52 protein-coding genes, 1 tRNA gene and 2 pseudogenes are annotated in these 55738 nt (G+C 70.5%); 18 read left to right on the top strand and 37 right to left on the bottom strand.

Annotation, left to right across the window (positions count from 1 at the left end):
* Positions 1 to 284: 284 nt before the first annotated feature.
* On the bottom strand, positions 285 to 893 hold the full coding sequence (locus ACZ7G3_RS17375; protein ID WP_470926436.1) for a hypothetical protein: 609 nt from the start codon (positions 891 to 893) through the stop codon (positions 285 to 287).
* A gap of 392 nt (positions 894 to 1285) precedes the next feature.
* Between ACZ7G3_RS17375 and ACZ7G3_RS17370 the strand changes: the two are divergent.
* Positions 1286 to 1505, top strand: a pseudogene (locus tag ACZ7G3_RS17370) (tyrosine-type recombinase/integrase); the annotation flags it as partial.
* 289 nt (positions 1506 to 1794) lie between these two features.
* Here ACZ7G3_RS17370 and ACZ7G3_RS17365 read toward each other — a convergent pair.
* From ACZ7G3_RS17365 to ACZ7G3_RS17340, 6 genes are read right to left on the bottom strand one after another with little or no spacing between them, the layout of a single operon-like run.
* Positions 1795 to 2058 carry a LapA family protein gene (locus ACZ7G3_RS17365; RefSeq protein ID WP_046248989.1) on the bottom strand — a complete coding sequence of 88 codons (264 nt, stop codon included), beginning with the start codon at positions 2056 to 2058 and terminating at the stop codon, positions 1795 to 1797.
* Positions 2055 to 3422, bottom strand: a complete 1368-nt coding sequence (locus ACZ7G3_RS17360) for a diacylglycerol/lipid kinase family protein (protein WP_470926434.1) — start codon at positions 3420 to 3422, stop codon at positions 2055 to 2057. The genes ACZ7G3_RS17365 and ACZ7G3_RS17360 overlap by 4 nt, the downstream gene beginning before the upstream one ends.
* Positions 3423 to 3449: 27 nt before the next feature.
* Positions 3450 to 3896 (bottom strand): DUF7144 family membrane protein, encoded by a 447-nt coding sequence (locus ACZ7G3_RS17355; RefSeq protein WP_046248988.1) that lies wholly within the window; start codon positions 3894 to 3896, stop codon positions 3450 to 3452.
* A gap of 30 nt (positions 3897 to 3926) precedes the next feature.
* Positions 3927 to 4400: an SHOCT domain-containing protein gene (locus ACZ7G3_RS17350; RefSeq protein ID WP_046248987.1), complete on the bottom strand. Its 474-nt coding sequence runs from the start codon at positions 4398 to 4400 to the stop codon at positions 3927 to 3929.
* A gap of 51 nt (positions 4401 to 4451) precedes the next feature.
* Positions 4452 to 5816 (bottom strand): hypothetical protein, encoded by a 1365-nt coding sequence (locus ACZ7G3_RS17345; protein WP_470926432.1) that lies wholly within the window; start codon positions 5814 to 5816, stop codon positions 4452 to 4454.
* Positions 5817 to 5841: 25 nt separating this feature from the next.
* Positions 5842 to 6498, bottom strand: a complete 657-nt coding sequence (locus ACZ7G3_RS17340; protein WP_470926430.1) for an HdeD family acid-resistance protein — start codon at positions 6496 to 6498, stop codon at positions 5842 to 5844.
* Positions 6499 to 6712: 214 nt separating this feature from the next.
* On the opposite strand from ACZ7G3_RS17340, the gene ACZ7G3_RS17335 reads away from it, so the two are divergent.
* Together ACZ7G3_RS17335 and ACZ7G3_RS17330 are read left to right on the top strand one after the other, a co-directional pair.
* Positions 6713 to 7345, top strand: coding sequence for a potassium channel family protein (locus ACZ7G3_RS17335; RefSeq protein ID WP_470926428.1), 633 nt, complete (start codon positions 6713 to 6715; stop codon positions 7343 to 7345).
* The gene (locus ACZ7G3_RS17330; RefSeq protein WP_470926426.1) at positions 7342 to 8751 is read left to right on the top strand and encodes a DUF2252 domain-containing protein; all 1410 of its coding nucleotides are present in this window, start codon (positions 7342 to 7344) and stop codon (positions 8749 to 8751) included. Before ACZ7G3_RS17335 ends, ACZ7G3_RS17330 begins: the two co-directional genes overlap by 4 nt.
* A gap of 48 nt (positions 8752 to 8799) precedes the next feature.
* Here ACZ7G3_RS17330 and ACZ7G3_RS17325 read toward each other — a convergent pair whose 3' ends face one another.
* The 13 genes from ACZ7G3_RS17325 to ACZ7G3_RS17265 form a co-directional block, all read right to left on the bottom strand.
* On the bottom strand, positions 8800 to 8997 hold the full coding sequence (locus ACZ7G3_RS17325) for a hypothetical protein (protein WP_003972591.1): 198 nt from the start codon (positions 8995 to 8997) through the stop codon (positions 8800 to 8802).
* A gap of 141 nt (positions 8998 to 9138) precedes the next feature.
* Positions 9139 to 9672 (bottom strand): hypothetical protein, encoded by a 534-nt coding sequence (locus ACZ7G3_RS17320; RefSeq protein WP_046248984.1) that lies wholly within the window; start codon positions 9670 to 9672, stop codon positions 9139 to 9141.
* Between the two features lie 17 nt (positions 9673 to 9689).
* On the bottom strand, positions 9690 to 11327 hold the full coding sequence (locus tag ACZ7G3_RS17315) for an MFS transporter (RefSeq protein ID WP_470926423.1): 1638 nt from the start codon (positions 11325 to 11327) through the stop codon (positions 9690 to 9692).
* A 97-nt stretch (positions 11328 to 11424) separates the two neighbouring features.
* Positions 11425 to 14103 (bottom strand): winged helix-turn-helix domain-containing protein, encoded by a 2679-nt coding sequence (locus tag ACZ7G3_RS17310; protein ID WP_467251928.1) that lies wholly within the window; start codon positions 14101 to 14103, stop codon positions 11425 to 11427.
* A gap of 5 nt (positions 14104 to 14108) precedes the next feature.
* Positions 14109 to 14969, bottom strand: a complete 861-nt coding sequence (locus ACZ7G3_RS17305; protein WP_142194785.1) for a class II glutamine amidotransferase — start codon at positions 14967 to 14969, stop codon at positions 14109 to 14111.
* Between the two features lie 460 nt (positions 14970 to 15429).
* The gene (locus ACZ7G3_RS17300) at positions 15430 to 16335 is read right to left on the bottom strand and encodes an RNA polymerase sigma factor (RefSeq protein ID WP_470926421.1); all 906 of its coding nucleotides are present in this window, start codon (positions 16333 to 16335) and stop codon (positions 15430 to 15432) included.
* 535 nt (positions 16336 to 16870) lie between these two features.
* On the bottom strand, positions 16871 to 17290 hold the full coding sequence (locus tag ACZ7G3_RS17295; RefSeq protein ID WP_470926419.1) for a PIN-like domain-containing protein: 420 nt from the start codon (positions 17288 to 17290) through the stop codon (positions 16871 to 16873).
* The gene (locus tag ACZ7G3_RS17290) at positions 17287 to 17901 is read right to left on the bottom strand and encodes a DUF433 domain-containing protein (protein ID WP_470926417.1); all 615 of its coding nucleotides are present in this window, start codon (positions 17899 to 17901) and stop codon (positions 17287 to 17289) included. Before ACZ7G3_RS17290 ends, ACZ7G3_RS17295 begins: the two co-directional genes overlap by 4 nt.
* Positions 17902 to 18165: 264 nt before the next feature.
* On the bottom strand, positions 18166 to 18975 hold the full coding sequence (locus ACZ7G3_RS17285) for a protein kinase family protein (RefSeq protein WP_470926467.1): 810 nt from the start codon (positions 18973 to 18975) through the stop codon (positions 18166 to 18168).
* Positions 18976 to 19060: 85 nt separating this feature from the next.
* Complete coding sequence (locus tag ACZ7G3_RS17280; protein WP_470926415.1) at positions 19061 to 19273, bottom strand: hypothetical protein; 213 nt, start codon at positions 19271 to 19273, stop codon at positions 19061 to 19063.
* Positions 19270 to 20388 carry a radical SAM protein gene (locus ACZ7G3_RS17275; protein WP_470926413.1) on the bottom strand — a complete coding sequence of 373 codons (1119 nt, stop codon included), beginning with the start codon at positions 20386 to 20388 and terminating at the stop codon, positions 19270 to 19272. Before ACZ7G3_RS17275 ends, ACZ7G3_RS17280 begins: the two co-directional genes overlap by 4 nt.
* A 144-nt stretch (positions 20389 to 20532) precedes the next feature.
* Positions 20533 to 21237 carry a hypothetical protein gene (locus ACZ7G3_RS17270; protein ID WP_470926411.1) on the bottom strand — a complete coding sequence of 235 codons (705 nt, stop codon included), beginning with the start codon at positions 21235 to 21237 and terminating at the stop codon, positions 20533 to 20535.
* Positions 21234 to 21662, bottom strand: coding sequence for a DUF6415 family natural product biosynthesis protein (locus ACZ7G3_RS17265; protein ID WP_470926409.1), 429 nt, complete (start codon positions 21660 to 21662; stop codon positions 21234 to 21236). The genes ACZ7G3_RS17270 and ACZ7G3_RS17265 overlap by 4 nt, the downstream gene beginning before the upstream one ends.
* Before the next feature lie 286 nt (positions 21663 to 21948).
* On the opposite strand from ACZ7G3_RS17265, the gene ACZ7G3_RS17260 reads away from it, so the two are divergent.
* Positions 21949 to 22392 (top strand): ATP-binding protein, encoded by a 444-nt coding sequence (locus ACZ7G3_RS17260; protein ID WP_470926407.1) that lies wholly within the window; start codon positions 21949 to 21951, stop codon positions 22390 to 22392.
* Here the strand turns inward: ACZ7G3_RS17260 and ACZ7G3_RS17255 are convergent.
* A complete protein-coding gene (locus tag ACZ7G3_RS17255) occupies positions 22370 to 23086 on the bottom strand; it encodes a 2'-5' RNA ligase family protein (protein ID WP_470926405.1) in 717 nt (238 codons plus the stop codon). The genes ACZ7G3_RS17260 and ACZ7G3_RS17255 overlap by 23 nt on opposite strands.
* A 28-nt stretch (positions 23087 to 23114) precedes the next feature.
* Positions 23115 to 24428 (bottom strand): hypothetical protein, encoded by a 1314-nt coding sequence (locus tag ACZ7G3_RS17250; protein ID WP_470926403.1) that lies wholly within the window; start codon positions 24426 to 24428, stop codon positions 23115 to 23117.
* A 183-nt stretch (positions 24429 to 24611) separates the two neighbouring features.
* Between ACZ7G3_RS17250 and ACZ7G3_RS17245 the strand changes: the two genes are divergently transcribed.
* Genes ACZ7G3_RS17245 through ACZ7G3_RS17235 form a run of 3 tightly spaced genes read left to right on the top strand, consistent with a single transcriptional unit; the run spans position 24612 to position 26320 of the window.
* On the top strand, positions 24612 to 25493 hold the full coding sequence (locus ACZ7G3_RS17245) for a helix-turn-helix domain-containing protein (RefSeq protein WP_470926401.1): 882 nt from the start codon (positions 24612 to 24614) through the stop codon (positions 25491 to 25493).
* The gene (locus tag ACZ7G3_RS17240) at positions 25490 to 25720 is read left to right on the top strand and encodes a DUF397 domain-containing protein (RefSeq protein ID WP_470926399.1); all 231 of its coding nucleotides are present in this window, start codon (positions 25490 to 25492) and stop codon (positions 25718 to 25720) included. Before ACZ7G3_RS17245 ends, ACZ7G3_RS17240 begins: the two co-directional genes overlap by 4 nt.
* Positions 25721 to 25774: 54 nt before the next feature.
* Complete coding sequence (locus tag ACZ7G3_RS17235) at positions 25775 to 26320, top strand: flavoprotein (protein WP_470926397.1); 546 nt, start codon at positions 25775 to 25777, stop codon at positions 26318 to 26320.
* Here the strand turns inward: ACZ7G3_RS17235 and ACZ7G3_RS17230 are convergent, their stop codons facing one another.
* From ACZ7G3_RS17230 to ACZ7G3_RS17210, 5 genes are all read right to left on the bottom strand, one after another.
* The gene (locus ACZ7G3_RS17230; RefSeq protein ID WP_470926395.1) at positions 26321 to 28036 is read right to left on the bottom strand and encodes a relaxase/mobilization nuclease domain-containing protein; all 1716 of its coding nucleotides are present in this window, start codon (positions 28034 to 28036) and stop codon (positions 26321 to 26323) included.
* Positions 28033 to 28551 (bottom strand): plasmid mobilization relaxosome protein MobC, encoded by a 519-nt coding sequence (gene mobC, locus ACZ7G3_RS17225; RefSeq protein ID WP_470926393.1) that lies wholly within the window; start codon positions 28549 to 28551, stop codon positions 28033 to 28035. The genes ACZ7G3_RS17230 and mobC overlap by 4 nt, the downstream gene beginning before the upstream one ends.
* A 236-nt stretch (positions 28552 to 28787) precedes the next feature.
* Positions 28788 to 29594, bottom strand: coding sequence for a DUF2637 domain-containing protein (locus tag ACZ7G3_RS17220; protein WP_470926465.1), 807 nt, complete (start codon positions 29592 to 29594; stop codon positions 28788 to 28790).
* Positions 29595 to 29801: 207 nt separating this feature from the next.
* On the bottom strand, positions 29802 to 31058 hold the full coding sequence (locus ACZ7G3_RS17215; RefSeq protein WP_470806288.1) for a DUF3631 domain-containing protein: 1257 nt from the start codon (positions 31056 to 31058) through the stop codon (positions 29802 to 29804).
* Positions 31059 to 31207: 149 nt separating this feature from the next.
* Positions 31208 to 31444, bottom strand: a complete 237-nt coding sequence (locus ACZ7G3_RS17210; protein ID WP_365788893.1) for a helix-turn-helix transcriptional regulator — start codon at positions 31442 to 31444, stop codon at positions 31208 to 31210.
* A 385-nt stretch (positions 31445 to 31829) separates the two neighbouring features.
* On the opposite strand from ACZ7G3_RS17210, the gene ACZ7G3_RS17205 reads away from it, so the two are divergent.
* Both ACZ7G3_RS17205 and ACZ7G3_RS17200 read left to right on the top strand, forming a co-directional pair.
* Entirely contained in the window at positions 31830 to 32111 is a 282-nt protein-coding gene (locus ACZ7G3_RS17205; RefSeq protein ID WP_470926390.1) for a helix-turn-helix domain-containing protein, read from the top strand.
* A complete protein-coding gene (locus ACZ7G3_RS17200) occupies positions 32112 to 33350 on the top strand; it encodes a tyrosine-type recombinase/integrase (RefSeq protein WP_470926388.1) in 1239 nt (412 codons plus the stop codon).
* An 89-nt stretch (positions 33351 to 33439) separates the two neighbouring features.
* On the opposite strand, the gene ACZ7G3_RS17195 is transcribed toward ACZ7G3_RS17200, so the two are convergent.
* From ACZ7G3_RS17195 to ACZ7G3_RS17180, 4 genes are all read right to left on the bottom strand, one after another.
* Positions 33440 to 33787 (bottom strand): hypothetical protein, encoded by a 348-nt coding sequence (locus ACZ7G3_RS17195; RefSeq protein WP_398125225.1) that lies wholly within the window; start codon positions 33785 to 33787, stop codon positions 33440 to 33442.
* A 113-nt stretch (positions 33788 to 33900) separates the two neighbouring features.
* Positions 33901 to 33973: transfer RNA gene (locus ACZ7G3_RS17190), tRNA-Arg, on the bottom strand.
* 63 nt (positions 33974 to 34036) lie between these two features.
* Positions 34037 to 35740, bottom strand: a complete 1704-nt coding sequence (locus ACZ7G3_RS17185) for an IclR family transcriptional regulator domain-containing protein (protein ID WP_470926386.1) — start codon at positions 35738 to 35740, stop codon at positions 34037 to 34039.
* Positions 35741 to 35857: 117 nt separating this feature from the next.
* Positions 35858 to 37156: a M6 family metalloprotease domain-containing protein gene (locus tag ACZ7G3_RS17180; protein WP_426596667.1), complete on the bottom strand. Its 1299-nt coding sequence runs from the start codon at positions 37154 to 37156 to the stop codon at positions 35858 to 35860.
* A 293-nt stretch (positions 37157 to 37449) separates the two neighbouring features.
* Between ACZ7G3_RS17180 and ACZ7G3_RS17175 the strand changes: the two genes are divergently transcribed.
* Both ACZ7G3_RS17175 and ACZ7G3_RS17170 read left to right on the top strand, forming a co-directional pair.
* Positions 37450 to 38103, top strand: a complete 654-nt coding sequence (locus ACZ7G3_RS17175; protein WP_470926384.1) for a TetR/AcrR family transcriptional regulator — start codon at positions 37450 to 37452, stop codon at positions 38101 to 38103.
* Positions 38104 to 38404: 301 nt separating this feature from the next.
* Positions 38405 to 39964 carry an MFS transporter gene (locus ACZ7G3_RS17170; protein ID WP_470926382.1) on the top strand — a complete coding sequence of 520 codons (1560 nt, stop codon included), beginning with the start codon at positions 38405 to 38407 and terminating at the stop codon, positions 39962 to 39964.
* Positions 39965 to 40097: 133 nt separating this feature from the next.
* On the opposite strand, the gene ACZ7G3_RS17165 is transcribed toward ACZ7G3_RS17170, so the two are convergent.
* Entirely contained in the window at positions 40098 to 40613 is a 516-nt protein-coding gene (locus ACZ7G3_RS17165; RefSeq protein ID WP_470926380.1) for a MarR family winged helix-turn-helix transcriptional regulator, read from the bottom strand.
* Between the two features lie 98 nt (positions 40614 to 40711).
* Between ACZ7G3_RS17165 and ACZ7G3_RS17160 the strand changes: the two genes are divergently transcribed.
* A complete protein-coding gene (locus ACZ7G3_RS17160; RefSeq protein WP_470926378.1) occupies positions 40712 to 41497 on the top strand; it encodes a dioxygenase family protein in 786 nt (261 codons plus the stop codon).
* A gap of 192 nt (positions 41498 to 41689) precedes the next feature.
* Here the strand turns inward: ACZ7G3_RS17160 and ACZ7G3_RS17155 are convergent.
* Positions 41690 to 42219 (bottom strand): annotated as a pseudogene (locus ACZ7G3_RS17155) (GNAT family N-acetyltransferase); the annotation flags it as partial.
* 235 nt (positions 42220 to 42454) lie between these two features.
* On the opposite strand from ACZ7G3_RS17155, the gene ACZ7G3_RS17150 reads away from it, so the two are divergent.
* Positions 42455 to 43453, top strand: a complete 999-nt coding sequence (locus tag ACZ7G3_RS17150; protein WP_426525766.1) for a sigma-70 family RNA polymerase sigma factor — start codon at positions 42455 to 42457, stop codon at positions 43451 to 43453.
* Between the two features lie 496 nt (positions 43454 to 43949).
* A complete protein-coding gene (locus tag ACZ7G3_RS17145) occupies positions 43950 to 44630 on the top strand; it encodes a TetR/AcrR family transcriptional regulator (RefSeq protein ID WP_470926376.1) in 681 nt (226 codons plus the stop codon).
* A gap of 328 nt (positions 44631 to 44958) precedes the next feature.
* Here ACZ7G3_RS17145 and ACZ7G3_RS17140 read toward each other — a convergent pair whose 3' ends face one another.
* Positions 44959 to 45939, bottom strand: a complete 981-nt coding sequence (locus ACZ7G3_RS17140) for a helix-turn-helix transcriptional regulator (RefSeq protein WP_470926374.1) — start codon at positions 45937 to 45939, stop codon at positions 44959 to 44961.
* A gap of 62 nt (positions 45940 to 46001) precedes the next feature.
* On the opposite strand from ACZ7G3_RS17140, the gene ACZ7G3_RS17135 reads away from it, so the two are divergent.
* The 4 genes from ACZ7G3_RS17135 (at position 46002) to ACZ7G3_RS17120 (ending at position 52015) form a co-directional block, all read left to right on the top strand.
* Positions 46002 to 47519 (top strand): MFS transporter, encoded by a 1518-nt coding sequence (locus ACZ7G3_RS17135; protein ID WP_470926372.1) that lies wholly within the window; start codon positions 46002 to 46004, stop codon positions 47517 to 47519.
* Positions 47520 to 47875: 356 nt separating this feature from the next.
* Positions 47876 to 48637, top strand: a complete 762-nt coding sequence (locus ACZ7G3_RS17130; protein WP_470926370.1) for a DeoR/GlpR family DNA-binding transcription regulator — start codon at positions 47876 to 47878, stop codon at positions 48635 to 48637.
* Entirely contained in the window at positions 48634 to 49581 is a 948-nt protein-coding gene (gene pfkB, locus ACZ7G3_RS17125) for a 1-phosphofructokinase (protein WP_470926368.1), read from the top strand. The genes ACZ7G3_RS17130 and pfkB overlap by 4 nt, the downstream gene beginning before the upstream one ends.
* A 271-nt stretch (positions 49582 to 49852) precedes the next feature.
* On the top strand, positions 49853 to 52015 hold the full coding sequence (locus ACZ7G3_RS17120) for a PTS fructose transporter subunit IIABC (protein ID WP_470926366.1): 2163 nt from the start codon (positions 49853 to 49855) through the stop codon (positions 52013 to 52015).
* A gap of 128 nt (positions 52016 to 52143) precedes the next feature.
* Here the strand turns inward: ACZ7G3_RS17120 and ACZ7G3_RS17115 are convergent, their stop codons facing one another.
* From ACZ7G3_RS17115 to ACZ7G3_RS17105, 3 genes are all read right to left on the bottom strand, one after another.
* Positions 52144 to 52890 carry a DUF6227 family protein gene (locus ACZ7G3_RS17115; RefSeq protein ID WP_426596656.1) on the bottom strand — a complete coding sequence of 249 codons (747 nt, stop codon included), beginning with the start codon at positions 52888 to 52890 and terminating at the stop codon, positions 52144 to 52146.
* A gap of 177 nt (positions 52891 to 53067) precedes the next feature.
* A complete protein-coding gene (locus tag ACZ7G3_RS17110) occupies positions 53068 to 54294 on the bottom strand; it encodes a L,D-transpeptidase (RefSeq protein WP_470926364.1) in 1227 nt (408 codons plus the stop codon).
* A gap of 271 nt (positions 54295 to 54565) precedes the next feature.
* Entirely contained in the window at positions 54566 to 55609 is a 1044-nt protein-coding gene (locus ACZ7G3_RS17105) for a P1 family peptidase (protein WP_470926362.1), read from the bottom strand.
* Positions 55610 to 55738: the final 129 nt, after the last annotated feature.

Here is a 55738-nt window from a genome sequence, read left to right as displayed (position 1 = left end):
CGGCGCGGCCGAGGTGCTCGCGGTCCTGGTGCTCACCGCCCGCAGCGCCGACCCGCTGCTGTCCCTCGCCGAAATGATGTGGTGGCATCCGCGCCGCCCGCGCCGAACTCACCCGCCTCGACGACGTCCTCCACACCGAGCCGCTGCCGGAGCCTCACGCGCCGCGCGAACCGGCCGGTGACGACATCGTGTTCGACGCGGTCACGCTCGATCTGGCACGAATCTGGCACGGTGGCGGACTGTCGTTGAGCGTCAGTGTGCCCTGAGATGATGCGCCGCCGGTACTAGGCTGCGTCCCAGCCGAAGCGCCCCTCCAGACCATCAGGGCTGAGGTAGGCAAACCCGGCGCCGTGTCCGAAGTTGAGGAAGTACGGCCCGGTGTCGCCGGTGCAGACCAAGGCGAAGAAGAACCGCCACGGTGCCTCGACGCCGGCCCACATCCGGTAGTCCGCTCTTCCTCCGATGTAGTTGTCCACATCGAAGCACCCATCCTTCTCCAGGTACCGCTCCTGCTCCTCCGGGACCGGCCGCATTTCGATCCGGAACTCCACCGGTACCTGCTCGTCCTCGGCGTCGAACGCGAAGAGTGATCGCCCCCTGGTCCCGGCTGGTCCGACGGCGGCGAACCCGGGTATCCGCCCGCCGGGCTGGATGAGCAGCACGGACTCTCCGTCCTCAGGGTCCATGCCGCCGGTCTCGTAGTCCTCGTACGACAGGAACAGGTACGCCATGCGGAGCTCGTCGTCGGGCTCGACGGGGACCGGGATCTGCCCGATGAAGTCGAGCGGCTCACCTGTGCGGGGGTTCAGGGGCCAGCAGGGCTCCTCCAGCCATACGGGGTCGCCACCCAGCTTGGCGACGGGCTCGGTGACGGCCTCGTCGACCGGGTGCATGCACATCTCCACGCGAGGGAGGTACCCCGCGTCGTAAGGGCCGGCGGCCCCCTCAACTGGCTGCGGAAACATGTTCGGACTGTAGACGCCAGCGCTGACAGCTTCGGTAGCCGCAGTTAGCGCTCGTTGCTTTCCGAAGACGTTTCCGGATCTTGCGCTCCGCCCTATCCCGCCAGCTACCCAATCCCGGAGCCTGAGCGCCCCCGCCGGAGGCATCGCCTTGAGCCGCACCCGCGTCCGTCCTCGGCCGCATCGTGGGTTCGTCACCCATCACCCCGAGCTGTCAGGCGTGCGGCCGACGGCCGGGCTGGAGCGGGGCGGAGACAGAAGCGCAGGCCCGGGCGACGGGCCGCGCGCGCCGCGCCGTGCGCGGCGGGTGCCTTGATGGCTGAATCACGGCAGACGTGCATTTTCACGATCTTCGGCACACGGGCAACACGCTCGCCGCGTCCGGCGCGAGTCTTCGTGAGCTCATGACCAGGATGGGTCACAGCACACCCCGCGCCGCCCTGATCTATCAGCACATGGTCAATGGTCAATGGCCGTGACCGTGAGATCGCCGGCCGGCTCGGCTCGATGATCCGCGAGACACGGGGTGATGTGGACTCTTAGCGGACTTTCTGGCATGTGGGTGGCACGGCCGTGATCAAGGCTAAGGGCCAGTTCGAGGGGATCAAGCCTCTGAACTGGCCCTTAGTGCTGTGCCCCCGGCAGGATTCGAACCTGCGACACCCGCTTTAGGAGTTTTCCCTGGGTGCGTCTTTGACCTGCGGAAATGCTGGCTCCTGGCGTTCTGGCCAGGGAAGCATGCCTCCGTAGTTCTCACGCCTTCGCGTGGCTTCCCGTGCTGATGTGTGCTGAATCTGGGCTGCAGCCCGTGGTGCCAGAGTGGGCCGTAGCGTCATCCCTGTCGTCGTGCGTGCCGGTTCGACCGGCGGTGCACGGTGAAGGCGCAGGCGAGGATGCCGAGGGCCCAGGCGATCAGCAGGGCGCCCCACAGAGGCATGGTCACCATGGGGATGAGGAGGCGAATCTCGACACTCGAACGGTTCTCGAAGATGAAGATGAGAGCGATTGCGGTGATCAGGGTGAAGGGTATGAGGCGGCGGACAGTGGGGCGAGAAAGGAACGACTTGTGCGCTTTGTCTTTAGTTGCCTGAGTCATGGGTGTATCTCCATCTCATTGCCCCCGACCGGTCGGCGCAGTGCCAGGCGGGCGACGCGCGGCCAGTCGGCCGTCGGTGCAGGGGACCTCGATCTACCGGGCCGGTGGCGCGGCACGCGGACGCGTAGGGCTCCGGGTGCACTGCGGCACACCACGGGACAGGGCAGGTCGACGTACTCCCCGTCGATGCCGGCCGGCACGGTGGCGGTACCGGCCTCGACGAGGACTTCGTCGGCGGTGAGCTGGACGAGGCCCCCGGAGCGCGGTCGGCTCGCCAGGCGTACCGCTTCGGCGGTGCTGGCGACCCGGACGCACGCCACACCCAGGAGTCCCGTGTCCAGCCGTCCCCGGCGCCCCGGGTGCGACACGTCGACGGCCCGGCCGTAGGGGTTGTTGCTGACGAGCAGGGCCTGCAGGCCGGCTATGTGCCGTCCGTTGGCCGTCATGCGCAAGGCGGGGGCGCTGTCGCCGGTGAGCAGTCCGGGGAGGGTCTGCAGGACCGTGCGGGCTTTCGCGTCGCGGTAGGCGGGGTCGCTGACGACGGTCGCGTACGTGCCGAACGAGGCGTTGTTGACGAAGACGCGGTGCGCGGCGTACGCCAGGTCGACGCGGAGTTCCACACCATTCGTCAGGGCTTCCAGCGCCGCCACCGGATCGTCGCGGTCGAGGCCGAGGTCGAGGGCGAAGTGGTTGCGGGTTCCGGCCGGGATCACGGCGAACGGCACGTCATAGTGGGCGGCGACATCGGCGACCAGCGCCTGGGTGCCGTCGCCACCCGCCACCCCCAGCAGGTCCGCTCCGTCGGCGACGGCCTGCCGGGCCAGCGCCGTGACATCCTGGCCTGGGTCGAGCACGTGCACACGGCAACCCGCGGCCCGTGCCTCGTCCACCAGGTGGAACCGGTCCACCTTACCGCCGCCGGATCGGCGGTTCAGTAGCACCCAGGGGTGGCGGGGCGCTCCGGCGACCTCTTCATGGGGGTGGTGAGCAGGGGCCAGGGCCCAGCGTGCCGCTACGACGGCCAGTACCAAAAGGCCCGACGACAGCAGGGCGGGACCCAGCAGGCCGGCCGCGGCGTAGAGCGCGAGGACGGTGAGCGGCGTGGCCACCGACAGTGCTGTTCCGATGATGCGGGCGACACCGGTACGGGCCAGGGCCCACCACACGCCGACGGCCGCGAGCGCGAGCCCTGCGATGCCGATCGAAGCCCACAGCACGCTGCGGAGTCCGGCGGCGACAAGCGGCACCAGGATGCAGGCCGACAGAGCCAGCAGGGCGGCGCGGGCGAGAGCGGTGCCGCCCTCGCCCCCGGGCGGTACGCCCCTTACGCACCGCCTGCTCGTGTCCGCGCCTCGTGCACCCACGTGTTGCTCTTTCGCTTCGTCACACGTCTAGTCAGGGCTGCGTTCCCCGGACAGGTCGTAGAGGTTGCCGCCGGGCTTGATCACGCTGAGGGCCCAGATGATGAAGCCCGACATGGTGATCATCACGACGGACCACAGCGGGTAGTACGGCATGGAGAGGAAGTTGGCGAGGATCACGAGTGCGGCGATGACCACGCCGGACACGCGCGCCCACGTCGCGATCTTGAGCAGCCCGGCGCTGATGATCACGGCGAGTATGCCCAGGACGAGGTGGATCCAGCCCCAGCTGGTGAGGTCGAACTGGAAGATGTAGTCGGGTGTGGTGACGAAGACGTCGTCCTCGGCGATGGCCATGATGCCCCGGAGGATGTCGAGAAGGCCGACGAGCAGGAGCATGACGGCGGCGAAGACGGTCAGGCCGGTCGCCCACGCCTGCCTCGACGAGTGCGTCGGCCGGGTGTGTGTGGCGGTCATCGTGCGCCTCGATTCGTGGCGTGCGGATGGTCAGCGGGTGGAAGAGCTGGATGCGGTGGGGGCCTGGCCCGCGTGGTCGGCCGGGCTGTGGCCGCTCAGGACCAGTTCCTTCGCCCTGCGGAACTCCTCGTCCGTGATGGCACCCTGATCGCGGATCTCGGAGAGCCGGGCCAGTTCGTCGACGCTGGAGCGCTGTCCATCGCTCGCGGTCTTCCTGATGTAGGCGTTGAACTCCTCTTGGCGCGCGCGGGCGTGTTCCGTCTCCCGGCGGCCCATGTTCTTCCCGCGTGCGATGACGTAGACGAATACGCCGAGGAAGGGCAGGAGGAGGCAGAACACCAGCCAGCCGGCCTTGGCCCAGCCACTCAGCCGGTCGTCGCGGAAGATGTCGCCGATGATCCGGAAGAGCAGGACGAACCACATGATCCACAGGAAGACCAGAAGCATCGTCCAGAACATGTTGAGCAAGGGGTAGTCGTACGCCAGGTAGGTCTGCGCGTTCATGTCCGTCCTCCGTCCCGGGCGGGCCGTCGTTGCGTACCGACCTCAGGGTGGTCATGGAGCTCGGCGCCCGGCATCACCCGGTACGGGTGAGCTGGCCGCAGGTCCCGCGGCTGCCGCCAGGACCGCCATGACGATCAGGGCGGCTGAGGTGATCCCGAGGACGAGCGCCACCGTGGTGACCGTGGGGTGGTTCCAGAACAACAACGTCAACGCTCCCGCCGCGATGACGGCGCCGGTGGCCCACGTCCGGTGCTTCGCCAGCAGGCGTCCCGTGGACCCGGTGTCCACACCACTTCGGTGCAGGGCCCGGCCGGCGGCGGCCGTGGCACGTACGGCCGTCCCTCGGGCGGCACCGGCAGCGCGCCCGGGCCCGTACAGGTATGCGGCCAGCGCGGTGACCACCGCGACGACCAGCAGCGTGCGGGCGCTGTCGTGCAGGAACCGGACGAACGTGTCGTAGACGGCCGCCGCCGCGTCGGGCGGCAGCGCTGCGGGCGGTACCGAGTTCAGGTAGGCCCCGCGCACTACCGCCAGGGCCACGAGCAGCAGCGCCATCATCGTCCCGACACCGGTCGCGGTGGCCATCAGCATCACACGGTGAGCGGGTGCGGTCCACACGGCGAGCGCGGCCAGGACAGTGGTCAGTACGGGCAGCCAGACGCCGACGACGTTCAGCAGCCGCATCAAGTCCTGCGCCTTGCCCAGCTGCTCCGACTCGAACAGCGTGACCGTCCGGTCGCTGTCCGGGATCGCGGCGGCGGCCTTGTCGAAGCCCGCGTCGGCCAGCCGCGCCTGTACTTGATCGACGACCTCACCCACGTCCAGCAGGACGGCGCCCTCCCCGGTGCTCAGAGCACCCCGCCCTTCTCCGGTGAGCATGTTCACCACCGCGGCGTGCGACCGCTGGTTGGCACCCTCCCACGCCCGCTGGAAGACATCGCCGGTGACCACGCCGCTGACGGTGTGCTCGGCGGCGGACAGTACGGCGTCGCCCAGTGGGGCTTCCAGGGACTCGGCGCCGTCCACGATGCGGAGCGGTGCCCCGGCCTCCCGGAGCGTGGCAGCGAGCGAGTCGGTCACCGCCTTCACGTCCACCTGTGCCACCACCCGGTCGGTGAGCCGGTCGGTCAAGGCGTCCTGCACGGCCGGTGCGGACGCCAGCGGCGCCACGGTCGCCACGTACCGGTCGGTGTCGGAGACGGTGTCCTGCACCCAGGCCGCGACCACGGCCAAGGGGGCGAGCAACAGAGTCAGCAGGAGAAGGACCGAGGAGCCGGCGACGCGGGCTCGCCGGTGACGTACCGACGCCTGCTGGCGCAGAAGCTCGTACTCCGCCCGCTCACCGGCCGACAGGGCGGGGGAGCGGTCGCCAGGCGGGCCGGAGTCGGGCGATCCGGCCGGGGTGGACGGGGCCATCGATGTTCCTTCCACCGGCCCGTGGTCAGGTCATGGCAGCGGGCGTTCCTGCCTTCGGCGGGCGTGCCCCGCGCAGCGCGGACCGCCACCCCAGGGCGGCCACCGCCTCGGCCAGCCCCAGCAGGACCAGCCACAGGCCGAGAAGCCGGGTCAGGGCACGGGCCGACTCCGCGGGCAGCGCGAGGACGACGATCCCGGCGACGACCGCCAGTACCGCCATCCCCATGACCAGGCCGCGGTGCGGCAGGTTCTGGGTGACCAGGGCGGTGTAGAGGGTGAGGATGCCGGACACCAGCCAGACCATGCCGACGATCAGTGACAGCGCGGCGATGGTCTGCAGCGGGTTGCGCAGACACAGCACCCCGGCCAGCAGGTACAGCACGGTCAGCAGAAGCCCGGGCAGCCGCTCGTGTCCCTCCCGCGCGAAGACGGCTACGAACCGGAACACACCGGTCAGCAGCAGGTACAGGCCGACGAGGACGGCCAGGACGTGCAGGGTCGCCTCCGGCCAGACCAGGACCAGGACGCCGGGGACCAGCGTGGCGACGGCCGATCCCATGAGCCAGGTCCAGGACCGGCCGAGCCGGGTGAGGACGTGCGCAGGGTCGTCCATGGCTCCGGGGACCGCCCCGCCGGACCCGCCACCCCGGCCCGGGGGTCCCTCATCTCGGGGCACGGTCATGGCGCCTCCTCGTGGACCGGCCGGTCGCCGCCGGGCCGCCCGGTGGGGACAGCCCGTGAGCACTGCAGGACTGATAGGTGTCCGTTTCAGGGTCGGGGCCGGCACCGAGGGCCGGGATCACCCGTCAGGGGTGATCCCCGCCTGACGGCGGGGCAGTGAGGTGGGATTCGGGAACACCTGTCCACCGGGCCCGGACGAGACGAAGAGACGTGAAATGAGCGATACCACCTCAGGCGGCGGCAAGGGCCGCACCTCGTCAGGACCGCCCCCACGGGGCGGGCACCGTTCTCGCCGAGCCGCCGGGGCGATCACGGTTGTGCGCGCTGTGTCCGTCACCGTCGGGCTCGTCACCGCCTACTACCTGCTGCCCCTGGACGAGCGGCTCACGGCCGGTACAGCGGTGCTGCTGGTGTGCGGCCTGCTCGCGGTCCTCCTGGTGTTCTGCTGGGAAGTGCGGGCCATCGCACGTTCCTCTCATCCACGTCTGCGAGCCATCGAGGGCCTGGCCGCGACCCTGGTGCTCTTCCTGGTCCTCTTCGCCGGCTCCTACTACCTGCTGGAGCGCTCCGCGCCCGGCTCGTTCAGCGAGCCGCTGAACAGGACGGACGCGCTGTACTTCACCCTGACCACCTTCGCCACCGTCGGCTTCGGCGACATCACGGCACGCTCCCAGACCGGGCGAGTGCTCACGATGGCCCAGATGACGGGAGGGCTGCTGCTGGTCGGTGTCGCCGCCCGGATCCTGGCAAGCGCGGTGCAGGCAGGACTGAACCGCCAGCGCCGAGGGACAACGACTCCGCCGCGTTCCGCAGCCGGGTCCGTGGAAGAACCGGAGGCCGGACCATGACGATACCCAGCGCCTTCACCGCCTCCCTGCCACCCGCCGAGCGAGCCGCGTACGGCAGGAAGGCCCGTAAGCGGGCCTCGCGTTCGTGTCACGGCTGGTACGAGACAGGACAAAGACGAGGCGATCCGGTCGACCTGCTGGAGCGCCAGTCCGGCGAGCGCGTCCCGGCGCTGGTGCCCATCCGCTACGGCCGTATGCTGGAGTCGCCGTTCCGCTTCTACCGCGGCGCGGCAGCGATCATGGCGGCGGACCTGGCGCCCCTGCCCAGCAGCGGACTCCAGGTGCAACTGTGCGGGGACGCACACCCGTTGAACTTCCGGCTTCTGGCTTCACCGGAGCGCCGCCTGGTCTTCGACATCAACGACTTCGACGAGACGCTGCCAGGCCCCTTCGAATGGGATGTCAAACGTCTTGCGGCCGGGCTCGTGATCGCGGCCCGGTCGAACGGCTTCTCGCCCAAGGAACAGGACCGCACCGTACGAGCCTGCGTGCGGGCCTACCGGCAGCGCATGCGGGAATTCGCCGGCATGCCGACCCTGGACATCTGGTATGCCCAGGACGACGCCGACCACGTACGGCAGCTGCTTGCGACGGAGGGCGCGGGGGAAGCGGAGCATCGGCTCAGGAAAGCGGCTGTGAAGGCCCGCACACGCACCCACATGAGAGCGTTCGCGGCACTCACCCGCGTCACGGCCGAAGGCCGGCGCATCACCCCCGACCCGCCGCTGATCACCCCGCTCGCCGATCTGCTCACCGACCCGGCCGAGGCCGGACGGGAGGAGGAACTGCGGTCCGTCGTGAAGGGCTACGCACGGTCACTGCCGCCCGAGCGCCGGCACCTGCTGCGCCACTACCGGCTCGTGGACATGGCCCGCAAAGTGGTCGGCGTCGGCAGCGTCGGCACCCGCTGCTGGGTACTGCTCCTGCTCGGCAGGGACGACGACGACCCCCTGCTGCTCCAGGCCAAGGAAGCCTCGGAATCGGTGCTGGCTGCCCACACGGGCGGCGAACGCCACGCGAACCAGGGCCGCCGGGTCGTGACCGGCCAACGTCTGATCCAGACCACCAGCGACATCTTCCTCGGCTGGACGCACGTCACCGGCCTAGACGGGAAGGGCCGGGACTTCTACGTACGCCAACTGTGGGACTGGAAGGGCATCGCGCGACCGGAGACCATGGGACCCGAACTGCTCTCCCGCTTCGCCCGGCTGTGTGGAGCCTGCCTGGCCAGAGCCCATGCCCGCTCCGGCGACCCCATCGCGCTCGCGGCGTACCTGGGTGGCAGCGACCGCTTCGACCGCGCGCTCACCGAGTTCGCCCACGCCTACGCCGACCAGAACGAACGCGACCATGAAGCCCTGACGGCGGCCTGCCGCTCCGGCCGGATCACGGCCGCCCGGGTGTGAGGCCGGCCGTGGAACTGCGAGCGGGCCCACGCACGCCGTCCGTGGGCGTCATTCCGGGAGTTGCCGCATCTCCATGACGCGCAGTCCAAGTGACTGGCAGCGGGTGAGCAGCCCGTACAGGTGGGCCTCGTCGATCACCGTGCCGAACAGGACGGTCTGGCCGGACATGACGACGTGCTCCAGCTCCGGGAACGCGTTGGCCAGCGTCTCCGACAGGTGTCCCTCGATGCGGATCTCGTAGCGCACGAGCGGTCCCTCCACCGGACGGGGCTCGGGACACCGTCCGGGGCTCCGGGGCGGACGGTGTTCTGTGCGACGATCCTGCGCCTTCTCGCCCTCCGGCGCCCTCACCCGGTACAGGTGACTCCGGCGCAGGACCCGTGCCTTTCAGTGCGTCACTGCGATCTTGACGGCGACGATCGCCAGACCGAGCAGTACGTTGACCGTCGCGGTGATGGCCATCAGCCGCCACGGGGCGCCCGCGCGGTGTGCCGCGGCGACGGACCAGCCCACCTGCCCGGTGACGGCGACGGACAGCGCCAGCCACAGGGTGCCCTGGACGTCCAGCCCCAGCACGGGGCTGACGGCGATCGCCGCGGCCGGAGGCACTGCGGCCTTCACGATGGGCCACTCCTCGCGGCACACCCGCAGGATCACCCGCCGGTCCGGAGTGCGCCGCGCCAGACGCGCACCGAACAGTTCGGCGTGGACGTGGGCGACCCAGAACACCAGGCTGGTGAGCAACAGCAGCAGAACCAGTTCGGCGCGGGGGAACGAGCCCAGGGTGCCGGCGCCGATCACGACGGAGGCCGCGAGCATGGAGCCGTAGACACCGCCGGTGTAGTCAGCGTGGGCCCGGTGCGCGGCCCGCCGCTCCCGCCGGTCCGTGGACCGCCCTGTCCCTGTCTCGCCCGCGGTCACCTGTGTCTCCTTCGAGCTCAGCCTGTCGGCCCGGACGGCCCGGTTGTCCGGCTCCCGGCACCCGGTTCGTGTTCGGACGGGCGGCCTGCCCGGGCGGTCGGAAGACGTGAGGTGACCAGGAAGCTCGCGAGCGCGACGCCGCCCGTGGCCAGGATCGCCGCCTTCAACCCGTCCAGCTGGGCGGAGGCGTAGGAGTCCGTCACGGCGTCGACCTCGGACGGCGGCAGCCCGGCTTCCTCGGCCGCGGAACGCACCTGCTCGGTCGGGACGAAGGTGATGCCGGCTTCCAGACGGACCCCGACCTCGTCCCGGGCGGCCGGGGACAGCCGGGGGTCGTCCGCGACCTGGGTGGTGAAGGCGCCTGCCAGCGCGCCGACCAGTATCGAGCCGATGAGCGCGGTGCCCAGCGACGAGCCCAGATTCTGGGCCGTGAACTGCAGCCCTCCAGCCTCGCTGCGCTCGTCCTCACCGACACCGGACTGCACGACGTTGCCGAGCTGCGAGGCGAGCAGACCGACGCCCACCCCGAGCACGGCCATCGCCCCAGCGAACTGGGCGTCGTCGATGACCGGGTCGATCGTGGCGAGCAGCCACACGACGGCCGCCGCCAGAATCGCCAGGGCCAGCCGCACCACCCGGCGCGGTCCCATCCTGTGCCCCAGCGCGGACCCGCACAGGGAGGTCACCAGCATGGTGGCCGACACCGGCAGCAGGCGCAGCCCAGTCTGGAAGGCGTTGAAGCCCTGCACCACCTGGAGGTAGAGCGGGATGGCGAAGAACAGGCCGAGGAGGATGAGGTTCTGGCTGAGCAGGGTCGTCAGGCCGGCCCGCAGTACGGGCCTGCCCAGCAGGGACAGGTGTACCAGAGGGTCGGTGCCCCGGGCCTCTCGCCGCCGTTCCCAGAATCGGAACAGGGCCAGCACGGCGATTCCGGCACCGATGACGAACAGGGTGGGGGAGAAGCCCAGGACGGTGAAAGGTGGGTTGCGGGGGTCGACCCAGCCCCAGGTGCTGCTTTGCAGCACCCCGAGTACGCCCAGTCCCAGCCCGACGGCGGAGAGCGCCGCGCCGACCCCGTCCAGCCGGGGGCGCTTCGCGGCCGGTATGGGCGTCGCGATCACCCGCCGGCACAGCAGCACGGCCACCACGACGAGTACCTCACCGGCGAAGACCAGCCGCCAGGTGAGGTAGGTCGTCATCCAGCCGCCCAGCAGTGGGCCGACTGCGATCCCGGCGCCGGCGAGCCCTCCGACGACCGCGTAGGCGATGGCGCGGTCCCGTCCGCGGTACGAGTCCGCGACCAGGGCGGCCATGGCCGGCAGCACCATAGCCGCCCCGAGCCCCTCGATGACGGACCAGCCCAGCGTGAGCACCCACAGGCTGGGTGCCGCGGCGGTCACGGCCGACCCGACCCCGTAGACGGCCAGTCCCGTCAGGAACATGCGCCGCCGTCCCAGGATGTCCCCGAAGCGGCCGCCGATGAGCATGAAAGCGGCCATGACCAGCGCGTACAGGGTGATGACGGCCTGGATGGCGGTGACCTCCGTGTCGAAGTCCTCGACCAACTGGCTGATCGACACGTTCATCACGGACGTGTCCAGAACCATCAGGAACTGGGCCGTACCGAGGACTGCCAGGGCCCGCCAGTGCTTCACGTCGTCTCACCTCGCCGGGTCGACCGGTGCGCTGCGGCACGTTCCTCCCATCCCACCTCTGCGGCGGCGCCGCGTGCCTCACCCCTCGCGGGGGAGGTCACAGGAGGCCGAGGTCGCGCGCCCGGCGTACGGCGTCGCCGCGCCGGTTCACCGCCAGCTTCCGGTAGGCGCTCTTGAGATGGGTCTTCACCGTGTTGACCGACACGTAGAGGTCGGCGGCGATCTCCTCCGCGGACATCATGCGGGCCAGCCGTTGCAGCACGTCACGTTCGCGTCCGCTCAGTTCCACCGGCACCAGGAGCGCGGGGTCGGCTACGGGCTGCACCGGCTCGCCGTGCGTTTGTCGTCGGCCGGACGGGAGCCAGCCCTCGGCGAGCTCGTGCAGCGGGGCTGCGGCCAACAGCGGCTCGATCCAGCCTCCTGCCTGGAGGAAAGGACGCCGCAGTCGCTCGCGCCGTGCGTCGAGAAGTGCACGTGCGACGAGCCGGCGGGCGGTGACCGTGTCTCCCGACTCCTGCGCTACCCGGGCCCGCACCAGCGCCGCCCCCACGCTCACCGCGGGGCCGGTGCGTCCCTCGGAGCGAACGGCGTCGAGCAGTTCTGCCGCCGCGCGGGGACGCCCCGCGGCGACCTGGATCCCCGCCGCTTCGACGGCGCACACCGGTTGGTCACCACCGACGCCTTGGAGAAGGCGCACGGCTTCGTCCGGCCGCCCGTCGGTGAGGCAGGCGGCAGAGCGGACGACTGCCGCCTGACTCTCCGCCCAGGGGGACGCCACCGCCGTGGACACGGTCGGCTCCGCAGCCTCGGCGGCGGCGTCCGTTTCACCGTCGTCGAGCAGAAGGCGTGAGACGGTCATGGCCCGACCCGCCGTCGGTACCGGGTCGTGCTCCCGCGCCGGAAGCCGTGCCGTCTCGTCGAGCAGGACCCGGGCCAGGCCCAGTTCCTGTCGGTCCACGGCCACCGCGGCCAGGACCAGCCGGCCCAGGCCCGCACCGGGGGGCCGGGGCAGCCCCGCCCGCTCCGCCTCGGCCACCGCGGCCAGAGCCCTGCGTTCCGCCCGGCCGAGCCAACCGTTCAGATAGTCGAGCAGGGCCAGGTGCCCCATCGACTCCACTCGGGGCAGGACGGTGGCGGATCCGCCCGGGGCACCGGCCGCACGGCGCAGCACGGCGCGTGCGTCGTCGAAGCGTCCTTCCCACACGCGGGCCGAACCCACGTGTGTCATCAGCAGGGCGGTCAGTTCCGGATGCTCGTCCAGCAGGTGGTCAGGCAGGTCCCGGCGCAGTTCCTCGGCCGTCGCGGCGGCCTGCTCGGCCCGCGGAGGGCAGCCGGTGAGCCGGGCTGCGAGTGCCTCGAGCAGGGTGCAGCTCAGCCGGGCTGCCACCGGGCCGGGAGAGTCATCGGTCTCGGAGAGCTGTTCCCGGGCCCGCCGCAGCCGGTCCAGACCGTGGTCGAGGTCGCGTCGGGCAAGTGCGCCGGCCGCCCGCACGAGGTCGCTCGCCGGGCTCCCCGCTTCGGGCCCCATGCCGGCGAAGAGCTGGGCCAGAGCGTCCGAGCGCAGGCCGGTGAAGAGCTGCCCGATCGCGAGGTCGTCGACGAGCGCGCCGGCGGCCAGGTCGAAGTCGCCGCCCGCGGCCCCGTGGGCGAGCGTCTCCGGGAGGAAGCCGGAACGGCGCAGCCATCGCGCGGCTCGCAGGTGCAGCTCCGCTTCCGCACCGGGCAGGCGTTCACGCAGGTGAGCCCGGAGGATCTCTCGGAACAGCGGGTGCAGTCGGTACCAGGAGTGCCCCAGCCGCTCGATGAACGCGTTCTCCCGGTGCAGCCCGGCGAGGAGGCGTTCGGCGTCGGCCCGCAGCGTCAGGGCGTCGGCCAGGTCCGGGCAGAACCGGTCCAGGACGCTCACCCGCAACAGCAGGTCCTGAGTCTCCTCCGTCCTCCCCTTGAGGACCTCCGCCAGCAGGAAGTCCGCGACCGTGCTGTGGTCCGCCTCGAACTCCTTCAGATACCGCTCGGGGTCGGTGCTCTCCCGGGCCGCGAGGGCGGACAGCCGCAGCCCGGCGGCCCAGCCCCGGGTGCGGTCCACCAGGGCGGACGCGGCGGGCTCGGGAAGGTGCAGCCCGTGCAGTCGCAGCAGCGCACCGGCCTCCTCCGGGGTGAAGGACAACTCGGCGCCGCGGATCTCGGTCAGCTCGTCGGCGGCGCGGAAGCGGTGCAGCGGGAGCAGTGGCTCGGTGCGGGTGACAAGCACGAGGCGCAGTCCCTGCCCGGAGTGGCGAAGGACGAACTCCAGCTGTTCCGCGACATCAGGGACGGCCATCCGGTCGTACTCGTCCAGCACGAGGACCACGGGGCCGTCACGGGCGTTCAGTTCGGCGGCGAGTGATGCCAGCAGACCGCGTCCCACGCCACTCGAGTCCGCCGGCGCCCCGGCAGCGTCAGCTGCCCGCGCCCCGCACACGCGCAGGGACTCGAAGACGTAGGCCCAGAAGACCCCGGGCCGATGGTCTCCGGCCTCTACGGTCAGCCAGGCGACCGGCAGCCGCAGCCCCGCGGCCCAGTCGGCCGTCAGGAGCGTCTTGCCGGCGCCGGCCGACCCGTTGACCAGCGTCAGCGGTGTGCTCAGGGCCTGATCCAGATGCGAGACGAGCCGCTGCCGCCGCAAGAAGGTGGCAGGCCGAGAGGGAAGCGCGAACCGTGTGCGCAGGTACGGATCACCTGACGGGTCGGTGCCCGCGTCGGTCGGTGCCCTAGCCCTGCCGTAGGGCGTGCTCACACTCCTCACCCCCGCGCGCCTGTCCCTTCGGGGTACTCGGGCCTGAAGCGGTGGAGCACGCCCCCGCCCGGCTGGACGACGCCGTAGCTGCTCTCGGGCACTTCGTTCCACGCCCCCGGCAGGTCACCCAGGGGCTCCGACACGACGAGACGGGTCTCGTCGGACAGCTCCCGCAGGAACGACACGTCCGGGTGGAGCGCGCGCAGGGCGTCCACCTTCGTGCTGACGTACAACGATCGCGAACGGCCTTCACTGGAATAACGGAAGGCCCACACGCGCTCGCCGTCGGTCACCGCGACGGTCATCTGCAGGGGGTGACGGGTGCCGTGCGACTGAGCGGTCGTCTCGACAAAACCCGCCATCCGCGCCACCGCACCGGGCGGGTCCTCGGGCAGACCGAAGGTCAGGGCGAGGAAGAACATCACCTCGGAGTCAGTGGAGCCCTCGATGTCGGCGTACAAGGCCGGATCGACGGCCAGGGCAAGATCACGTCGGACCCGGCGGAACTCACTGATCATCCCGTTGTGCATCCACATCCACCGACCGCTCCGGAAGGGATGGCAGTTGCTCTGCTGCACCGCCGACCCCGTCGATGCCCTGATGTGCCCGAAGAACAGCCCCGAGCGCGTGTGGTGGGCGACTTCCTGCAGGTTGCGGTCGTTCCAGGCCGGGCCCACGTCCCGCAGGACCGCCGGATCGGCCATTTCCGTGTCCTGCGGGTACCAGCCGATACCGAAGCCGTCTCCGTTGGTCGTCTCTACACCCATACGAGAGTGCAGGCTCTGGTCGATCAGGGAGTGCTCCGGCTGGAACAGAACCTGGCTGAGGAGGACGGGTGTACCCGAGTAGGCGATCCAGCGGCACATCGTGACGCTCCTTCCGGCGGCTGCGGAGGTGCCACCACGGAGACCAGCCACGCCATACCCCGCAGTCCTGGCGCACGGCAAGCGTCATCCCGCAGCTGCTACCAGTATCGCTCTCGGTAGCCATCAGGGCATGTGGACGGGCAGTCCTGCCCAGGACCCTTCAACAGAACAGATAGAGACGTCGGCTACCGATGTGCCCTCGACGCACGTCAACCGGAAGCCACGTTCAGGGCCGTTCCCCAGGCGACACGCTTGACGCTCCGCCTCATGCGCCCGGGCGTCGGCGTCCTGTCATTCGTGCAGCGAGTGGGGGCGGCGGGACGCTGACCTGGAGTTTCTTGGTGAAATGTACGTTGACCTGCGAAGACTCCCCTCGGTAGTTCTCACGGGTCAACGCCGTTTCCCAGACTCATGTGCCCTGGATGTGCCCTCCACGTATGCGAATTTCACGCTCGACGGCCTACCAGTCCGGAAGGCGCGTTCGTGTGAGCCCGGACGGGATTTCCTCCTCCGTCAGTTCCTCCTCCGGTGCCGTCCTTCGCCGTGGTGGAGTCGGACGCACTGCACGGAAGCGGCGTGCTTCGAGTGTTTCCCTGACCACCTCGGTGAGGGGGCGAGGCGCAAAAGTCCCGCCTTCTTCCATGGCCTGGCGTCGGCGTGTCCACCAGCTGAACGCCCAGCGGGCCAAGGCGGCGACAAGCAAGCAGCTCAGGGCCCCGTAGACCAAAGTCGAGATCGACGGCGCTTGTGGCAGGGGGGCTCGTGGGCTGTCAGCGGGCGCCTGCATCTTCCTGAGGGCACGGCTCCGCTCCAGGCAGAACGTCGTGATGCCCACCACTACCAGGGCAGTCAGATGGACTCGCAGCGCTGCTACGGCGCGTACTACGTGGGTGGCGACCGTCCCCGGCCTCTTCTGCATGATCTCGGCTGCTTCGGCTTGTGTGTACTCCAGGGCTTTGGTCGCCCATACAGCTGTGCGCTGCTGTGGCGGAAGGTTACACAGCGCTCGATGCACCGCCAGGCGATTGGTGATCAAGTCGCTGAAGTCCGCGACGTGTACGTCCGCCGACTGAGCCTGCCAGGCACCCTTCGAGGTCGCGGTCGTCTGCCGTCGGACTTGTCGACTTGCGGCTCGTACGTCGTTGCGTATCACGACGTAGAGGTAGGCACGAGGATCACGAATCCCGGTCGGCGCGTTGAGGGCTTTCGTGAACGCAGTCTGCACCACGTCCTCTGCGGACAGAGTGGATTCTGGCAGGCGCTCGTCGGCCAGTAGCCGACGGGCAAAGCCTTCCATCTCTCGGCGGTGTCCTTCGTACAGTGCCGCTAGATCAGCAGCGGTGCCTCCGCCGTACTTCTCAGCCACGGCCGTCCCCCCGCTTCCCGTTCTGCTTGCTCGCCTGGCTGCTGTTTCCTTGCTCACGGCGAGCACGAATCAGAGCTGCCCTGGCTTGTGCCCGGTTTCGGTAGGACACGCTGTCTACCCAGCCCTTGAGACTCGGAGCCAGAACGGCGGCGACGGACAACAACGCGCCCATGATCTCCACGAAGACCTCCTCGAAGTCGCTGGCCGCCCCGCCCAGGCGTTGGGCTGCGGCCGTACACAACTGGAGAGGTTCGGGAGGCGCATTCTCATGACACGGGTCGGAGTTTGAGTGACACTTTTTTGCGGGCGGGCGCAAGCATGGCCACTATGGCCTGGTTGGCTTTCTCGCGAGCCCGGCGGACGGCGTGCTCAGCGGTGGAGAACTGCCAGGCGGGGTGTGTTTGCTGCAACTGACCTGTCGGACGTCGCCGCTCGCGGCAGCGTCCGACATCAGCCCCCTGACCGGCATGCAACGACTCAGGGGCTCTTGCGTGCACCGGCACGAACTGCGGTCACCCGTGTGGGGCCTGATGCCTCAAGTCTTGAGTCGGCTGACAGAGACACGTTGCCCCTTCAACAAGGGCAGGTTCCGCACGTGGAAGGCATGAGCGTCCGAGATGCTGGTGAGTTCATCGAGTATGTGCGGCATGGCAGCAAGGTAGGCGGCCGTGGAGTTCACGATGTACAGCAACCCGTCGGCCTCTGGCTGACGATGACCAATCCAGTGGAGGCCGGTCTCTATCAGTGCGTCGCGTTCTTCCCGGTTCGACAGCTGATTGCGGTCCTGCGTCATGATCGCGTCGAAGCCGCGGCCACTGACTGCGTGGATGAGTTCCGTGTCCATCACACCGCTCAGCCCCTCGTCATGGGCGGTGCGGAACTCGTGATGGAAGAAGACGGTGCTCAAGGGAGGCAGGATCGCTGGCGTCTCGTTCTCATCCAGGAAGAATCTCATGCGGCGCGGCCACCGATCTGCACGACCTCCTGGTGGAAGTCCGCTGCGTCAGCCGCTCCGGATACCTCGACGGTCGGGTAGAAGCGACGCACTTCGGAAGGTGGGATGCCCCCGGCGACCAACTTCGCGACAGCGTCGTAGGGCACGCGTGTTCCTTGGATGGTCGGCCAACCCCCGAGCCGGGCCTCCTTCACTTCCAAGTGCGGCCGGGGACGGCGGAAGTCTGCTACGGCACGTCCCTGCATATTCTCGAAGGGCGCGAAGACGTTGGCCAGGCTGTGGATGACTTCTTGACCGGGCCGGCGGACGAGGTCGATGGCCCGTTCCTCCTCCACGAGGAAGACCGAATCACCTTCGGTGACGAGCTTGTAGGCGGCAGGGTGCTCGGTGAGGTCCCACTTGCGCAGCTGATCCATCGCCTTCCGGATGCGCTGCAGGGGCAGTCTGCTGCGTAGATACACGAATGTGCGCAGCGCTACCACGTCACGGAAAGAGTAGCGGACCGGGTTCTCCCGCACCTCCGGCTCCAGCAGGTGCGTACGCCGCCAACTGTGCAACTGGGCGATCGACGCACCGCTGAGCGCTGCTGTGAGGTCCACGGGGAAGCTCATGATTCACCTCCTCCCGCAAGTTTCGCGCCCATGATTGAACCGCGTGCCCGCGGTGCGAGCTCCCACAGACTCACTATGCCCCCCGAAGTAGCCCGAAGCCGGAATGTTAGTGGCTTACGGGGTACACGTCTGCTGATACGACGATGGAGCGGAGTTGGAGCGGCCGTCTGCGGCCGTGCGTCAGGATCCAGAACACGCACCAGCGCGATAGCTTACGTCGTCGACGCCAGCGAATCGGCGGCGGGCTTTCAGTTATCCCGGGGTTTACCTGATGCCGGGCAACGCGCGCAGGTGGGTGTGGAAGGCGACCGCGTGATCGGCCATCGCAGCCTTCCACGGTGCGCTGTCGGCGCGGGCGATCTCCTGCCACGCCGCAGCGTTGGCGGCGGCGAACGTTTCCTTGGCCCCCGCCGGTGCGGTGCGCCAGGAAGGGAAGCGGCGGGTAAAGGCGTCCGCTTCCGCGATCGTGTGTCCGGCTTCAAGGAGTCGCAAGATGAGGATGGCGGGGTCGATCCAGGCCGCGCCGCGTGTGGGCCAGGCCCAGTCGATGATGTGGGCGCTGTCGTCCACGAGCACGTTGTGCGGGGCGAGGTCGGTGTGCAGGAGGGTGTCGCCGGAGAAGAGGGCGGCGGTTCCGGGCGAGGCGTAGGCGGCCCAGCGCTGTTCGGCGGCCTTGATGGGAACGTCCGTGGGAGCGTTGGTTTCCTGGAGTTCTGCAAGAGCCGCAGCGACGAGGGGCAGGTCTGGGGAGCCCGGGCTGTAGTCGGCGTGCCGCCCCGGGAGGACCTCGTATCCGAGGAGGTCCCAGCCGGCCACCTCGATGTGCCAGTACAGGCGGGGGGAGGCACGGGGGAGGTGTGGGTTGATCGCGGCCTCTCGACGCTGGGCCGGGGCCTGTGGGTGGTCGGTGGGGATGCCCTTGACGAAGACTGGGCCGTGATCGGTGTCGATGAAGGCGGCGATGCCTGAGTTCAGCCCTCCGTCGGCGGTGCGGGCGGCGTGGACGGGGCCCGCCTTGTCGGCGATGGCCTGACGTGACTCCACGGGAAGGTCGTGGAAGTGGCGGCGGATCATGGGCACGGCGCGGTTCCTCGGAGAAGACGATGGGCTGCCCCGGCCAGCGTACGGCCGGGGCAGCGCGCCGGAGCGGAGCCCAGGTCTAGTAGGGCTGGTCGTCGCCGGCCGAGCAGCTGCACCCGGCGGACTCGGCGACGTCGACGTCCAGGTCGCCGATGATCTGGAACGTGCCCTCAGGGACCGGGGGCGCCGAGATGGGCACGGGCAGGGTGCCGGTGTCCTCTGTGGGCGGGCGCAGGCCGATGGCGACCGGGACCGGTGCGGGCCGGGTCAGGGTGGTGCTGGTGGGAGTCATGCTCCGTAACCTCCGTGTTGGCAGTAGAGCGATCGGTTGTCCCCCGCCTCCTGGTGGAGCTTGGCCAGCGGACGGCATGTCCTGCAGGTGCCGACCTTCGAGCAGCCGGAGCATCCACCGGTGCGGAGCTGGAGGGACTCGGCGATGCCGCCGAGTCGGGGGAGGGCGGTCAGGCCCTCGCTCATGAGGTTCACGCTGGGGTCTCGGCCGATCTTGCAGACCGAGGCGATGCCGTGCGGGTCGACGTGGAAGAAGGTGTGGCCGGCGTTGCAGCCGGTGAAGACACGGCGCGCGCGGACGTACTTCTGGGCCTGTGAGGCGAGCGGCTTCGCCTCTCCGTCGATCGTCGGGGACATGTTGGTGAAGACCTGGTACGGGAAGTCCCAGCGGTCTTCCACCAGGCGGACCATGTCGTCCACCTCGTGGGCGTTCTCCTCGGCGACGATGATGTTGATCCGCACGGGCAGTCCCGCCGCGCGAGAGGCGTCCAGACCGCGGGTGAACCGGTCGAAGGCACCGCGGTTGCGGGTGACGGCGTCGTAGGTCTCCCCCGTCGCCCCGTAAAGACTCACCGTCAGTCGGTAGGGCCGCAAGCGGGCGAACAGCTCCTGCATCCTCACTTTGTGGAGCTGGCTGCCGTTCGTCGAGACCTGGATCATCATCCCGAGTCCGGTGGCGTACTCGTACGCGGCGGCGAACTGTGGATCGATCAGGGCCTCGCCTCCGGTGATCTGGAGCCACAGGACGCCGGCGTCGCGCAGCATGGTGAGCAGGCGCGTCTTGTCGTCCCAGTCCAGGCCCTCGAACCGCTTCTCGCCGAGGTAGCAGAAGCCGCAGTCGTGGTCGCAGCCGAGGTTGATCTCCCAGGAAGCCTTCGCGTACCCGTAGGTGGAGCGTGCGCGGACAAGGAGGGTGTCCCGCAGTGGCCCGGTGGGCAGGGGCATCTGCCATGCGGCCGTGGTCGCCTCGGTGAGCCAGGCCGGGGCCGACCGGCCCTCGGTGACGGCCGTGCGCAGCTCCTCGAAACGGGGCTCGGGGATGGCCACTCCCTTCGCGTGACCGGGCCGAAGGAGGAGGTACTGGCCCAGGAACGGACTCGCGAGCAGTTGGTGCACGTTGCCTCCATGTCGTCTGGCAGGGGGTGGGGCTGGTCCGTGTTGAGGTGGAGTCGGGGGTACTCCTCGGATCCCCCCCCGCTCACCGGCCACCTGTCCTTCGGCTGGGCGGCCGGTGAGGCTGGAAGGCCCCGACGCGGGGATCTACGAGGCAGTGGCCAGATCGTTGAGCAGCTCGTCGAGACCGACGACGCGGAACGACTGGAGGCGGCGAACCAACTGCGAGGCGAGGAACGTCCCGATGTTCGGGTGGCCGTACGGCAACGGCGCATCCGGCTGTGCGATGACCTTCACACCGCCCTCGTCCCGGCCGTACAGAGTGCCGTGCACGCCGTACAGGGGCGCGCTCCTGGCCAGGAACACCGTCGGGTCGTTTTCCAGGTGCGGACAGAGCCTTGCGGCGGCACGGGTGTGCCTGTGGCACACCGGAGGCTGGTTGGTGAGGATGCTCGGCCGACTTGGATCGTGATCCCGGGGGCCGGCGAGAAAGATGAAGCCGAGGGGCGTGCGGGCGGGACCTGTGCAGACCTGGCAGGTGAGCGTCTGCATGCACACCATCTGCCGGTGGGGGTGCATAAGCTTCCACTGCGGCTCACCGGTGGTCCGGCCTTCGGCGTCGACAGGGTTCCACCCGCACCGGGCCCAGAGCACGCCCCGCGGGTCTCGGTCACGGGGGTCCTCGTCCGCGTAGTACAGCCGCGGGCCGGAGGAGTGGCGCGTGATGACGAGGTTGTCCGGCGCCGCGTCCTCCCCGTCCCTCTGGGTGATGTATGGGACCAGGGAGAGGGTTTTGTCTCTCGACTCGACAGCGCGCGGGTTGTACGTGAGGCGGAGGGGCGGGAAAGTCACGGCGCCTCCGTAAGGCACTGGTGGGCCACCAGGCGTTCGATGAGTTCGTCGAGCGTCCACGCCATACGTCGGATGTGTCCGACGGCACGTCGGTGATCCGTTGGCACTTCCTCGGACCGGATGGTGCGCCCGCGCTCGACGAGGCCGGCTGTTTGCTCGTCCCTCTCGGCCACCTTGGAGACCACGGCGAGGTGGACGAGTCGCATCAGGTGGCCACGAAGGCGCTGCGCGTGCTCGTCGACCTCATGTTCGGTGGGCGTGTAGTCGTCCAGGACGGCTGCCACGTCATCGAGCAGCAACCCGTCGACATACGGGGCCCAGCGCTGCACCTTCTCCAGGACCCTTCTCAAGCCGGCCTCGGTGAAGGGTGGTACGGCGGCTCGCACGGGATGGGACCAACCGGGGCGGAGGGTGGTGGCCGTCATCGCCCCGACTCCTCTGGCACAGCGAGGCGGAGCTGGTAGGTACCTCGTACGGGGGCGGGCACGGTGATCTCCTCTACGCGCAGTCGGCGATCCGGACGCCCCGGGAGAGGGCTGGCCATCGGCTTCGAGGCTCCCGTCGCGGGAGGAGCGTTTCCACGCCGTCGCTACGCCGTTTCCCCGCCGTCCGGACGGCGGAGAAGCGGCGGTCGGACGGCGTGGAGACGCGCTGCGGATAAGCGGAACCTGTGGGTCACGCCCATTTCGTACGACCGGAAGAGCGACCGCGATGCTGAACGACTCAAGTCCGGCAGTTCACCGTCCGCACACGCACTGGGTGGCCCTGGCCGGTCGGTGCGAGCCCCTTGGCCCGGCCCGTGACCGGGTTCGTAGCGTGCTGGCTGGCGTCGTCCCGTGCGTGGACGACGCGGTGCTGGTCGTATCCGAGCTGGTGGGCAACGCCGTGCGACACACGACGGCTGGCCCCGACTGTCTGACCATCGAAATCGATCGGAAACAGGTCGTCGTCGCGGTCCACGACCCGGAGCCTGACGATGGTCGTGTGCACCTGTCGGAGACGGCTGCCGATCCGCTTGCCGAGTCCGGCCGCGGGCTGTGGCTGGTGCAGACGCTGGCATGGCGGTGGTACGTGGAGACCACCGCCGTCGGCAAGGCGGTCGTTGTCGTCCTGCCGCGCGGGAAGGCGGCGGTCAGCCGAGCGGCAGGCTCTTGACGACGTCCCACCGATAGGCGCGGTCCTCGCGTCGCAGCTCCACCAACTGCGCCTCACGGACGTCCAGATCAACTGGTGCAAGCCCGCGGAGCGGGGTGACGGCCTTGATGACGGGGGCAGCGGGGCGTGGCCGGCTGTTGTAGGCCAGGCTCAGGTGCGGGCGGAACAGCGCGATCGGCTTGCGGGGAGCCAGCCCCAACGGGGCCATGGACTCGCTGAGGGCGGCGTGCAGCGCCAGAACCGGGCCCCAAGGAGCGACCGTCAGGCGTACGGCACCCCGAGAACCTGCGAGCGGGACCGCCCGCAGGCGGAAGGCCGCCGGGAGAAGCGGGGCCGCCGCGCTGATGACGTCATCGAGGCGGCTCAGCGGCAGCGCTGAAGCGGAACCGACGCGTGCGAGCGTGATGTGCAAGCCGTCGTCGGGGACAGGATCCAGGCCGAGCGGCGCGAGGTGTTGCTGGCAGCGAAGAGCAAGGTCGGCCAGCGCTGGGCTGTCGGGGAAGGTGAGCATCCAGTAGTACGCCCGGGTCCGCGCCGTCCAGCCGGGACGGTCCCAGTGATCGACCATGGTCTCCACGGCGTCGAAGGCGGCCTGGTCGTGTGCCGCGATCACCGCCGGGTCACTCAGGTCGGCCGGCGGGTGGGCGGGGAAGGCTGCGGGATCGGCGCTGAGCTGGACGTGCGACCAAGGCACCCGGCGAACTCCTTCGTGATCACCCCGCCTAGGCAGGCGGGAGCTGATGGCCCCAGGCGCGGAGCTGTTCGCCATACTCGCGCACCGCGGGCCGGGACCGCCAAGGGGCTGCTCGCTCGTACAAGTCCTGGGAGCGTTGCCGTACCGAGCTGATCGGCATCGGACTGGCCAGAGTGATCGCCTGTTGCCCGAGGGACATGGCGTGCTCCACGTCCGGTGCTCGCTGTTGAAGCACCGCGGTGGCCACGTCGAGGCGGACCAGCGAGCGGCTCCACGCGGAGTCGGACTTCTCGACCAGGTCGTCGAGGTCCTCGGCGTCCCGCAGCACGTGCCCGGTGTCCTGCAGAGCGACACGGGCGGTCAGTGCATTGGCCAGGGTGCGGGCCCGCCCATACGGCAAGAAGGAGATGCAGGAGGTCAGGCCGGGGGGCACGTCATGCCGGTCGGAGAGCTCCAGCGCCCGCCCGATGGCCCGCTCGGCCTGGTTCCGGTCACTGAGCTTGCCGAGCGCCCGGGCCCGGCCGTTGACCAGCAACCGGATGGCCTGCGGGTGGTTCGGCGCCCGGTCCACCGCGGCGGCGGCCCGCGCGTCGGCCTCGTCGTAACGGCCTGCGTAGTACGCCGCGAAGGACTGGGTGCCGCAGGCCCACATCTCGGTGTCGAGATCGCCGATCGCCCGGCTCAGCTCCAGCGCTTCGGCGCAGTACGCCTCAGCCAGGGGAAACGCGCCGGTGTTCACCGCCATGTAGCCGAGCAGTCCGCCGGCGCGTGCGGTGATCCGGAACAGTTCCCTGCGTGCGGACGGAGGTTGCTGACCGGCGAGCAGGGTGTGCCCCATGCTGCGCAGGCTGTTCGTCTGTCCCCACAGGCCGTCGGGTCCATCCTTCTCGTACCGCTCGGTGATCACGTCGATCCGGGAGGCGAGAAAAGACAGAGTGGTCTGATCGACGTTGCCGCAGGCCAGCTGGCGGGCTCGGGCGACAATCTCCGCCGGGTCGTCATCGTGGGCCGTCGGGCCGGCCTGGGGAGAAGGTGGAACGTCCGCAGGTAGTGGCTCTGGGGCGGTCGGCGGATAAGCCGAGGCCGAAGCGAACAGGTCGCGGGCAGCCCTGCCCAGCAGCTCCTCCAGAATGCGGCACGTGTCGGGGCGGGGAAGCTGCTTCAGTTCCCCACTCAGCCACCGGTCGAACTGCCGCGAAGAGACCGCGACCGCGGCCAGCCGAGGGTCACCCGCCTCCTCGGCCAGGTTCCGGGCCGCGCGGGAGAACTGCACCTCGAACGCCGTGTAAGTCGTGAGGTGGCACTCTTCGAGTAACTGCCGCAGCAGCGTGTTCCGGGGCATGGAAGACCTCCCAACACGTCGGCGGAACCAATGGCTCCTCGGCGAACGGCACGCACGCCGGACCGTGCGGCGTACGGGATGTCCTACGCAAGAGTGCCGACGCAAAACGCAACTAGGCAATATGTCTGGTCAAGTTGGCCCGTTCGGGTTGTCCGCCAACGGGTGGATGGACAGACTGCCTTCATGGCACTGAAGAGGAAGCTGGTCCCTCAGTCGGTCTACCGACGCCGGCTCGCCACACGGCTGCGGGAGTTACGGGAGGCGTCCGGCCTGACTCTCACCGAGGTGTCGGAGCAGATCGAAGTCAACCAGGGGTCTCTCAGCCGGATCGAGACCGGCGAGCGCGGCACCACTCCAGTTCTGGTCCGGGCTCTCCTCGACTGCTACTCCGTCACGGACGCCGAGCTGCGTGACGACATCCTGGACCTGGTGCGTGCCGACAAGGAACAGCAGAAGCCCTGGTGGCGCAAGTACTCCACGGTTCTCACCCCGACCCGCTACGACGGTTACCTCGCCTTGGAGGCAGGTGCCGTCGCGCTGGCCAACTACCAGCCCTTGCTCGTTCCCGGCCTGCTTCAGACAGAGGACTACGCTCGCGCCGTCATCGCCCAGATGCGTCCTGATCTCGGTGCCGATCAGGTGGACGCTCTGGTCAAGGTACGCATGGAGCGCCAGCAAAGCTGCTTGTCCGGTGAGCGCCCCGCCGAACTGCGGACCGTCCTGGACGAAGGCGTCCTCCATCGCGTCATCGGCTCACCCACCGTGATGCGCCAGCAGTTCGCGCGCCTGGTCCAGGTCGGCGAACAACCGAACGTCACCATCCAGCTCCTCCCGTTCAGCCTCGGCGCCCATCCGGGCCTGTATGGCCCCTTTGTCGTCCTCACCTTCCCCCAGCCCACAGCTCCGCTGGTCTGGCTGGAGAACCCCAACAACTCCGTGTATCTGGAGTCCCAAAGCGACGTCCAGAACTACACGGACACCTTCGACCAGCTCAGGGCCTCCGCCCTCAGCCCGGCCGAGACCCGTACCCGCCTCATCCGCACTGCCGAGGAGCTCGAACCTTGAGCACGATTCCACCCCGCCGCCCCCGCGCCGAGGAACTGTACAACGCGCACTGGCGCAGGAGCTCCTACAGCGGAGGCGCCAACGACTGCGTCGAGATCGCCGACCTCGGTGCGTACGCGGCGGTGCGCGATTCCAAGGCACTCGACCTTTCACCTGTGATCCTCAGCCGTTCCGCCCTGGGCAACCTGCTGGACCACTACACCGACGGCGAGGCTTGCATCGGCTGAGGCACTGCCCGAGCCGCACATGCGCCGTTTCAGCCGCCAACTGGGAGTGCCCGCGTGAGTGACCAGCACGACAAGCCGTTCCTCCAGATCGTGGTCTGCGCGGCCGGGGTCGCCGCCGACGTAGGCCTGCTGATCACCGCCGCACAGGAACGGCACTGGGACGTCGGCGTCGTAGCCACCCCGCAAGGAGCCGGCTTCCTTGATGCGGAGGCGGTCGAGGCCCAGACCGGCCGCCCCATCCGCTCGGCCTGGCGGTCACCGGGCGAGCCACGCCCGAGTCGGCCCGCAGATGCGATCGCGGTCGCCCCGGCCACCTTCAACACGGTCAACAAGTGGGCCGCCGGGATCTCCGACAACCTCGCGCTGGGCATCCTCTGCGAGGCGCCCGCCATGGGTGTACCGGTCGCCGTGTTGCCGTACCTGAACTCCGCCCAGGCCGCCCATCCTGCATACCGCCGGAGTCTGGACCTGCTGCGTGAGATGGGCGTCCTGTTCGGCTCCTACGAGCCTCACCGGCCGAAGGCGGGCGGCGGGGCCGACCGCTACCGCTGGGAGGAAGTGCTGGAGCTGCTTGCCCCGAGGCTGTCCGCGCCGTCGTGATCAGCGACGGCGTGCTCGCGGCTGCGGGGGCGAGACGGTGGTTGCCTCGTGGGCCGGAGCGCTGGGTGTCTCACCAGGCCGTGCTGCGCTGTGGGCCTGTACTGCACGGGCGCGTGCGTTGGGCGTCGGCCGTGCGCTGAAGCGTTGAACTCGCCATGCCAACGTCCCTGCGGGGGAGCGGGCGTCATCCAGGGCACGTTGGTCGGCGGCCTGCATGAGGAGGCGCTCAGGGTCGTACCCAAGCGATTCCGCTTCGGCGAGTGCGGCAGTGAGGGCAGCAATCGAGGGATCTGCGAGGACGTGCTCCGAGTGCTCGGGTACGGCCCGACGGATGTGGTGGATGTGCCGGTCCCCAGTCGGTTGTGGCGGTCGGCGCCGGATGAGGGCGGTCAGGGGCGCGGTTGCTGCCTGGTCGTAGGCGGCTTGTAGCTGGAGCAGGGTCTGCTGGGCTGCGGCGACCTGCTGGTCGTGGTGGCGGAGCTGGTGCCAGCGGGAGGCCGCGATGGTGACCAGGATCGCGGCATCGAGGAGCATCGCCAGCGCCGTACCGTCGCTTGGTGCGGGCTCGCGGAGCATCGCACGTGTGGCGCTTCGCAGGGCACGGGCGTGGTGGTGTTCGGCCTGAATGCGGGAGCGCGTGGCGCGCTCGAAGGCGGAAGCGGCTTCACAGAGCCGGGCGCGGATGGGCGCGGGAGCGAGGAGGGGCAGGACGTCGAGGGCTTCACCGAAGGCGGCGAGGTGGGCCTGCGAGGCTCCATCGTCGTGACCGCTGAGGTGGTGGGGGATGCGCTCGGTGGCGGCGATGGCCTGGTGCCAGGGGTTGGGAGAGCGAGGAGAGCGCTTGCTCGGATGGTTGGTGAGCTGCGGTTCGGTGGCCTCCAGGCGTGCCCGGATCTTGGGGAGGGACAGGTCCGGGGCGAGTGTGGAGCCGGAGTACCAGATGGGTTCCTTGCCGACGGTGAGGTTGTCTTCGCTGGCGACCTTGTAGCCGCGCACGTCGCCGGAAGGGAAGTACACGGCTTCGACCAACAAACCTTCGGTGCGGCTGAGCAGGCGGATGAACTCCTCGGTGCTGGTGGAGGCGGCCACGGCAGTGCGGACGACGGTGCGCAGGCGTTCACGAGCCGACTTGTCCCGGCCTTGGCGGTGTGCCTTTTCCTGCTCGGCGCGAGTGGAGCGTCTGGCGGCGGTGCGGTCTCCGCGAACGACTTGAAGGAGTCCGTACTCCTTCTCGATGGCGGCGAGTTCGCGGTCGGCGGTGAGGTAGTCGTTCCAGTGGCGTGCGGGGCGGAGGTCGCCGCGGACCTTGGTGGCGGCGATGTGGATGTGGTCGGGGGCGTGGCGGACGGCGACCCAGCGGCAGCCGTCCCGGTCGTCTTGTGGCGCGATGCCGGTGGCGGCCACGACGCGGCGGGCTATGTCGGCCCACTCCTCGTCGCTGAGGTGCCGGTCGGTTGTGGCGGCGCGGAGGGAACAGTGCCAGACGTGCCGCTCGGGTGCGCGGCCGAGTCGGCGGGCTTGCTTGACGCGGAGGTCGAGGTCAGCCACGAGAAGCCGCTTTGTGGCGGTGAAGTCATTCGTGCGGCCGGGGTCGGGGGCGAAGCCGTCCCAAGAGGCGACGAGGTGGGGATCCGTGTGGTCTTTGGCCTTCTTGGTGTCGAACAGGTACCGGATCAGGCCAGCCGTGTCCTTTCCGCTGCTGATCTTGGCGATCACCGGGCGGCCTTGTTGGTGACGGCCTGGTTCGTAGTTCCGGCGATCTCGCTGATGGCTGCTCGGACCGCGCCGAGGGTGCGTTCGGCCTGGGCGAGGGCGACGGTGTCCCCAGGGTGTGGATGGCCGCCGGAGTTGAGCTTCCGGGCGATCTGGTTGGCGTTGTTGCCGATCTTGGCGATCTCCTCGCGCAGGGCGGTCAGCTCGTCGATGTAGTCGTCCAGCGGGGTGCGCTGGCCGGGAAGGGCGAGGTCGCCGTGGATATGGGCCATGACGACGGCGCCGACGTAGTGGGCGCCGGCGATGTTGAGCGACCGGGCTCTGGTGAGGATGGCGGCCTTCTCTTCGACGCTGTAGCGCACGTCGACACGCTCCTTGCGCTGGGTGTCTTTGCGCTTGCGGCGACGGGCGATGCGGTGCAGGGCGGCGGCTTCGGCGGCACGCGGCAGGACGACGGGCGTGGCCTGGAGGCGTTGCCCCTCCTCGGGTGCCCCCTGGCTCCCGAGGGTCTCCGCCACCCCCGGGGCGGAACTCCCGTTGGACCGCCCCTTGGACGGTCCAACGGCATACCTTGCTGGCTGGGTGACGCTTGTGGTCATCTCCCGCAGTCCGGGGGGCAGCTCACGTCGGGCTTCGCGCATCGGGACAGTCCTTACTAGGGGTCGGCGGACGGGAAGTGCCATGGGCGGTCGGCTCCGCCTTCTGGTCACTTGCTGAGCAGTGCGATGACGGGCGGTAGCGACCGGTCAGCGCGCTAGGAGACGCGCTCGGGCGTACGGTCGAGTTCGGCCTGCAGGCGGCGCGTGATCTCGGTGAGGCGGTCTTTGCCGACGGGGTGGCCCTGGGCTCGGATCGCCGCTTCGACGTGGCGACGGGAGATACGTCCTTGGCGGCCCAGAGGCGCGGCGCGGCCGAGAGCCAGGAGCGTTTCCGTGGAAACGCTGGGCTGCCGACCCTTGATCGGGCTGTGGGGCTGACGCGCATCCGCCACTTCGGCCGGAGGGTCCGCCACGTCCGCGATGTCCTGCGCCACAACTTCGGGCCGTGCTTGTGCCGCGCCCTTCGAGGCATCGGCCGTGTCGCTGTCCGGAGAGGACCGCAGCAAGTCCTCGACGTGAGTGTGGCGCTGAGCGCTGACCGGTTCAGTCGAGTGCCGACCAGTGGGGTGCCGGCGTATGACGAGATCCAGGTGGACGGCTCCGGCGAGCGCGAGCGGGGCGATGGCCGACAGGGCGCCGACGGTGACGTCGTCCAGGTGGAGCCCGGCGGCGTCGCTCTCCTGGTTGAGACGGACTGCGTGCAGGGCGTTCGCCCAGATGCTCGTGATGGTGGCGATGCCGACGAGGGCCCAGACGTAGAGGCGAGATCGCCAGGGGGCGGCTCGCAGGATGAGCAGGGCCGCGACGCCGATGGCGATGAACCCGTCGATCACGAGCGGGAAGGCGTACGTCAGCACTCCGCGGATGTGGATGGCCACTGCCATCTGCCGCAGGGCGTCGTACGAGAGGGCGAAGCCGATCGTGCCGACCAGAGCGACCCCCAGGCGGATCGCGGCGGTCATCATCGGTACTGGGGTCGCGGTGGTGCGTACGGGCAAGCGGGTGCTCCAAGCGGGGAGGGATGGTGGGCAAAGAGGTGGCGGACCCGTCGCACCCGTCGCACGGCTGGTCAGAGCAGGTACGGGTGATCGTCGTGGTACGAGACGACTCGTCGCAGCGACGACACCCGTCACGGGGTTGACCTGCGATGCGACGGGTGCGACGAGTCTTTATGGGTGCGGGTCCGGGCCTGTCTGGTTGCTCTCGTCACCGCTCTCGGAGGTGGACTCCTCCGGGCAGTACCGCGCCCAGGCGTCGGTGAAGCGGAGGCGCGCGAAGCCCTTGGCCTGCCTGCCGCCCTCGAAGCGGAGGGTGGCGGCCTTGATATCGAAGTCCTTCAAGAGGAGCCCAAGGTGGCGTGGGCTGAGGCCGGCGGTGCCGTACTCGGCCCACGGAGCCTCCGGGTCCTTGAGTAGCTCCTCCAGCAGGTCCCGGGTGCGCATGATGTCCGGGTCGCCGCAGCGGGCGAAGGCGCGCCGGATGTCCTGCAGCAGGCGGGTCTTGAGGTTGGACTCGTCGTCCTTGTCCGCCTCGGCGGCGCACATGGCCGTGCAGGCTGCGCGCGCGTCCTCGGGCCAGGTGCCGCCAGCCAGCTCCGCGACGATCACGAGCGGTTCCCAGGTGTCCGCCGCGCGGTCCTGCACCGGCATCCGCGGTACCAGGTCCTCGGCGGTGTCCATGAGCGGACGGATCCAGGCCGCCAGGCGGTCCCGCAGAGCGTGTAGGGCGGGGATGTCGCGGCGGGAGCGGAACTGATCGACGCGCTCGCCGTCCTTGCGGCGTTGCATGCGGATCACCACCGCCCGGTCCATGACCGTGTCCGGCAGGGCGCCGATGCCGGCAAGCGCGGCCATGGCGAAGGTGGGGAACTTCCGCGTCTTGTGCTCGGGACCGGAGATCCGCAGGGCGGGCCGGTTGCGCTGATGGCCGGCGTTGAGCAAGCCGCGCAGTTCCTCGTTCTTCTCTGCGGCCTTGATGCTGCCGAAGATGGTGTCGGCCTCGTCCACCAGCAGAGTGGGCGGGTCGTCACCGATGGCACGGAAGACGACAGCCGGGCTGGTGTTCACGGTGATCAGCGGGTCGTGCGCCGTCTCCGTGATCACGTCCAGCAGGCGGGACTTGCCGCACCGCTTCGCCGGCCCGACCACTGCCAGGCGCGGAGCGTGTTGCAGTGCGGGCTGGATGTGCGTGGCCGCCACCCACAGCGTGACGGCGGTCAGGGCCTCGCCACTGGGCAGGATCACGTACCGGGCGATCGCTGCGCGCAGCTCGTCCAGCAGGCCGGCGCCTTCGTTGGAGCTATCCGCCCGATCACGCTCGCTGGATGAGGGATCGGACGCCGGGCCCTGGCCGGGGATGGCCACGGGTGGCCAAGACGGGGTGACGGCGGGTGCGGTGGGGGCTGGAGAGGTCGTAGATTCGTCCACAGGCGTTCCTCCCTGGTGAGTTCGGACGGGCAAGGTCCGGACTCACCGAGACAGATCGTTGTTTTCTGGCAAGGGGCGATGTGGGAAGGGGCCGCGCGGCTCCCGGCGGTGGCTCGTCGGGAGCCGTTTCGCTTTCCCGTGGGGTGGTCTCAGACGGCGAGGTCGTACGCGGCCTGGGCGTTCAGCCAGGCGTCCACCTCGGTCCAGCGGTAGCGCAGGTGGCGGCCGACCTTGTGCACGTTCGGGCCGATGCCCCGGTACTTCCACTGGTAGAGCGTCTTGACCGGCACCCCGAGGTACTCGGCGACTTCCGCCGGGGTGGCCAGGGGGCCGCGCCGGTCGGCGTCGGCGGCGGCGTGGGCGGGACGGGGGGAAAGGCTCGGCATAGGGCTCCTTTTTCGGTTTCGGACAACTGCGTGGACAACACAGCCACACCCGAGGCGGAGAAGTCCAGAGTTGGTTCTAGAAGGCTCCAGAAGTTCCCGTTGGTGAGCACGGGAGGCAATACCGTAGATGTGAATCGGCGGTTGACCAAAAAGTCGGCGCCAAGGTGGCGGGCGGTTCGTAAGTCCAGGTGGCGGCGCATCGTCCAGGGGTGCAGTCAGCTACACTGCGCTTGCTTTCCCGAGGGGGAGTCAGCAGTGCAGCCTTCCTGCCGCCGTGTGTCAGGCATTAGTCGGTGCGATTGCTGATTCGGCGGGACGCGACTTCTGTAGGGTTTAAGAACCAACTATTGCCAAAAAGGTCGGTCGCACGTTAAAGCTACGTGTTATGGCAACTCGACCCATAGAAATCGGCCCTGCCAGCCTCCACACCGCCCAGGCGATAGAGCGCGCGCGCCTCAACCGCGCCCTCACTCAGCAGCAACTCGCAGCTGGCTGCGCCGCTCTGGGGCGCGCGATGACCAACACCGCGCTCAGCCGTACGGAACGCGCGCGCCGCCGTTGCGACGTCGACGACCTCGTCATGATCGCTGCCGTGCTCGGAGTCCCTCCGGCGACCCTGCTGCTCCCGTTCGCTTCTTCATCCGGTACCGACCGGGAGGGGCGCTAGTTGGCACGCGTCTGGATCGAGGACCGCATCGGTCACGCGGCCTATATGCGTGCGGTGACCGAAGCCAAGAGAGTGGGGCGCACGCCACCTGGGCGCTACCGGGTTCGCTGGTATGGCCCCGACGGCAAGCCGAAGATGAAGACCTTGGCCCGCAAGGTCGATGCCGACGCCGAGCGATTGAAGGTGGAATCACGTCTCAATGACGGTTCCTACCGCGACCCGGCCGCCGCGCGCGCCAAGTTCGCTGAGGTCGCGGACTCCTGGCTCGCCGCCCAGATTCACCTGAAGCGTTCCACGCGCAACCGGTACCGGGGTGTTCTGGACGTCCATGTGATCCCCAGGTGGGGCACCACGTCCCTCGACCGCATCCATTTCGAGGACATTGCCGAGTGGCTGGCCGACATGCTGTCCGGCCAGGCGACGGGAGGCCGGAAGCTCAGCCCGCGATCGGTCCGCAAGGCGTATGTGGTGCTGAGCCGTGTCCTCGGTTACGCGGTCAAGGCCCGCCGCCTAGCCGTCAATCCCGCCCTCGGGGTGCCCCTGCCGAAGCCGGCTCCGACCGACCACGTGTACCTCGACGACATGCAGGTCGAGGCACTCGCGAACGCGGCAGGTGCCTACCGGGTGTTCATCCAACTCTTGGCCTACACCGGTCTGCGGTGGGGCGAAGCGTCGGCGTTGAAGGTGGGCCGTGTGGACTTGGCCGCCTGCAGGGCCCACATCGTCGAGGCGTACGTCGAGGACAACGGCAAGCTCTACTTCGACACCCCCAAGAACCACGAGCGCCGATCCGTGCCGATCCCGCGCTTCCTTGCCGAGGAGCTGAAGCCCCACGTCGAGAGACGGGGCGATGAGGAGTTGCTCTTCACGGCCCCCCAGGGCGGCCCCCTGCGGGCGCGCAACTTCCGTCAGCGGTTCTTCGCGCCTGCGGTCACTCGGGCGGGGCTGGGGCATCTCAAGGTCACCCCGCACAAGCTGCGCCACACGGCGGCCTCGCTCGCCATCGCCAGCGGTGCGGACGTCAACGTCGTACAGACGATGCTGGGCCACAAGTCCGCGACGCTGACCCTGGACACCTACGGGCACCTCTTTCCCGACCGCCTGGACGAGGTCTCGAAGAAGATGCACAAGCGCCGCTCCAAGCAACTGGCCAAGGCGAAGGCCAAGCTGGAGAAAGCGGAGCGGAAGGCCCGTGAGGCCGCCGAGACCGTGGCCGCCCTGGAGGTAGACGCCGCGTGATGTGTGCCTAACCCGTGCCGGGGCGCCGTAACCGAGGGGGCACCCCACCGCGCTGATGCGGTGGGGTGCCCCCTTGCGTCCTCCTCGGATCAGGTCAGTCGCGGCCGACGGCTTTCCTCCCAGAACCGGTCCATCGCAGCAGCGGCCGCATCCCCAGCCAACCGCTCAGTCCTCTCAGGTACCTCGCGCTCGTCGAGGACGAAGAGCCTCCCGCCGACGAGGTGCGTGGTTGTCTTCCAGGCGAGACGCTGTCCCGCCTCCCTGGCGGCACGCCGGACATCCTTGAGCTCGCCCATCTCCGCAAGATCGTCTGCGCCGAGGATCAGCTGCCCGTAGTAGCCCTCGAACTCCGGCTTCAGCGCGGCCCGCATCAGCGACTCAAGCCGGTCGACCAGCTTCTCGTACCGTCGCCGGGCCAGCTCATCCTTCGAGGGCATCTCGCACAGCTCCCCACCTCTGCCCGCAGCCGCATGTGTGCCATATGTGTGCTGCGAGTACGAAGGCCCTCCCGTCCGTCGGACGGAAGGGCCTCTGACCAGGCGTTTTTCTGTGCCCCCGGCAGGATTCGAACCTGCGACACCCGCTTTAGGAGAGCGGTGCTCTATCCCCTGAGCTACGAAGGCCGGTGGTGGTGTGGTTCTGCCACCGCCGACAGTGTAGCGGGTGGGGTGGAGGGTGTCGGGTGGTCAGGTCAGGGGGATCGGGCGGAAGCGGCCCGCGACTCGTAGGTCCGCCTCGATGTGGCTCGCCGTCTCTGCCAGGAGCGGCAGGATGTCCGTCACGCAGGCCGCTGCGGTGCGGCGGGCGGCGTGCATCGCGACGTTCACCGCGGCCACCACGCGGCCCGTGCGGTCGCGTACCGGGACCGCGATGGAGCGCAGGCCGGCCTCCAGTTCCTCGTCGACCAGGGCGTAGCCCTGCGAGTGGGCCTCCGGGAGGGAGAGCAGGACGCGGCCCAGTGCGGTCGCGTGGGCCGGGAGGCGGGTGCCGACGCTGATGCGGGCGCTCATCACGCGGCTGGTGGAAGCCCGGGCCGTGTACTGGATCTCCTCGCCCGAGTCGGACAGGACGGCCAGCGAGGCCGACTCGTGGACGCGGTCGGCGAGGGCGGTCAGGTGGGGCTGGGCGATCTGGGGGAGGGAGGTGCGGGAGAGGGGCGGGAAGCCGAGGGAGAGGACTCGGGGGGTGAGGGTGAAGGTCCGGTCGGGGGTGGCCGCCACCAGGCCCGCGTGCTCGTGGGTGATCAGGGCCCGGCGTGCCGTTGCCCGGGCGAGGCCCGTCGCCTTCGCGACGTCCGTGAGGGTCAGTGCCGGGCGGTCCTCGCCGAAGGCGGTCAGTACCGTCAGGCCGCGGGCCAGGGATTCGACGAACTCCCGGCCCAGTTCGTGTTTCGACGCGGTCGTCCAGGTGGCCAGGCCGCAGCGGGGGGTTCCCGGCTCCGGTGGTGGGGCGGTGCGCAGGTCGTCCTCCATCGACCGCACCGTTGAGCGGAGGCGGGGGAGGAGGGCCGTTCGCAGGTCCTCGGCCGTGTGGCGGTTGGTGTGGCTCACCACGCTCGCCACGCACGCCACCCGGCCGGTGCCGGGGTCCCGTACGGGGGCCGAGACCGCGACCAGACCCGGTTCGATCAGCTGGTCGTCGAGGGAGTAGCCGTCGGTCGCCGCGGCGGCCGTGCGGTCTTCGAAGTCCTCGTCCCGGGCCTGGGTGGTGTGGTCGCGTGGGGGTACGGCGGTGAAGGTGCGGTCCTCGGGGTCCGCCGCCCGGCGGTCGTGCCAGTGGCGCCAGTCGGCCGGTGTCCACTCCGTGGCGAACAGCGGGCCCGGCGCGGTGCGTTCGGCGGGGAGGAGGTCGCCGATGCGGAAGCTCAGGGACATGGCGCGTCGGCGGGTGGCCTGGTGGATGAAACGGATGCCGTCGCGGTCGCCGACCGCCAGGGAGACCGACTCGTCCAGATCGTCGGCCAGGGCGTCGGCACGGGAGGCGAGGAGGGCGGGGAGGCGGAGGGCGGCGAGGTAGGCGTTGCCCAGTTCCGTCAGGCGTGGGGCGAGGGTCACGTCGCGGCCGTCCAGGCGGACGTAGCCCATGCGGGCGAGGGTCGCTGTGATGCGGTCGATCGTGGAGCGGGCCAGTCCGGTGGCCTTCTCCAGGCCGCTGAGGCTGAGGGTGCCGCCGTCCGCCTCGGTCAGCCGCCGCAGTACGGCGATTCCGCGCAGTAGCGGGGTCACGGCCTCGGCCGGTGCCACGGGTTCGCTACGTGTCACCGTTTCGGCCGGTGCCACTGCTTCGGCCGGTGAGACCGCCTTCCGTGTACCGGGGGTGTGGGGCGTACCGGTGCCCGGTGTGGCGGCGGCCCCTGCGTGGGCGGCGTCGTTCGTGGGGTTGGCGGGCATCGGCTCTCCGGTACGGCGGTCGCGGCAGGCCTACCGTAATCCCGGGCGAGCAGGAGGGCGGACGGCCGGTCGGGCGGTGCGGCGGTCCCGTCGGCTGCCGGTCCGGTCGTCATGCGGTCACCTGCGGGTGACCCGTACCTGGTGGTCCCCCTTCAGGTCCGCGCCCGACACCGCGATCGTGATGCCCCGGCGCGGGTCCTTGAAGGTCTCGCCGGGTGTGAAGGCGGCGTCCGAGAGCTCGGCGTGGATGTTCGGGCTGCGGGTGCAGCCGCCGCTGTCCCGGCGGGAGTCGAACACGGTCACCGGGCCCATTCCCGTGTCCACGTCCGCGTCGATCCGGTAGACCAGCACGCCCGGCCGGCACACCACCTCGTCGTTGCCCTCGCGCGTGCGCAGTTCGACCGCGTAGCCGGACGTGCCGTCCAGGGGGACGACCACCAGTTTGTCGCCGCCCTTGCGGGCCAGCGGTGTCAGTGTGTACTCCGTCGTCCCGGGCGCCGACGCGCAGTGCACCTGGGAGTGGTCCAGCCAGCCCAGCTTCCACTTGTGCCAGCCGATGAGGTCGTTGTTGGCGCCCCAGTCCTCGCTCATGATGTCCCAGTGGCCGACGGCCCCTCCGCCCTCCTGGGTGTAGAGGTCCGGCAGTCCGAAGACGTGGCCGTTCTCGTGGGGGAGGACGCGGTAGCCGGTCTCGTCGTAGGAGCCGGAGCCGTCGTCCTGGCGGGAGTAGACGAAGGACGCGTTGGCCACCGGGACGCCGTCGGCGACCGGGGCCTCGGTGTTGCCGGCGAAGGTGACGGACAGGACCGTGTCCAGGGCGGAGGGGCCCGCGTTCGGTGTGACCAGCACGTTCATGAGGTCGTACGACCGGAAGTCCACCTTCGCGTCGGCCGCCGCCACCAGGTCCTGGACCAGGCTCCGGTAGCCGGGGTCGAAGGGGGCGCCGCGCTCTATGCCGTACTCGGCGAACGGCTTCGGCATGCGCAGCCAGTCGGGGATCGGGATTTCGGGACGGTAGTCGAGGCGGCCGTAGGAGCTGGTGCGGAACCACTCCTCGGTCTTCGGGAAGAACTCGGCGTAACGGTCGAGCGCCTTGCCCTCGCCGGGCGCGTCCGAGAAGTCGATCATCAGGGTCAGGGCGCGGACGGTGCCGGTGGAGCGGGCGTAGCCGGCGGAGGTCGGGACGCCCTCGGACATCTGGATCTCGGGGCCGCCGCTGATCAGGCAGGGGCCGTGTGCGGAGGAGCGGGAGAGGGCGGCCGGGCCGGGGCCCGACGCCGTGGTGCTGGGCGTGAGCCGGCCGGTGCCCGCCGAGGTGCTGACCGCGAAGGTCACGACGGTGACGGTCGCGATCGCGGCCAGCCGGCGCGGGCGTATGCGGCGGCTCGGCGGCTGCGCCTGCGACTGCGGCTGCATGCAGACCTCCCGGACCACGGCAGCCACCGGACACCGGCTGCACCCTTGCGATCACCCTGTGCCGAGGGGTGGGCGGACGCGCGCTGGAAAGGCCGATCGTGGGTTTCCCGCCGGTAGCCGCCGACCGGGGGACGACGCGGACGGGCATGAGGGGAGCGGATGTGATGCAGGTCACGGTGAATGTCTGCGGATGCGGGAAATAACCGGGGATCGTTTCCCCGTTTAGCCCTGTGTCCGAGCGAAGCGGGGACTTCCTCCCCGGATCGCCAACCCAGTCGTCCGAGGAGTACGCCGTGCAGACCGCGCCCCCCGAACAGCACAAGGCGGCCCGGCCCCGCGCCGACGCCCTGCGCAATCGGGAGCGGATCGTCGCCGCCGCCCGGGAGATGTTCGTCGAGCACGGCCCCGATGTGCCGCTCGACGACGTCGCCCGCCGGGCCGGCGTCGGCAACGCCACGGTGTACCGCAACTTCCCCGACCGCGACGCCCTCGTCCGCGAGGTCGTCTGCTCGGTCATGGGCCGTACGGCGCGGGCGGCCGAGCTCGCTCTCGCGGAGACCGGCGACGCCTTCGAGGCGCTGGAGCGCTTCGTGCACGTCTCCGCCGACGAGCGGATCAGTGCCCTGTGCCCCATGGTCTCCAGCACGTTCGACCAGCACCACCCCGACCTCGAAGCAGCGCGCGAACGGGTCGAGCGGCTCGTCGCCGAGGTCATGGACCGGGCGAAGGCGGCCGGTCAGCTCCGTACCGACGTGGGCGTGAGCGATCTGATGATCGCCGCGGCCCAGCTGAGCCGGCCTCCGGCCGGTACGGGGTGCCTGAGCGCCGACCGGTTCGTCCACCGCCATCTGCAGCTGTTCCTGGACGGGCTGCGGGCTCCCGCCCGCTCGACCCTGCCGGGTGCGGCCGTGACCCTGGAGGACCTGCGCCGGCCCTGCGACCAGTAGTTCTGTGACCAGCAGCTCCGTGATCAGGAGTTCCGTGATCAGTAGTGACCAGCAGCTCCGTGACCAGTAGTGACCAGTAGTGACCAGTAGTGACCAGTAGTTCCGTGATCAGTAGTGGCCAGTAGTTCTGTGATCCGTAGTGACCCAGTAGTTCTGTGACCCCGACCCTCCGACACGACGCCTGACCGTCTGAACAGCGGACGGCGGCTCCGGTGGCCCATGGCCCGGTGGCCGTCGCCCGTAGGCGAGTCGTCCCTTTACTCACCTTTTTCCGTCACGAAGTCCCGAAGTGGGTACCCCCATGTCTGAAGCAGCCGTCAAGGCTCCCGGCGCTGCCGGCGCCCCCGGCGTCCCTGACGCCGGACGCTGGAAAGCGCTCGTCTTCATCGCGCTCGCCCAGCTGATGGTCGTCCTCGACGCCACCATCGTGAACATCGCCCTGCCCTCCGCCCAGCAGGACCTCGGCATCTCCGACGGCAACCGGCAGTGGGTCGTCACGGCCTACGCCCTCGCCTTCGGCGGTCTGCTGCTGTTCGGTGGCCGGATAGCCGACCTGTGGGGCCGCAAGCGCACCTTCGTCGTGGGCCTGGCAGGCTTCGCCGTCGCCTCGGCGCTCGGCGGCGCGGCCACCAACGAGGCGATGATGTTCGGCTCCCGCGCCCTCCAGGGCGTCTTCGGCGCGCTGCTCGCGCCCGCCGCGCTCTCCCTGCTCGCCGTGATGTTCACGGACGCCAAGGAGCGCGCCAAGGCCTTCGGCATCTACGGGGCGATCGCCGGTGGCGGCGGCGCCGTGGGTCTGATCCTCGGCGGTTTCCTCACCGAGTACCTGAACTGGCGCTGGACGTTCTTCGTCAACATCCCGTTCGCGGTCGTCGCCGCGGCCGGCGCGTACCTCGTCATCCGTGAGCCGCAGGGCGGCCGCAACCGCTCGCCGCTCGACATCCCCGGCGTCATCCTGTCCACCCTCGGCCTCGTCGCCCTCGTCTACGGCTTCACCCGCGCCGAGTCGGAGGGCTGGAGCGACGCGGTGACGGTCGGCATGTTCGTCGGTTCCGCCGTGCTGCTCCTCGCCTTCGTGCTCGTCGAGTCGAAGGTCAAGGCCCCGCTGCTGCCGCTGCGCGTGATCACGGAGCGCAACCGGGGCGGGATCTACCTCTCGCTGGGCCTGGCGATCATCGCGATGTTCGGCCTGTTCCTCTTCCTGACCTACTACCTGCAGATCGTGAAGGGCTACTCGCCGGTGAAGACCGGCTTCGCCTTCCTGCCGATGATCGCGGGCATGATCACGGGCTCCACGCAGATCGGCACCCGTCTGATGACCCGGGTCGCGCCCCGGCTGCTGATGGGCCCCGGCTTCCTGGTCGCCGCCCTCGGCATGCTGCTGCTGACCCAGCTGGCCATCGACACCTCCTACACCACCGTGCTGCTGCCCGGCATGCTCCTGCTCGGCCTCGGCATGGGTACGGCGTTCATGCCGGCCATGTCCCTGGCCACCATGGGCGTGGAGCCCCGGGACTCCGGTGTCGCCTCCGCGATGGTCAACACCTCGCAGCAGGTGGGCGGCGCGATCGGTACGGCGCTGCTGAACACCATCGCCGCCTCGGCCACCACGTCCTACGTCGCCGACCACATCGGCGGCGCGGCCTCCCGCTCCCAGCAGCAGCTGGTCCATCTGGAGGGTCAGGTGGAGGGCTACGCCAGCGCCATCTGGTTCGCCGTCGGCATCCTGGTCGCGGCGGCCGTGATCGCCCTGACCTTCGTCAACGCGGGCCGTCCGGGCGGCACCGCCGTCACGGGTGCGGGTTCCGGTTCGGGTGACGCGGCCGAGGACGAGCTGCCGGTGCCGGTCATCGCCCACTGACGACGACACCGGACGCTTTCACCCTCTCGGGTTCTGCCTTCTCGGGTTTCTCTGTGCCACCCGTGCTCGGGGGGAGGGGACGCCCCTCGCGCACGGCTCCCACGGACCTGCCCCGGCTGCCCCGGCCGCGTGCTCAGCGCAACCAGGGCAGGTCCGCACCCGCTTCGCTCGGCTGGAGTCCCTCGGCGACGATCCGCATGATCTCGCCGAGGGACTCCTGCTGTTCGGGGCTGAGCCGGTCGAAGACGGCCTGGCGTACGGCGTTCACATGGCCCGGCGCGGTCCGGCGCAGCACCTCGTACCCCTCGTCCGTGAGGATGGCGAACTGACCCCGCTTGTCGGAGGGGCAGTCCTCCCGGCGTACCCAGCCGTTCTTCTCCAGGCGGGCGACCGCGTGCGAGAGCCGGGAACGCGTGATCTTCGCGTACCGGGCCAGCTCGGTCATCCGCAGCCTTCGCCGCGGTGACTCGGCGAGTTTGACCAGCAGGCCGTAGTAGACGTGCGGCATGCCCGCGTCGCGCTGGAGCTGCCGGTCGAGGTGGTCCTCGAGGAGGGTGGCGGCCACGATGTAGGAGCGCCAGACGCGCTGTTCCTCCGCGGTGAGCCAGCGGGGCTCGTCGTCGGGGGCCGGGATGGGTGCCGTATTCATGTATCCATCGTACGGAACCATTTCTTGAACTTTAAACAAAGCGGGCGTAGATTCGCGGAAGGGGGATGTTGAGAGTTCAAGTACTGGGAGTCGTGCTCATGTCCGCAGTCACTCGGGGGCGCATGCCCGCCCTCTACCTCAGCCACGGTGCCCCGCCGCTCGCCGACGACCCCGTCTGGCCCGGCGAACTCGCCGCGTGGGCCGCCGCCCTCCCGCGCCCCAAGGCCGTCCTCGTCGTCTCCGCCCACTGGGAGGAGGCCCCGCTCGCCCTCGGCGCCACCCGGACCGTCCCCCTGGTCCACGACTTCTGGGGCTTCCCGGAGCACTACTACCAGGTGCGCTACGAGGCCCCCGGCGCCCCCGCGCTCGCCGAGTCCGTACGCAAGCTGCTGCGCGCCCCCGGTATGCCCGTGCAGGACGTCCCCGACCGCGGACTCGACCACGGCGCGTACGTGCCGCTCGTCGAGATGTACCCCGGTGCCGACATACCGGTCCTCCAGGTCTCCATGCCGACCCTCGACCCGGCACGGCTCATGGAGATCGGCCGCAGGCTCGCGCCGCTGCGTGACGAGGGCGTGCTGATCATCGGCTCCGGCTTCTTCACCCACAACCTCGCCGCGCTGCGCCAGGCCGGCGTCCCCTCCTGGTCCGCGGAGTTCGACGACTGGGGGCGGCGCGCGCTGGAGGCCGGTGACGTGGACGGGCTGCTCGACTTCGCCCGCAAGTCCCCGGCGGGCCTGCTCGCCCACCCGCGCACGGAGCACTTCGCCCCGCTGTTCGTGACGATGGGGGCGGCGGACGCGGCCGGCGAGCTGGACCTGCGCAAGTCCGTGATCGACGGGTTCTGGATGGGGCTGGCCAAGCGGTCGGTGCAGTTCGGCTGACCGCCGGGGCGAGGCGGCGCGGGGGCTGTCGGGGCGAGACGCGCGGGGGACAGGGCGACAGGGCGACAGGGCGACAGGGCTACCGGGGCGGAACGCGCGCGAGCCGCCGGAGGGGAATGCGCGAGGGCCTGGTTGCGCTGTCCGGACAGCGCGACCAGGCCCTCTGGGTACGCCGTCCGGACGGCGTACCCAGAGCGGCTTCTCGTACCAGGCCACGTCCCGGTACCGGCCGAACTTGCGGCCCACCTCGCGGTATGTGCCGTGCCGACGTACCGGAAGCCGAAGCGCTCGCGCAGGCGGGTGGAGGCATCGTCCGGCTGGGTGATGCCCCCGCGTACGCGCGGTGCGGGTCCTCGGCCGCCAGGGCCTCGAAGAGGGCCGTGCGGAGCGGCGTGCCGACGCCCCGGCCGCCGGCGTGCGGGGCGACGGGTGTCGTGGACGGTGGTCTCCGCCGAGTTCCCGTACACGGGCTTCGCGCGACGAGGGCTGGATGTGGCGTAGCCCAGAATCTCCTGCGAGTCCGCGTCCGCGGCAACCCTCAGCCGGTGCGGGCCGTCTTCAGGGTGGGAGGGCAGTCAAGGGCGGCGCTCCTCCGGGGTGAAGGGCACGGTGTCGAACGTGATGGGCGTCTCACGTACGTAGTGGTTGCAGAGGTCGGTGAGGGCCTTGAGGTCGCCCTCGATTCCCGGTCTGACCTGGACCTCTGCGCGTGCCGACGGCATCGCTCCCCCTCGTGTGGCGGCACAGGGTACTGCATGATCAGAAAAATCGGGGGGCGGGTTGGGAATTCTGTCCGGATTCCAGTCGTTGTTTCCATCGGATGCAGGGCACCCGAGGAGAGTCCCGAGAGGGACCGGACACGACGAGATCCGAGACCGGAGACGACCCACACATGGTGCCGAGCACCCGCAGGACCACCCGGACCACCCGCTGAACCACCATCGCAAGGGAGCACGCATGGCAACCCGTGCCGTCGCCCGTCGTAAGTCCGCCACCGGCGGGACCTCCGACGCGGCAACCAGCGTCCGCGCAGCCGGCGGCGAGCTCGCCGACCGCGATCTGGTCGGCATGTACCTCGACGAGATCGCACGGACCCCGCTGCTCGACGCCGCCAAGGAGGTCGAGCTGTCCCAGACCATCGAGGCGGGTGTGTTCGCGCGGCAGGTACTCGAAGGCTACGAGGAGACCGGGGCGGACGCCACCCGGGAGGAGCTCCAGGCCCTGATCGAGGAGAGCGAGCGGGCGAAGGACGTCTTCATCCGTTCCAACCTCCGTCTGGTCGTCGCGGTCGCCCGTCGCTACCCCCGCAGCGGTCTGCCGCTCCTCGACCTGATCCAGGAGGGCAACGCCGGCCTGGTCCGCGCGGTCGAGAAGTTCGACTACCGCAAGGGCTTCAAGTTCTCGACGTACGCCACGTGGTGGATCCGTCAGGCCATCACCCGCTCCATCGCCGACCAGTCGCGCACCATCCGGCTGCCCGTCCACCTGGTGGAGGAGCTGGGCCGGATCCGGCGTGTGCAGCGTGAGTTCAACCGCGAGCACGGCCGTGAGCCGGAGCCCGCCGAGATCGCCGCCGAGCTCGGTTCCACGCCGGAGCGTGTCACCGACGTACTCGACTGGGCCCGCGACCCCGTCTCGCTGAACATGTCGGTGGACGACGAGGGCGAGACCCAGTTCGGCGACCTGCTGGAGGACACGTCCGCCGTGTCGCCCGAGCAGTCGGTGATGACGCTGCTGCGCAGCGAGGAGCTCGACGACCTCATCGGCCGCCTCGACCCGCGCACGGCCTCCATCATCAAGATGCGGTACGGCATCGACGACGGCCGCGAGCGTACGCTGACCGAGGTCGGCAAGGAGCACGGCCTCACGCGTGAGCGCATCCGGCAGATCGAGAAGCACGCGCTGCTGGAGCTGAAGAAGCTGGCCCGTGACACCGGTTTCGAGGCGGCGGCGTAAAGCGGTCGTGAGGTGGCAGGCGGAATGCGGCATGCGGCAGGGTCATCGGAACCTGCGGCGGGACGCGGAGACGCGGAGGCGCGATGTGTGGAGGCGTGATGCGCGGAGCGTGAAGCTCCCCGTGGGGCGTACGCCGGTGACCGAACCCCGCGCAAACATGGCTGTGTAACGCTGCTTCAACCGGCCGTGGCCGGGAACAAGAACTCCGGGTCCACCGGTCCCCAGCCGTCCGGGCCCGGGACCACCGGTCCCGAACGTGCTTGTCCGCCCCTTTGGACCACGTCCCGACGCACTCCCCCCGGCGCCGGGACCTCCCCGAGCCGGGCTCGGCGCCTCTCCCCCCGGGGCGCCGGGCCCGGCTCCCTTCTGTCGGGAAAGCGCGGGCCGGCCGCGGGCCGGAGCAGACGCGGGAGGCGGGAGGCGGGGCACCCCGAACCTGAACCCCGGGGTGACCCGCCGAATGGCAGATTCTGCCACAGCGGCATAATCTGCCGAAGTGAGCAGCACCATCCCCGCATGTCCCGCCCCCGGCCCGGGGCCGGTCTCCCTGACCGAACGGCGCAAGGCCGAGACCCGGATGGAGATCGCCCGTGCGGCGGCCCGCCTCTTCGCCGGCCAGGGCCTGAGGGCCACCCGGGCCGAGGACATCGCCAGGGCCGCCGGCGTCGCCCCGCGCACCTTCTACCGCTACTTCGCGACGAAGGAGGAGGCCGTCGCCCCGCTCTACGCCCTGGGTGCCGAGCGCTGGGCGCAGGCGGTGCGCGATGCCCCGGCCGGGCTGTCCCCGGCCGAGGCCCTGGAACACGCCGTGCGGCACACGCTGACACCGGGCGCCGGGGTCTCGGCGCTGTCCTGGGAATGGGCCCGCACCCTCGTCCGCCTGGCCGAGAGCAGTCCGGCGCTGCGCAAGGTGTGGGCGGAGGTCTGCCAGGCGACGGAACGGGGGCTCGCGGAGGTGCTGGCCACGCGGATCGCCCGAGGGGACGACAACGTTGCCGCGCGACTGCGGGCATCGCCCGAACTGCACTTCGGGGCCGCTGCGGCGGGGGCGGCGTTGCGGGTGGCGGTGGAGCGCTGGGCGGTCTCCTCCGATGCGGCGCCGAGTCCCGTGGAGTTGGCGCTGCGGAATCTCGCGGTGCTCCGGGGGATCGCGTGGGAGTGCTGTCCCACACGGTAGGGGGAGTGCGGGCGGCACGCGGTGGGGCAGGGCAGAGGCACGGCAGGGGCACGGCAGAGCAGCAGGGGCCGTGGGCGTGGCGGGACGGCGCGGGGTGAGGCAGAGGCGGGGTGGCGCGGGGCGGGACGGCGGCGGGGTGCGCGGCGGTGGTGCCGGTTGGTGGTATCGGTGGGTGGTGCCGGTGGGTGGTACCGGTGGTGCCGGTGGGTGGTACCGGTGGTGCCGGTGGGTGGTGCCGGTGGGTGGTACCGGTGGTGCCGGTGGGTGGTGCCGGTGGGTGGTACCGGTGGTGCCGGTGGGTGGTGCCGGTGGTGCCGTTCCCCCTCCGTCATCCGGTCCTTTCGTCCCCTGCCGCCCTCACCAGCCTCGCCCCCAACGCCCGTACGCACTCCACCAGTTCCGCCGGCTCCCGTACCCGGAAGTCCACCCCCAGCATCGCGAGCCGTACCGCCATCCACTCCACCGAGTCGGACACGGTCGCCCGCAGGACGCACGAGGCACCGCCGTCCGCCGCCTCCGGCGCCCCGAGCCACTGCGGGAGCCGTGCCGCGACGGCCTGGGGCGGCGCGTCGAAGGCGACCACGATCTCGTACGAGTCCCCGCGCCGCTGCATCGAGCGCCGCAGGTACTCCGCCGCGCTCCCGGTCGGCAACTCCCGCGGCGTGAACCGCGCACCGGTGGCCAGGGGTTCGCTGACCCGGTCGACGCGGAAGGTCCGCCAGTCGTCCCGGTCGAGGTCGTAGGCGACCAGGTACCAGCGGCGTCCCGTCGACACCAGCCGGTACGGCTCGGTCACGCGCCGCGACCCGGTGCCGTCCCCCGCGCGGTAGGCGAACCGCAGCCGTTCCCGTCCGGCCACCGTCGAGGCCATCACGGTCAGCGTCTCGGGCGCGATGCTCGGTCCGTCCCCGCTGGTCAGCGGTGTCGTCGCGGCCTGGAGTGTGGCGACGCGGTGGCGGAGGCGGCCCGGCAGCACCTGCTCCAGTTTGGCCAGCGCCCGCACCGACGCCTCGTCCACACCCTCCACCGCGTGACCGGCGCCGGCGCGCAGCCCCACCGCGATGGCCACCGCCTCCTCGTCGTCGAGGACGAGCGGCGGCATGGCCTTGCCGGCCACCAGCCGGTAGCCGCCGTCGGCTCCCATGGTCGCCTGCACCGGGTAGCCCAGCTCGCGCAGCCGGTCGATGTCCCGCCGGACCGTGCGGCGGGAGACCCCGAGCCGGTCGGCGAGCTCGCCGCCGGGCCATTCGCGGGGCGTCTGGAGCAGGGAGAGGAGCGTCAGCAGCCGGGCCGGAGTGTCCGTCGTCATGGATCCGAGGATGCCGCACATGTAGGACGTGATCCGTCCTACTGGGCCCATAGCTTCCTCCCATGACCTCAACGCACACCCCGGGGCCCGCGCCCGCCCAGCCCGTCGAGGGCGACCGGCGTCGCTGGTTCGCCCTCGCGATCGTGATGACCGCGGCCTTCATGGACCTCGTCGACGTCACCATCGTCAACATCGCGATCCCGTCGATCCGGCAGGACGAGGGCGCCTCCTTCAGCCAGATCCAGTGGATCACCGCCGGTTACGCGCTCGCCTTCGCCGCCGGTCTGATCACCGGCGGGCGGCTCGGCGACATCCACGGCCGCAAGCGGGTCTTCCTCATCGGCATAGGCGGCTTCACCGTCGCGTCCGCGCTGTGCGGCCTCGCCGTGAACCCGGAGATGCTCGTCGCCTCCCGCATCCTCCAGGGCGCCATGGCGGCGCTGATGGTGCCGCAGGTGCTGTCGATCGTGCACGCCACCTTCCCGGCGCACGAACGCGGCAAGGTGTTCGGACTGTTCGGCGCGATCGTCGGACTGGGGGCCGTCTCCGGTCCGCTGCTCGGCGCCCTGCTCACCGAGTGGAACCTGTTCGGGCTGGAGTGGCGGCCCATCTTCCTCATCAACCTGCCGGTCGGCATCGCGGGACTCGTCCTCGGCAGCCGCTTCATCACCGAGTCCAAGGCGCCGCGCGCCCTCAAGCTGGACCTGGTCGGGGTCGCCCTGGTCACCCTCGGTCTGCTCATGCTCGTCTACCCGCTGACCCGGGGCCGCGAGCTGGACTGGCCGCTGTGGGGGTACCTGTCGATGGCCGGCGCGTTCGTGGTCCTCGCGGTGCTGGTGGCGTACGAGAGGCGGAAGAGCGTGCGGGACGGCTCGCCGCTGGTCGAGCTGTCGCTGTTCAGGGTGAAGAGCTTCGCGGCGGGCATCGCCGTGCAGACCGTCTTCGGGGTGGCGCTGGGCATCTTCTTCCTGGTGTGGACGCTGTACATGCAGGACGGACTCGGCTGGACCCCGCTGCGGGCCGGGCTGACCGGCGTGCCGTTCTCGATCGCCGTCTCCGTGGCGGCCGGCGTGTCGGTGCAGAAGCTGGTCCCGCGCTTCGGACGCAAGGTGCTCCAGGCGGGCGCGCTGGTGATGGCGGCCGGAGTACTGCTCTACATCTGGGAGTCCGAGCGGTACGGACTCGGCATCACGTCCTGGCAGATGGCGCTGCCGCTCGTCGTGATGGGCCTCGGCATGGGGCTGATCGTCGCGCCGCTGACGGACGCCGTGCTGTCCCAGGTGCCGCGCGAGCACGCCGGGGCGGCGTCCGGACTCATCAACACCGTGCAGCAGATGGGCAACGCGCTGGGGCTCGGCCTGGTCTCCGTCGTCTTCTTCGGCACGATGGGCGACCATCCGGCCCCGTCCCGCATCGGCCCGGAGTACGCGGACGGCTTCCAGAACGCACTGGGCTGGGTGGCAGCCGTGCTGGCCGTCATCTTCCTGCTGATGTTCGCACTGCCCAAGCGGCCGGCGCAGCACGTGGAAGGCGCCCAGGAGGCCGACGGGGCGGAGGGGAAGGAGCCCGCGCTGGTCTGACCCGCCGCACTCCACTCCACTCCACCCTCTCCACTCCACCCTCTCGACTCCACCCTCTCCACTCCACTCCGCTCCGGGAGCGGGCAGACGGGCAGACAGACAGGCGGGGAGACGGGCAGACGGGCAGACAGGCAGGCGGGGAGTCGGGGCGGAGTACGGAGTGGGGAGGGGCGGGGCCGGTACTTCGGTGCCGGGCCCGCCCCTCTTCGCGTCCCGGCCCGGCAAGCCCGAGCCGTGATGCCCGTTCGTGTCTGAGTGAGTCCGACTGCTTCTGGTTTCTTGTTTACATTCCGGAAAACCGGGCGTAGTCTCCGCTTGAAACCACAGGTTCGGGCACAGGTCGGAGGCGAACGGGCATGTACGCACCGGAGCGGCAGCAGGAGATCCTCCGGCTCGCCCGGGACGGCGGCCGGGTGGACGTGATGTCGCTGGCGGAGGAGTTCCAGGTGACGGCGGAGACCATCCGCCGCGACCTCAAGGCGCTCGACCGAGCCGGTCTGCTCCGCCGGGTGCACGGTGGCGCGATCCCCGCCGACCGGCTCGGCTTCGAACCCGACCTCGCCGAGCGCGAGTCCACGGCGGCCGACGAGAAGGACCGGATCGCCAAGGCGGCCCTGGCGGAACTGCCGGCCGAGGGCACGATGATCCTCGACGCCGGTTCCACGGTGGCCCGCATGGCCGCCGCGCTCCCGCCGGAGTCCTCGCTGACCGTCGTCACCCACAGCCTGCCCATCGCGGCCCGCCTCGCCGACCACCCCGGCATCCAGCTCCACCTGGTCGGAGGGCGCGTGCGGCACCGTACACGCGCTGCCGTGGACGCCTGGGCGCTGCGCGCGTACGGCGAGATCCGCGCCGACGTGCTGCTGGTGGCGGCCAACGGCTTCTCCGTGGAGCACGGTCTGACCACCCCCGACCTCGCCGAGGCCGCCGTCAAGCGGGCCGCCGTCGCCGCCGCCCGACGCGTGGTGCTGCTCGCCGACTCCTCCAAGCACGGCCAGGAGCACTTCGCCCGCTTCGGCGCCCTGAGCGACGTGGACCTGCTGATCACCGACAGCGGGATGAGCCCCGAAGACGCCGCCGCCATCGAGCGCGCCGGCACGGAAGTAGTACGCGCATGATCCTCACCGTCACCCCCAACCCGTCCCTGGACCGGACCTACGAGGTTCCCTCCCTCGACCGAGGTGAGGTCGTCCGCGCCACGGGCGAGCGCGTGGACCCGGGCGGCAAGGGCGTGAACGTCTCGCGCGCGGTGACGGCGGCCGGCCGGCGCACCGTCGCCGTGCTGCCGCTCGGCGGCGCGCCGGGCGCACTCGTCGCCGACCTGCTCGACGCACAGGGCATCGAGGCCGCACCGGTGCCGATCGCCGGGGCCACCCGCTCCAACATCGCGCTCGCCGAGGCCGACGGCATCCTGACGAAGATCAACGCGCCGGGTCCCGAACTGTCGGCGGCCGAGCAGGAACTGCTCCTGGAGACCGTACGGCGCCAGTCGCCCGGCGCGGACTGGATCGCCTGCTGCGGCAGCCTGCCCCGCGGACTCGCCCCCTCCTGGTACGCGGCACTGGTCGCCCGGGCGCACGCGGCCGGTGTCCGCATCGCCCTGGACACCTCCGGACCGGCGCTGCTCCAGGCGCTGCGTGAGGGGCCCGACGTGGTCAAGCCGAACGCCGAGGAGCTCGCGGAGGCCGTCGGGCGTCCCCTGGCCACCGTCGGCGACGCCGTGAAGGCCGCCGAGGAACTGCGGGAACTGGGCGCCCGGTCCGTGCTCGCCAGCCTGGGTGCCGACGGGCAGCTGCTCGTGGCCGACGAGGGCACCTGGTTCGGCAGCGCCCACGTGGACGCCGTACGCAGCAACGTCGGCGCCGGTGACTCCTCCCTCGCCGGGTTCCTCGTCGCCGGGGGCGCGGGGCCGGGCGCCCTCGCCGCCGCCGTCGCGCACGGCGCCGCCGCCGTCCAGCTGCCCGGCAGCGTGATGCCGACGCCGGCCGACCTGGACCCGGGCGCGGTGACGGTCACGGCGGAGGTGCCGGTGGACCGCGTACTGAAGGAGCCGGCGTCATGACCCTCCACCGCGCCCTTCCCGGTCCTTTCCCCGGCCCGCTGCCCCGCCTTCTTCCCGGCACGGTCTCCGGCTTCCTTCCGGACCCCACCCCCGGCTCTGTCCCCGGCTCTGTCCCCGGCCCTTTGCCCGGTTCGGTCCCTGGTCCTTTGCCCGGTTCGGTCTCCGGCTCCCTTCCCGGAGCCGTCCCCGGACCCCACCGCAGTGCCCCCGTCCCCCTCCCCGCCCCCGCCCACCCCGCGTTCCGGGCGATACGCGAGCTAAGGAGCCCGCGATGAGCGACATGATCACCGCGGATCTGGTCGACCTCGACCTGTCCGCCGACACCAAGGAAGCGGCGGCACGCGCCCTCGCCGAGCGGATGGTGGCCCGGGGCCGGGTGACCGACCTGGAGGGCTTCCTCGCCGACGTGGCCGCCCGCGAGGCGCAGATGCCGACCGGCCTCGACGGCGGTATCGGCATCCCGCACTGCCGCAGCGAGCACGTCACCGAGCCGACGCTCGCCTTCGGGCGCAGCGCGGACGGCATCGACTTCGGGGCGGCGGACGGCCCGGCCGACCTGATCTTCCTGATCGCCGCTCCGGCGGGCGCCGACGACGCCCACCTCACGATCCTGTCCGCACTGGCCCGGCAGCTGATGAACGCCGAGTTCACCGCCGCGCTGCGGTCGGTGGGCGAGGCGACGGCCGCCGCGTCGCTGATCCGCGGGGAGGAACCGAGCGGTTCCGAAGGCGGCTCGGAAGGCGCCTCGGACGGTGCATCGGATGGCGGCTCGGAAGGCGGCTCCGGAGCCGATGAGGACTCCGTGGCGGTCTCGGCGGCGGCCTCCGCCGAGGCCGCCACGGTCAGCACCGGCGAGACGGAAGAGCCCGGACCGTCCAAGCCGTCCAAGCCGTCCAAGCCGTCCGGACCGTCCAAGCCGTCCGAGCGTCCCTTCCGTATCGTCGCCGTCACCTCCTGCCCCACCGGCATCGCGCACACCTACATGGCGGCCGAGTCGCTGGAGAACGCGGGCCGTGAGTCGGGCGTCGAGGTGGTCGTCGAGACGCAGGGCTCGGCCGGTTTCACCCGGCTGGACCCGGCGGTGATCGAGGCGGCGGACGGCGTGATCTTCGCCCACGACGTGCCCGTACGCGACAAGGACCGCTTCGCCGGGAAGCCCACCGTCGACACCGGCGTCAAGGCGGCCATCAACCGGCCCGGCGAACTGATCGGCGAGGTTCGGGGGAAGGCGGCCCGTGGCGAGGTCACGGCGGCCGGTGCGGCCGGTGCGACGCCCGTCGAGCGCGGTGGTGCGTCAGGCGAGGGGTACGGGACGAAGCTGCGCGTCTGGCTGATGTCCGGCGTCAGTTACATGGTCCCGTTCGTCGCCGCGGGCGGCCTGCTCATCGCCCTGGGCTTCGCCATCGGCGGCTACGAGATCAACAAGGCGCCGTCGGTGATGGACCACTTCGTGTGGTCCCAGGCGGACAGCTGGGCGGCGCTGCTGTTCCAGATCGGCGGCGTGGCGTTCGCCTTCCTGGTCCCGGTGCTGGCCGGTTACATCGCCTACGGCATGGCCGACCGGCCGGGCCTGGTCCCCGGGTTCGTCGGCGGCTCGATCGCGCTCACCATCAACGCCGGGTTCCTCGGCGGCCTGGCGGCCGGTCTGATCTCCGGCGCCGTGGTGATGGCGATCCAGCGGATACGCATTCCGGCTGCGCTGCGCGGCATCATGCCCGTGGTGGTGATCCCGCTGATCTCCTCGGCGATCGTCGGGTTCCTGATGTTCGTGGTGATCGGCAAGCCCATCGCGTCCGCGCAGAAGGCGATGACCGACTGGCTGAGCGACCTGTCCGGTGCCAACGCGGTCCTGCTCGGCGCCCTGCTCGGCCTGATGATGTGCTTCGACCTCGGCGGCCCCGTCAACAAGGTCGCGTACGCCTTCGCCACCGCCGGCATCGCGGTCTCCGACCCCAGCGACTCGGCGATGAAGATCATGGCTGCGGTCATGGCCGCCGGCATGGTCCCGCCGCTGGCGATGGCCCTGGCGACGACCGTGCGGAGCAGGCTCTTCAACGCCGCCGAGCGCGAGAACGGCAAGGCGGCCTGGGTACTGGGCGCCTCCTTCATCTCCGAGGGCGCGATCCCGTTCGGCGCGGCCGACCCGCTGCGGGTCATCCCGTCCTCGATGGTGGGCGGCGCGGTCACCGGCGCCCTGTCGATGGCCTTCGGCGCCACGCTGCGCGCTCCGCACGGCGGCGTCTTCGTGGTCCCGCTGATCGGCAACCCGCTGCTCTACCTGGTCGCCATCGCGGCCGGCGTCTGCGTCACCACGGCTCTGGTGATCCTCCTCAAGGGGCTGCGCAAGCCGGCGCCCGGAGAGGCGGCCCAGGGGGCCGGCGGCGCGGACCCGTCGGCCTCGGCACCGGGGGCGAAGCAGCCGGTGGCCGCGTAAGGGACCGCCTTCGTCGACGGCCCGCGGCGGGCCGGGTTCCACGGGGAACCCGGCCCGCCGCAGACGTTCGTACCGTCCTCCCGGCAGTCCCTCTGACTTGTCCCTCTGGCCGTCCTCCCGGGAAGCGGCTAGGAGACCTGTGCCGCGCGCCGCTCCATCGCGCGGCGGGCGGTGTCCTCACTCTCGTACACCTCGCACATGTGCCGCCCGTCCGGTGTGGCCGTGTGCTCGACCTCCCAGAGGGAGACCTCCGCGCCGTCACGCAGCAGGAACGCGTGCTCGTAGAGCGAGAAGCCGATCCGGGCACGGCCCGCGGGGCCGGGGCCGCCGAAGGCCTGGGTGATCTGGTGCGCGGACGCCGTCGTCAGCAGGGCGGCGAGGTCGGCGCCGGGCCGGTCCGGGTTCTCCGCGCGGCGCAGCAGCCGGCGGGCGTGGTCCGCCGACGCGTCGGGGACGTAGGCGTGCCGCGGTGCGGGGACCGGGGACAGCTGCACCTGCACGGGCAGTTCGAAGTCGGGGGTGTCCGGCGGCAGGGCCAGCCGGGCGGTGGCGGTGCGCAGCTCCTCCTCGTCGACGTACACCTCGTGCTGCGGTTCACTGCCCGGGGCGGTGTTGTGGACGAGCTCCCAGAGCGTGAGCGCCGATCCGTCGGCGAGCAGCCAGGTGTGCCGGTACGTCTCGCGGTGCAGCCCCGCGCTGTGGTGCGCGGAGTGCAGGGAACCGTCGTGCGCCAGCGCGCAGTCCAGTCGTCGTATCGTCTCGTCGGGCAGCTCGAACGAGTTCAGTGCGCGACCGAGCAGTCGCATGAGGTGCTCCTCCGGAGACTCGGGCGACTCGGGTGGTTCGTACGCTGCCGTCTCGTACGGAACGCTCAAGGTTTCTCCCGGCGTTGCTGCATGTCACCTTGTGGGTGCATACCGTAGCCCCTCGGTCGGACATCATGTCCGGGAACCGAGAAAACGTACGCACGAAAAACGCGCGGGTCGCGCGAAAAGTTCCCGCGCGACCCGACGAACCGTCAAAAACCGCTGCTCAGCCGGACGGCCGGACGCTCAGACGGCGCTCCCGGCGACCCACTCGCTCCACGCCATGTTCCAGCCGTTGAGCCCGTTGTCCGGCGCGATCGTGCCGTCCGGGGAGTTCTTGACGACCACGAGGTCCCCGACGAGCGAGTTCTCGTAGAACCACTTGCCGTCGGTGGCGCCCTGCCCGCCCTGGACGTCCCGCAGCCCGACGCAACCGTGACTGGTGCCCTGCGCACCGAAGGGCGGATTGCCCTTGTTGTACCAGTAGTTGCCGTGGATGAAGGTGCCGGACCGGCTCAGCCGCATCGCGTGTGGCACGTCCGGGATGTCGTACTCGCCGCCGAACCCGACCGTCGAGCCGTCCATGTGGGTCTCCAGGGACTTCTCCGAGATCACCATCTGCCCGTTGTACGTCGGGTTCTCGGCGCTGCCCGCCGAGATGGGGACCGACTTGAGCGTCTTGCCGTCGCGCACGACCGTCATGGTCTGGGTGTTCGCGTCCACCGTGGAGACCTGGGCGCGGCCCACGGTGAAGGTGACGGTCTTCTTCTGCACGCCGTGGATGCCGTTCGCGCCCTCCACCCCGTCCAGGTCGATCTTCATGGTGACCTTCGAGCCGGCCTTCCAGTACTCCTCGGGCCGGAAGTCGAGCCGCTGGTCGCCGAACCAGTGCCCGACCACCTTCTGCCCGCTGTTGGAGGTGACCGAGATGTGCGACTGCACGGTCTTCTTGTCGCTGATCGCCTTGTCGAACTTGAACGACACCGGCATCCCCACCCCCACCGTGGTGCCGCCGTCCGGGGTGTAGGTGCCGATGAAGCTGTTGGCCGCGGAGACCGTGGTGAACACCGAGTCGGCGGCGGACGTGCGTCCGTCGGCGTCCTGGGCGGTCGCGTGGATCCGGTACTTGGTGCCCCGCTCCAGCTGCTCCTTCGGCTTCCAGCTGCCGCCGTCGGCGGAGACCGCGCCCGGTACGGCCGCGCCCGTCTCCGCCACGGTCATCTTCACGTCGGTCAGCCGGCCGTCGCTGACCTTCACACCGGTCGTGTTGATCGAGGCGCTCGTCGATCCGTCCTTCGCCGAGATCACGACCTTCGCGACCGAGGTTTTGACGGAGCCCGTGTCGCCGCCCTTGACGTCCTTCTCGGCGTCGGCGCTGGCGCTTCCGCCGCAGGCGGTGAGGGTGAGGGTGCCGACCACCAGGGCGGCACAGGCCCCCAGTACGCGCCGCTTGGATATGTTCGGCGTTGTCACGGGCTGCTCCAGGTTCAGGTGTGGTGCGGTGTTCGCTTCAGACCTGTAGAGGCGGTCGACGGCCGACGGGGTTCCCGTCGGCGGCCCGGAACGCCGACACGTGACAGAACCAGGACAATCACCTGCTCACGGCTCCCACTTCCTCGAGACGCTCGCCTGCTCGGAATCTTCATCCGCTCAGACCCTGAGCCCTGAGCCCTGAGCCCTGAGCCCTGAGGCCCGAGGCCCGAGGCCCGAGGCCCGAGGTCTGAGTCCGAGGCCCGAGGCCCGGTCAGCCGGCCCCGGACGGCCGTCCGTACAGCTCCTCGTACGTCGGCCACGCACCGCCCGGCCCGTCCACCGGCCCGGCGGCCCGGACGGCGCGCACGATCGCGCGCGTCACCACGTCAGCGCCGGCCGCCAGCACCTGGTTCAGCGCGAGCGGCTGGTCCGCGTCGAGCGCGCGCTCCCCGGTCGCCAGGGTGAACACCGTGTCCCCGTCGCTGAGCAGGTGCACCGGCCGTACCGCCCGCGCGATGCCGTCGTGCGCCGTGCCGGCCAGCTTCTGCGCCTGCGCCTTGGACAGGTCCGCGTCCGTGGCGACCACGGCGAGCGTGGTGTTCAGCGGTGGCGGCGCGTTCCTCGCCGCGACCTCGGCGAGACGCCGCCCCGCGGCCTCGTGGACCCCCGGCGCCGGGTACTCCACCCGCCCGCCCCGGAACAACTCCCCGTACAGCACCCCCGTTTCCGGGTCCATCACCGACCCCGCCGCGTTGGCCACCACCAGCGCCGCCACCGTGACGCCCGAGTCCAGCACGGTGCTCGCGGTGCCGACCCCGCCCTTCAGGGTGCCGACCACGGCTCCCGTACCCGCCCCGACGCACCCCTCGGCCACCTCCGCGCCCGGCGCGCACGCGTGGGCCGCCTCGGCCGCCGCCCGTCCGGTGGCCGCGTCCGGCCTGGCCCGGAAGTCGCCCCCGCGCCCCAGGTCGAAGACGCAGGCCGCGGGCACCACCGGGACCACGTGCGCGGGGTCCGGGCCGACGCGCACCCCGCGCCCCCGCTCCTCCAGCCAGGCCATCACCCCCGAGGCCGCGTCGAGCCCGTACGCGCTGCCGCCGGTCAGCACCACCGCCTGGACCTTCTGCACCAGGTTGCGCGGATCGAGCGCGTCGGTCTCCTTGGTGCCGGGGCCGCCGCCCCGCACGTCCACGGCGGCGACCGCCCCGCCCTCCGGCGCCAGCACCACCGTCGTGCCCGTGAGCCACCCGTCGCCGGTGCGCGTCGCGTGCCCCACCAGGAGGCCGGCCACGTCCGTCAATGCGTCAACTGTCATGCCGCCAGTCTCGTCCAGGCACCGGCGCCTTCGACGGCGGCAAGCAGGGGCGCGGGGTCAGGTCGGGCGCGCTCCGGCGAGCTCCGGCATGTGGTCGGCGTCAGCCCGGCGGCCACGGCCGGCTGACAG

Source organism: Streptomyces sp. NPDC037271, assembly GCF_055603605.1.
Note: the sequence above shows the minus strand (reverse complement) of the source record. Positions and strands in the feature narration are given on the sequence as shown.

What these genes read in the sequence shown, in the direction of transcription:
- ACZ7G3_RS17375 (WP_470926436.1), bottom strand. Translation starts at nt 893, where the DNA reads ATGCACCCGGTCGACGAGGCCGTCACCGAGCCCGTCGCCAAGCTGGGT.
- ACZ7G3_RS17365 (WP_046248989.1), bottom strand. Translation starts at nt 2,058, where the DNA reads ATGACTCAGGCAACTAAAGACAAAGCGCACAAGTCGTTCCTTTCTCGC.
- ACZ7G3_RS17355 (WP_046248988.1), bottom strand. Translation starts at nt 3,896, where the DNA reads ATGACCGCCACACACACCCGGCCGACGCACTCGTCGAGGCAGGCGTGG.
- ACZ7G3_RS17350 (WP_046248987.1), bottom strand. Translation starts at nt 4,400, where the DNA reads ATGAACGCGCAGACCTACCTGGCGTACGACTACCCCTTGCTCAACATG.
- ACZ7G3_RS17345 (WP_470926432.1), bottom strand. Translation starts at nt 5,816, where the DNA reads ATGGCCCCGTCCACCCCGGCCGGATCGCCCGACTCCGGCCCGCCTGGC.
- ACZ7G3_RS17340 (WP_470926430.1), bottom strand. Translation starts at nt 6,498, where the DNA reads ATGACCGTGCCCCGAGATGAGGGACCCCCGGGCCGGGGTGGCGGGTCC.
- ACZ7G3_RS17335 (WP_470926428.1), top strand. Translation starts at nt 6,713, where the DNA reads ATGAGCGATACCACCTCAGGCGGCGGCAAGGGCCGCACCTCGTCAGGA.
- ACZ7G3_RS17330 (WP_470926426.1), top strand. Translation starts at nt 7,342, where the DNA reads ATGACGATACCCAGCGCCTTCACCGCCTCCCTGCCACCCGCCGAGCGA.
- ACZ7G3_RS17305 (WP_142194785.1), bottom strand. Translation starts at nt 14,969, where the DNA reads ATGTGCCGCTGGATCGCCTACTCGGGTACACCCGTCCTCCTCAGCCAG.
- ACZ7G3_RS17295 (WP_470926419.1), bottom strand. Translation starts at nt 17,290, where the DNA reads ATGAGATTCTTCCTGGATGAGAACGAGACGCCAGCGATCCTGCCTCCC.
- ACZ7G3_RS17290 (WP_470926417.1), bottom strand. Translation starts at nt 17,901, where the DNA reads ATGAGCTTCCCCGTGGACCTCACAGCAGCGCTCAGCGGTGCGTCGATC.
- ACZ7G3_RS17285 (WP_470926467.1), bottom strand. Translation starts at nt 18,975, where the DNA reads ATGATCCGCCGCCACTTCCACGACCTTCCCGTGGAGTCACGTCAGGCC.
- ACZ7G3_RS17280 (WP_470926415.1), bottom strand. Translation starts at nt 19,273, where the DNA reads ATGACTCCCACCAGCACCACCCTGACCCGGCCCGCACCGGTCCCGGTC.
- ACZ7G3_RS17265 (WP_470926409.1), bottom strand. Translation starts at nt 21,662, where the DNA reads ATGACGGCCACCACCCTCCGCCCCGGTTGGTCCCATCCCGTGCGAGCC.
- ACZ7G3_RS17260 (WP_470926407.1), top strand. Translation starts at nt 21,949, where the DNA reads ATGCTGAACGACTCAAGTCCGGCAGTTCACCGTCCGCACACGCACTGG.
- ACZ7G3_RS17250 (WP_470926403.1), bottom strand. Translation starts at nt 24,428, where the DNA reads ATGCCCCGGAACACGCTGCTGCGGCAGTTACTCGAAGAGTGCCACCTC.
- ACZ7G3_RS17245 (WP_470926401.1), top strand. Translation starts at nt 24,612, where the DNA reads ATGGCACTGAAGAGGAAGCTGGTCCCTCAGTCGGTCTACCGACGCCGG.
- ACZ7G3_RS17220 (WP_470926465.1), bottom strand. Translation starts at nt 29,594, where the DNA reads ATGACCGCCGCGATCCGCCTGGGGGTCGCTCTGGTCGGCACGATCGGC.
- ACZ7G3_RS17210 (WP_365788893.1), bottom strand. Translation starts at nt 31,444, where the DNA reads ATGCCGAGCCTTTCCCCCCGTCCCGCCCACGCCGCCGCCGACGCCGAC.
- ACZ7G3_RS17205 (WP_470926390.1), top strand. Translation starts at nt 31,830, where the DNA reads ATGGCAACTCGACCCATAGAAATCGGCCCTGCCAGCCTCCACACCGCC.
- ACZ7G3_RS17195 (WP_398125225.1), bottom strand. Translation starts at nt 33,787, where the DNA reads ATGCCCTCGAAGGATGAGCTGGCCCGGCGACGGTACGAGAAGCTGGTC.
- ACZ7G3_RS17185 (WP_470926386.1), bottom strand. Translation starts at nt 35,740, where the DNA reads ATGCCCGCCAACCCCACGAACGACGCCGCCCACGCAGGGGCCGCCGCC.
- ACZ7G3_RS17180 (WP_426596667.1), bottom strand. Translation starts at nt 37,156, where the DNA reads ATGCAGCCGCAGTCGCAGGCGCAGCCGCCGAGCCGCCGCATACGCCCG.
- ACZ7G3_RS17170 (WP_470926382.1), top strand. Translation starts at nt 38,405, where the DNA reads ATGTCTGAAGCAGCCGTCAAGGCTCCCGGCGCTGCCGGCGCCCCCGGC.
- ACZ7G3_RS17165 (WP_470926380.1), bottom strand. Translation starts at nt 40,613, where the DNA reads ATGAATACGGCACCCATCCCGGCCCCCGACGACGAGCCCCGCTGGCTC.
- ACZ7G3_RS17160 (WP_470926378.1), top strand. Translation starts at nt 40,712, where the DNA reads ATGTCCGCAGTCACTCGGGGGCGCATGCCCGCCCTCTACCTCAGCCAC.
- ACZ7G3_RS17150 (WP_426525766.1), top strand. Translation starts at nt 42,455, where the DNA reads ATGGCAACCCGTGCCGTCGCCCGTCGTAAGTCCGCCACCGGCGGGACC.
- ACZ7G3_RS17140 (WP_470926374.1), bottom strand. Translation starts at nt 45,939, where the DNA reads ATGACGACGGACACTCCGGCCCGGCTGCTGACGCTCCTCTCCCTGCTC.
- ACZ7G3_RS17135 (WP_470926372.1), top strand. Translation starts at nt 46,002, where the DNA reads ATGACCTCAACGCACACCCCGGGGCCCGCGCCCGCCCAGCCCGTCGAG.
- ACZ7G3_RS17130 (WP_470926370.1), top strand. Translation starts at nt 47,876, where the DNA reads ATGTACGCACCGGAGCGGCAGCAGGAGATCCTCCGGCTCGCCCGGGAC.
- pfkB (WP_470926368.1), top strand. Translation starts at nt 48,634, where the DNA reads ATGATCCTCACCGTCACCCCCAACCCGTCCCTGGACCGGACCTACGAG.
- ACZ7G3_RS17120 (WP_470926366.1), top strand. Translation starts at nt 49,853, where the DNA reads ATGAGCGACATGATCACCGCGGATCTGGTCGACCTCGACCTGTCCGCC.
- ACZ7G3_RS17105 (WP_470926362.1), bottom strand. Translation starts at nt 55,609, where the DNA reads ATGACAGTTGACGCATTGACGGACGTGGCCGGCCTCCTGGTGGGGCAC.